General features: G+C 42.7%; 42 protein-coding genes, 2 tRNA genes, 1 other RNA gene and 2 pseudogenes (1 of these 47 cut by a window edge). 29 read left to right on the top strand and 18 right to left on the bottom strand.

Annotated elements, in window-relative coordinates:
• Positions 1-110, top strand: a pseudogene (locus tag JMX75_RS05055) (IS1595 family transposase); the annotation flags it as partial.
• Positions 111-134: 24 nt separating this feature from the next.
• Here the strand turns inward: JMX75_RS05055 and JMX75_RS05050 are convergent.
• The 3 genes from JMX75_RS05050 to JMX75_RS05040 all read right to left on the bottom strand — a co-directional run bounded on the left by JMX75_RS05050 (position 135) and on the right by JMX75_RS05040 (position 3,535).
• Entirely contained in the window at positions 135-1,406 is a 1,272-nt protein-coding gene (locus tag JMX75_RS05050; protein WP_201531285.1) for an OmpP1/FadL family transporter, read from the bottom strand.
• Positions 1,407-1,773: 367 nt separating this feature from the next.
• Positions 1,774-3,033, bottom strand: coding sequence for an OmpP1/FadL family transporter (locus tag JMX75_RS05045; protein WP_201531284.1), 1,260 nt, complete (start codon positions 3,031-3,033; stop codon positions 1,774-1,776).
• A gap of 220 nt (positions 3,034-3,253) precedes the next feature.
• On the bottom strand, positions 3,254-3,535 hold the full coding sequence (locus JMX75_RS05040; protein ID WP_201531283.1) for a SlyX family protein: 282 nt from the start codon (positions 3,533-3,535) through the stop codon (positions 3,254-3,256).
• 199 nt (positions 3,536-3,734) lie between these two features.
• On the opposite strand from JMX75_RS05040, the gene JMX75_RS05035 reads away from it, so the two are divergent.
• From JMX75_RS05035 to JMX75_RS05010, 6 genes are all read left to right on the top strand, one after another.
• Positions 3,735-5,681 (top strand): ATP-binding cassette domain-containing protein, encoded by a 1,947-nt coding sequence (locus JMX75_RS05035; protein WP_020443721.1) that lies wholly within the window; start codon positions 3,735-3,737, stop codon positions 5,679-5,681.
• 431 nt (positions 5,682-6,112) lie between these two features.
• The gene (gene petA, locus JMX75_RS05030) at positions 6,113-6,697 is read left to right on the top strand and encodes a ubiquinol-cytochrome c reductase iron-sulfur subunit (RefSeq protein WP_011513909.1); all 585 of its coding nucleotides are present in this window, start codon (positions 6,113-6,115) and stop codon (positions 6,695-6,697) included.
• 7 nt (positions 6,698-6,704) lie between these two features.
• A complete protein-coding gene (locus tag JMX75_RS05025; RefSeq protein ID WP_413786628.1) occupies positions 6,705-7,925 on the top strand; it encodes a cytochrome b in 1,221 nt (406 codons plus the stop codon).
• Positions 7,925-8,638, top strand: a complete 714-nt coding sequence (locus tag JMX75_RS05020) for a cytochrome c1 (protein WP_201531282.1) — start codon at positions 7,925-7,927, stop codon at positions 8,636-8,638. The genes JMX75_RS05025 and JMX75_RS05020 overlap by 1 nt, the downstream gene beginning before the upstream one ends.
• Positions 8,639-8,834: 196 nt before the next feature.
• Positions 8,835-9,449 carry a glutathione S-transferase N-terminal domain-containing protein gene (locus JMX75_RS05015; RefSeq protein ID WP_201531281.1) on the top strand — a complete coding sequence of 205 codons (615 nt, stop codon included), beginning with the start codon at positions 8,835-8,837 and terminating at the stop codon, positions 9,447-9,449.
• 291 nt (positions 9,450-9,740) lie between these two features.
• Complete coding sequence (locus tag JMX75_RS05010; RefSeq protein ID WP_201531280.1) at positions 9,741-10,181, top strand: ClpXP protease specificity-enhancing factor; 441 nt, start codon at positions 9,741-9,743, stop codon at positions 10,179-10,181.
• A 90-nt stretch (positions 10,182-10,271) separates the two neighbouring features.
• Here the strand turns inward: JMX75_RS05010 and dcd are convergent, their stop codons facing one another.
• The 6 genes from dcd to JMX75_RS04980 all read right to left on the bottom strand — a co-directional run bounded on the left by dcd (position 10,272) and on the right by JMX75_RS04980 (position 16,553).
• A complete protein-coding gene (gene dcd / locus JMX75_RS05005; protein ID WP_201531279.1) occupies positions 10,272-10,847 on the bottom strand; it encodes a dCTP deaminase in 576 nt (191 codons plus the stop codon).
• Between the two features lie 136 nt (positions 10,848-10,983).
• A complete protein-coding gene (locus JMX75_RS05000) occupies positions 10,984-12,123 on the bottom strand; it encodes a DUF2804 domain-containing protein (protein ID WP_201531278.1) in 1,140 nt (379 codons plus the stop codon).
• 144 nt (positions 12,124-12,267) lie between these two features.
• Positions 12,268-13,494 carry an iron-sulfur cluster carrier protein ApbC gene (apbC, locus tag JMX75_RS04995; protein WP_201531277.1) on the bottom strand — a complete coding sequence of 409 codons (1,227 nt, stop codon included), beginning with the start codon at positions 13,492-13,494 and terminating at the stop codon, positions 12,268-12,270.
• Positions 13,495-14,214: 720 nt separating this feature from the next.
• Entirely contained in the window at positions 14,215-15,015 is an 801-nt protein-coding gene (locus JMX75_RS04990) for a 3-hydroxybutyrate dehydrogenase (RefSeq protein WP_201531276.1), read from the bottom strand.
• Between the two features lie 126 nt (positions 15,016-15,141).
• Positions 15,142-15,771: a CoA transferase subunit B gene (locus JMX75_RS04985; RefSeq protein WP_201531275.1), complete on the bottom strand. Its 630-nt coding sequence runs from the start codon at positions 15,769-15,771 to the stop codon at positions 15,142-15,144.
• A 68-nt stretch (positions 15,772-15,839) separates the two neighbouring features.
• Positions 15,840-16,553, bottom strand: coding sequence for a CoA transferase subunit A (locus tag JMX75_RS04980; protein WP_201531274.1), 714 nt, complete (start codon positions 16,551-16,553; stop codon positions 15,840-15,842).
• Positions 16,554-16,911: 358 nt separating this feature from the next.
• Here JMX75_RS04980 and JMX75_RS04975 point away from each other — a divergent pair, with 358 nt between their 5' ends.
• Both JMX75_RS04975 and metG read left to right on the top strand, forming a co-directional pair.
• Positions 16,912-18,327: a GntP family permease gene (locus tag JMX75_RS04975; RefSeq protein WP_201531273.1), complete on the top strand. Its 1,416-nt coding sequence runs from the start codon at positions 16,912-16,914 to the stop codon at positions 18,325-18,327.
• A 408-nt stretch (positions 18,328-18,735) separates the two neighbouring features.
• Positions 18,736-20,838, top strand: a complete 2,103-nt coding sequence (gene metG / locus JMX75_RS04970; protein ID WP_201531291.1) for a methionine--tRNA ligase — start codon at positions 18,736-18,738, stop codon at positions 20,836-20,838.
• 99 nt (positions 20,839-20,937) lie between these two features.
• Here the strand turns inward: metG and JMX75_RS04965 are convergent, their stop codons facing one another.
• Positions 20,938-21,375, bottom strand: coding sequence for a hypothetical protein (locus tag JMX75_RS04965; RefSeq protein ID WP_133104496.1), 438 nt, complete (start codon positions 21,373-21,375; stop codon positions 20,938-20,940).
• Positions 21,376-21,797: 422 nt separating this feature from the next.
• Between JMX75_RS04965 and JMX75_RS04960 the strand changes: the two genes are divergently transcribed.
• The 11 genes from JMX75_RS04960 (at position 21,798) to JMX75_RS04915 (ending at position 33,886) form a co-directional block, all read left to right on the top strand.
• Positions 21,798-22,847, top strand: coding sequence for an ABC transporter substrate-binding protein (locus tag JMX75_RS04960; protein WP_020443733.1), 1,050 nt, complete (start codon positions 21,798-21,800; stop codon positions 22,845-22,847).
• Between the two features lie 139 nt (positions 22,848-22,986).
• Positions 22,987-24,012: an ABC transporter substrate-binding protein gene (locus JMX75_RS04955; protein ID WP_011513925.1), complete on the top strand. Its 1,026-nt coding sequence runs from the start codon at positions 22,987-22,989 to the stop codon at positions 24,010-24,012.
• 348 nt (positions 24,013-24,360) lie between these two features.
• Positions 24,361-25,260, top strand: a complete 900-nt coding sequence (locus JMX75_RS04950) for an ABC transporter permease (RefSeq protein ID WP_133104493.1) — start codon at positions 24,361-24,363, stop codon at positions 25,258-25,260.
• A gap of 31 nt (positions 25,261-25,291) precedes the next feature.
• Positions 25,292-26,086 carry an ABC transporter ATP-binding protein gene (locus JMX75_RS04945; RefSeq protein ID WP_011513927.1) on the top strand — a complete coding sequence of 265 codons (795 nt, stop codon included), beginning with the start codon at positions 25,292-25,294 and terminating at the stop codon, positions 26,084-26,086.
• Positions 26,087-26,541: 455 nt separating this feature from the next.
• Positions 26,542-28,884 (top strand): FdhF/YdeP family oxidoreductase, encoded by a 2,343-nt coding sequence (locus JMX75_RS04940; protein ID WP_201531272.1) that lies wholly within the window; start codon positions 26,542-26,544, stop codon positions 28,882-28,884.
• 60 nt (positions 28,885-28,944) lie between these two features.
• Complete coding sequence (gene fdhD, locus JMX75_RS04935; RefSeq protein ID WP_201531271.1) at positions 28,945-29,958, top strand: formate dehydrogenase accessory sulfurtransferase FdhD; 1,014 nt, start codon at positions 28,945-28,947, stop codon at positions 29,956-29,958.
• A gap of 748 nt (positions 29,959-30,706) precedes the next feature.
• Positions 30,707-32,362, top strand: coding sequence for a sodium:solute symporter family protein (locus tag JMX75_RS04930; RefSeq protein ID WP_201531290.1), 1,656 nt, complete (start codon positions 30,707-30,709; stop codon positions 32,360-32,362).
• 88 nt (positions 32,363-32,450) lie between these two features.
• Positions 32,451-32,585 (top strand): putative transporter small subunit, encoded by a 135-nt coding sequence (locus tag JMX75_RS13110; protein WP_223145227.1) that lies wholly within the window; start codon positions 32,451-32,453, stop codon positions 32,583-32,585.
• Positions 32,586-32,713: 128 nt separating this feature from the next.
• Positions 32,714-32,787 (top strand) — tRNA-Cys (locus JMX75_RS04925).
• 125 nt (positions 32,788-32,912) lie between these two features.
• A tRNA-Leu gene (locus JMX75_RS04920) sits at positions 32,913-32,999 on the top strand.
• A 344-nt stretch (positions 33,000-33,343) separates the two neighbouring features.
• Complete coding sequence (locus tag JMX75_RS04915; protein WP_227673008.1) at positions 33,344-33,886, top strand: BLUF domain-containing protein; 543 nt, start codon at positions 33,344-33,346, stop codon at positions 33,884-33,886.
• A gap of 160 nt (positions 33,887-34,046) precedes the next feature.
• On the opposite strand, the gene ssrA is transcribed toward JMX75_RS04915, so the two are convergent.
• Positions 34,047-34,405: a transfer-messenger RNA gene (gene ssrA, locus JMX75_RS04910) on the bottom strand.
• A 90-nt stretch (positions 34,406-34,495) separates the two neighbouring features.
• Positions 34,496-35,167, bottom strand: coding sequence for an alpha/beta hydrolase (locus JMX75_RS04905; RefSeq protein ID WP_201531270.1), 672 nt, complete (start codon positions 35,165-35,167; stop codon positions 34,496-34,498).
• Positions 35,168-35,326: 159 nt separating this feature from the next.
• On the opposite strand from JMX75_RS04905, the gene JMX75_RS04900 reads away from it, so the two are divergent.
• Positions 35,327-36,691 carry a glycerophosphodiester phosphodiesterase family protein gene (locus JMX75_RS04900; protein ID WP_201531269.1) on the top strand — a complete coding sequence of 455 codons (1,365 nt, stop codon included), beginning with the start codon at positions 35,327-35,329 and terminating at the stop codon, positions 36,689-36,691.
• 43 nt (positions 36,692-36,734) lie between these two features.
• Here the strand turns inward: JMX75_RS04900 and aroC are convergent, their stop codons facing one another.
• Both aroC and prmB read right to left on the bottom strand, forming a co-directional pair.
• Positions 36,735-37,838: a chorismate synthase gene (gene aroC / locus JMX75_RS04895; protein ID WP_020443743.1), complete on the bottom strand. Its 1,104-nt coding sequence runs from the start codon at positions 37,836-37,838 to the stop codon at positions 36,735-36,737.
• Between the two features lie 61 nt (positions 37,839-37,899).
• The gene (gene prmB, locus JMX75_RS04890) at positions 37,900-39,075 is read right to left on the bottom strand and encodes a 50S ribosomal protein L3 N(5)-glutamine methyltransferase (RefSeq protein WP_011513962.1); all 1,176 of its coding nucleotides are present in this window, start codon (positions 39,073-39,075) and stop codon (positions 37,900-37,902) included.
• Between the two features lie 377 nt (positions 39,076-39,452).
• Between prmB and JMX75_RS04885 the strand changes: the two genes are divergently transcribed.
• Positions 39,453-40,877: a L,D-transpeptidase family protein gene (locus tag JMX75_RS04885; RefSeq protein ID WP_201531268.1), complete on the top strand. Its 1,425-nt coding sequence runs from the start codon at positions 39,453-39,455 to the stop codon at positions 40,875-40,877.
• 163 nt (positions 40,878-41,040) lie between these two features.
• On the opposite strand, the gene JMX75_RS04880 is transcribed toward JMX75_RS04885, so the two are convergent.
• The gene (locus tag JMX75_RS04880; protein WP_133104485.1) at positions 41,041-41,253 is read right to left on the bottom strand and encodes a hypothetical protein; all 213 of its coding nucleotides are present in this window, start codon (positions 41,251-41,253) and stop codon (positions 41,041-41,043) included.
• Positions 41,254-41,682: 429 nt separating this feature from the next.
• On the opposite strand from JMX75_RS04880, the gene alaS reads away from it, so the two are divergent.
• From alaS to JMX75_RS04860, 4 genes and pseudogenes are all read left to right on the top strand, one after another.
• Positions 41,683-44,355, top strand: coding sequence for an alanine--tRNA ligase (alaS, locus tag JMX75_RS04875; protein ID WP_201531267.1), 2,673 nt, complete (start codon positions 41,683-41,685; stop codon positions 44,353-44,355).
• A gap of 310 nt (positions 44,356-44,665) precedes the next feature.
• Complete coding sequence (locus tag JMX75_RS04870) at positions 44,666-45,952, top strand: aspartate kinase (RefSeq protein WP_011513965.1); 1,287 nt, start codon at positions 44,666-44,668, stop codon at positions 45,950-45,952.
• 411 nt (positions 45,953-46,363) lie between these two features.
• Positions 46,364-46,531: pseudogene (gene csrA / locus JMX75_RS04865) on the top strand (carbon storage regulator CsrA); the annotation flags it as partial.
• Between the two features lie 170 nt (positions 46,532-46,701).
• Positions 46,702-47,076 (top strand): HopJ type III effector protein, encoded by a 375-nt coding sequence (locus JMX75_RS04860; protein WP_011513967.1) that lies wholly within the window; start codon positions 46,702-46,704, stop codon positions 47,074-47,076.
• A gap of 95 nt (positions 47,077-47,171) precedes the next feature.
• On the opposite strand, the gene JMX75_RS04855 is transcribed toward JMX75_RS04860, so the two are convergent.
• Positions 47,172-47,483 carry a YeaC family protein gene (locus JMX75_RS04855; RefSeq protein ID WP_011513968.1) on the bottom strand — a complete coding sequence of 104 codons (312 nt, stop codon included), beginning with the start codon at positions 47,481-47,483 and terminating at the stop codon, positions 47,172-47,174.
• Between the two features lie 55 nt (positions 47,484-47,538).
• Positions 47,539-48,543: an NAD(+) kinase gene (locus JMX75_RS04850; RefSeq protein WP_020443747.1), complete on the bottom strand. Its 1,005-nt coding sequence runs from the start codon at positions 48,541-48,543 to the stop codon at positions 47,539-47,541.
• Positions 48,544-48,840: 297 nt separating this feature from the next.
• Between JMX75_RS04850 and JMX75_RS04845 the strand changes: the two genes are divergently transcribed.
• Entirely contained in the window at positions 48,841-49,563 is a 723-nt protein-coding gene (locus tag JMX75_RS04845; protein ID WP_011513970.1) for a Bax inhibitor-1/YccA family membrane protein, read from the top strand.
• 110 nt (positions 49,564-49,673) lie between these two features.
• Here the strand turns inward: JMX75_RS04845 and JMX75_RS04840 are convergent, their stop codons facing one another.
• On the bottom strand, positions 49,674-52,538 hold the full coding sequence (locus JMX75_RS04840) for a heavy metal translocating P-type ATPase (protein ID WP_201531266.1): 2,865 nt from the start codon (positions 52,536-52,538) through the stop codon (positions 49,674-49,676).
• Between the two features lie 416 nt (positions 52,539-52,954).
• Here JMX75_RS04840 and mrcB point away from each other — a divergent pair, with 416 nt between their 5' ends.
• Entirely contained in the window at positions 52,955-55,438 is a 2,484-nt protein-coding gene (gene mrcB, locus JMX75_RS04835) for a penicillin-binding protein 1B (protein ID WP_201531265.1), read from the top strand.
• Positions 55,439-55,537: 99 nt separating this feature from the next.
• A protein-coding gene (locus JMX75_RS04830) for a tetratricopeptide repeat protein (RefSeq protein ID WP_201531264.1) crosses the window boundary here: on the top strand, positions 55,538-55,948 show its beginning. 462 nt of this gene lie beyond the right edge of the window; 411 of the gene's 873 nt are visible here — the first part of the coding sequence; it begins with the start codon at positions 55,538-55,540; its stop codon lies off the right edge, out of view.

Below are 55,948 nucleotides of genomic sequence, written 5' to 3'. Positions count from 1 at the left end.
AAGAGCATTTCCATCTGTTTTTAAAGGAATGTGAGTGGCGTTTTAACTACAGTGATCCAAAACGTCAATTACATCAGCTAAAACAATGGGTTAAACAGGAACTGAACTAGTTATCTAGGACAGCCCCTAATGTTTTATTTAGCTTGATAGGATATTTTTACGCCAGCCACATAGCCATCGTTGTCTTGGAAATCACTAACGATCTGACCTGTTGGGATTTGACCTTTAGCATCACCGAACCATAAGTATTTACCACCGGCTGATACTGCCCAGTTTTCAGTAAAATTATATTTAGCACCTAAACCAACACTGTAGTAGCCATCAACAGGACCTAGTGACGTTGTTGGATCACCAGCACCGCTATCCCAACCAACTGTACCACTAACCGCTAAAGCTGGCGCGATACGCTTAGCAAGACCAAGCTCTACCTGCCATTGATCGTCATCATATTCAACCAAGTCCAGACCAGGACGTGTGCCACCGACCGTACTCACTTCAGTATAGAGTGGTGGTGTAAGTGTAAAGTCACTCCACGGTACCCAACGTACTTTTGCCGTGGCTAGCATTGTAGGACTGACACCTGTCTGAAAATCAAAATTGACGGATTTAGGCGTGTTAATCTCAATTTTACCATTCCGACTGACCGGAGAGCCTACGATAAATGCATTAGGATAGCTTTCAGATATATCTGCTTTGTGCTCAATTTCAGAGCGATATGTCAAGGCAGCTTTTAAAGCGATTTCTGGCTTACTATAAGCAACACCAGCAATATAACCATAATCCTGATCTGGGTTAACATTTGAGGTGTAGCCATTAGCAAGACTGTACGCTGTACCGCGTAACTTTACATCAGCTTGTACACGTTGCGCTACTGGACCGCCATATACTTGGAAATTTTTATTGGCCCCTAATTTAGCCCCAAGGATAGCAGTAATACTATTACTACGAACTTCTACATTAGTGCCTTCACCCGCTCTAGGGCTAGTAGGATCAAGAACGCTACCAGTGCCAGTACCTGCTGGTCTATTGTCTACAAAATCATTACTACCACTATATTTAGCTGCTGCACCGAATGGCTCATCATATAAAACACCGACACTCAAAGTATCATTGATGTCTGCTTTCACACCATAACGAAAGAAATCATAAGATTCAGAAATATCACCTGTGTTGTTACCACGGGCATATTCCCTATTAGGTGCACCAGGTGGAGGAGTATTCGCATTATCATAGCCACTAACGTCTGCGTCGATGTAGGTATAGACGGCCTCAGCATAGGTGCCATCTTGTAGGAATGCAGTAATATCTTGACCTGAACGATCAAGACCTGCAGCGTTAGACATACTGGCTATAGAAAGAGTAGCTATCGCTACAGCAAGAGTTTTTAAATGAAAAGTAGCGCGCATTGGGTATCTCCAAACATCCTAGTTGTTAAATCATCTTCATAACTCATATTCGGCATTGTTGCTTAAAATATAAACTTATGTAAACGACGTCCTGAATGAATAGTAATCACTTTTTGACACTAAAACAACACTTAAAACACTTTATTTCTTAATAATGACTGTTCAGTACATTTATCTAGACCTAAAGCAAACGAACAAAAATACAAAACAAATATTCATAAAGTAATTCATAAATTATAATTTTAGCAAACTTAAATCTAATAGTTAGTAATTCTAGATTTTTAATTTAATACATAAAAAAACGACCCCTTAAGGATCGCTTTTAAAATTGTTAAAACAGTATTATTTAAAGTAAAGGCATAAGCGCTTAGTTAAAGTTTTGCTTGGCTTGATAAGATAATTTTACACCAAGAGCAAAGCCATCATTATCTTCAAAGTTACTGACAACAGTTTTACTAGGTATCTGACCTTGGGCATCACCAAACCACAGGTATTTACCACCAGCAGAAATAGCCCAGTTGTCGGTCAAATTATACTTTGCACCAAGACCAGCGCTATAGTAACCTTCAATAGGACCTAGAGAGGATACTGGATTACCGGCACCACTATCCCAACCAATATTACCAGTTACTGCTAGTGCTGGGGTTAAACGCTTGGCTAAGCCCAACTCTACTAACCATTGATCTTTATCATAACTGACTAACGACAAGCCATCTGGACGATATGCTGGATTGGCTGTACTAACTTCATTATATAATGAAGGAACAATAGCAAAGTCACTCCATGGTACCCAGCGCACTTTTGCTGTGGCTAGCATCGTAGGATTAATACCCGTTTGGAAATCGAAATTTACTGATTTAGGTGTGGTAATTTCGATATCACCATCTCTAGTTGACGGGAATACAAAAGGACCTCCAGCAACTGGAGGTATAGAACCACCAACACGAGGGGCTAAAGGATATGATTCAAAAGCATTCGCATTATGTTCAATTTCTGAGCGATATGTTAGGGCAGCTTGTAGAGCAATTTCAGGCTTACTATAAGCAACACCTGCTATCCAACCATAATCTTGATCAGCATTGATATTTGTAGTATAGCCATTTGCAACCTCATAGGCAGTACCACGCAATTTTACATTCGCTTTTACACGTTGAGCTACTGGACCACCATATATTTGGAAGTTTTTATTTTCACCAAGTTTTGCACCAAGAATACCAGTGATATTTTCAGTACGTACTTCTACGTTGGTACCTTCACCATTTCTAGGTGAAAGAGGATTCTGATCTACAAAATTATTGTCACCACTATAATCAGCAGCAGCACCAAAAGGCTCGTCATATAAAACACCAACGCTAAACGTGTCGTTGATGTCCGCTTTTACACCGTAACGGAAAAAGTCATAAGACTCAGCGATATCACCGATCGCTTTTGGTTCAGGCTTTGATTCATCATAACCACTAACATCAGCATCTAGATAAGTATAAACCGCTTCAGCATATACGCCATCTTGTAAGAATGCCGTGATATCTTGACCTGAACGATCAAGACCTGCCGCGCTCGCGACACTAGCAATAGAAAGAGTAGCGATAGCTACCGTGAGGGTTTTAAGATTAAAATTTGCGCCCATTGTGTATCTCCAAACATCCACGTTGTTTACCGCTATCCCGAACTTTGTTAGGTAGGCGGTACTTAAGGTGAAGGATACTAATGTTTTTAATACACTAAAACAACATTATTTCTCTAATATGACTGGATAGTCACTGCGAGGTAGTTTTATTCGAAAATACACATATAAATTCATTCAAAATAATTCAGTTTAGTCGCTGTTTATGTATGGCATATTATGGTCAATAATGGGGTGGTCTGTCTGCCATGACGTCAAAAGGTGCTATGCCTCCTTCTTCATCTTGGCTTTCAACTTGTTTATAAATAAATTGTAATTGTCGTTGTAGCGTTTGGATATGTTTGTCTTGACGAGTAATGACGTCGTCAAGGCGTTCTACGGTCAGCTCAAGATGAGACATATTCATCTGCAGTTCAACTAACTGTAATTGTAAATCAGCTTGTGTGGCTAAGCTGTCGATTTGAGGCTTGGATACACTGTTATTTTTTGGATTTGCTTCATTCATATTTTTCTCAATACTAGATGCTATGGCTAACGATGGCTAACGCCTTGATAAGATGTTCTACATTGCTTGACAAATTAATCGTCATAAAATCGTGCTGATAAATCTATTTACGCACGCTACAGTTACGTGGCAGCATGTTATACTGCTCGCAATTTCGCAACAACCCCTACCTCACTATTATATAAGCTTAAGATACTCTATGGCACTGATACATTTAAAAGATATTCACTTAGCCTTTGGCGTCGCTCCTGTCCTTGATGGTATTGACTTTGCTATCGATTCAGGCGAGCGCGTGTGCTTAATTGGTCGCAATGGCGAAGGCAAATCCACTTTATTTAAACTGATTAATGGCACATTATTGCCTGATAGCGGCGAAGTTATTATTAATAATAGTGTACGCGTCGCTATGCTCGAGCAGGATGTACCTGAAACCAGCGGTAGAATTTTAGATATCGTTATGGGTGGCAGCAAACGCACTGCTGAGCTGCTGATTAACTATAATGCGCAAACTGATTTATGTGCCAATGGTGACATGGATGCTTGCGAGCGTATGGCAGATTTGCAGCATGATATCGATGCGGTACATGGTTGGGATTTAGAGCGCGAAGCAACACGTCTTATCACGACAATGGGTCTCGATCCAGACGATGACTTATCGTCACTATCTGGTGGTCGTAAGCGCCGTGTTTTATTAGCACGCTCGTTAGTAACTAAACCTGATGTACTGCTTCTCGATGAACCGACTAACCATTTAGACGTTGATAGCATTGAGTGGCTTGAGCGCTTTTTATTAGATTGGCAAGGTTTGACATTGTTATTCGTCACCCATGATAGAGCGTTCGTAAATAAATTATCGACTCGTATAATTGAGCTTGATCGCGGTCAATTGACCAGCTATGACGTCACTCAAGGTGAAGGTGGCTATGCACGCTACCAAGAGCTAAAAGAGCTACAGTTACTAGCTGAAGAGAAGAATAATGCCAATTTTGATAAAAAATTGGCACAAGAAGAAGTTTGGATTCGCCAAGGTATCAAAGCACGCCGTACCCGTAACGAAGGTCGTGTCCGTGAGCTAAAAGCGTTGCGTGAAGAGCGTAGCGACCGCCGTGAGCAAGTCGGTAATGTCAATATTACCATGGGTCAAGGCGAGAAAAGCGGCAAGCTGGTCTGCAAGGTTAAAAACCTACATCTACAATATGATGATCATGTATTGGTCGATAACTTTAGCACTACCATCATGCGCGGTGACAAAATCGGTATCGTCGGTCCGAATGGCGCAGGTAAAACCACGCTTATTAAAGCCCTACTCGATATGTCAGACGATGATGTGATCAAAACAGGCAGCGTTGAATTAGGTACTAACTTAAAAATTGCTTTCTTTGATCAGTTGCGTGATCAGTTAGATTTGGAAGCCAGTGTGGCGCAAAACGTCTCAGAAGGCTCTGACTTCGTCGAAGTGGGTGGTCGTAAGACGCACATTATGAGCTATTTGCAAGATTTCTTATTTGCTCCTGAACGTGCCCGTACGCCCGTCAAAGCATTATCAGGTGGTGAGCGTAACCGCGTACTACTAGCTAAGCAATTATTAAAACCTGCTAATATCCTCGTACTCGATGAGCCAACCAATGACTTGGATATGGCGACACTTGAGCTACTAGAAGAATCAGTCGCCAGCTTTGGTGGTACGATTTTGCTCATTAGCCATGATCGCTCATTTATGGACAATGTCGTCACTTCTACTTGGGTATTTGATACTGATGAAGATGGTAAAGGGACGGTCAGCGAGTATGTCGGCGGCTATCAAGAGTATTTGGTACAAAAGAATCGCGAAGAAGCTTCTAAAGCAGCTAAATCTTCTAATAGTAATACTACTGCCAACAGCAAATCTGTTAATAAATCAGCGGCAGTAGCGAAACCTAATACTGCTGCTAAAAAGCTTAACTTTAATGACCAGCGTGAGCTTGATGCGTTACCAAAAGAGATTGCTGCTTTAGAAGCAGAACAAATGCAGCTAGAAGAAAAGCTAGCCGACGGTACTTGGTTTAATCAAGATTTTGATGCGGCAACAGCTGCTAGTGAGCGACTGCTTGCCATTGAAGATGAGATGATGATTAAGCTTGAACGCTGGAATACGCTTGAGAGCTAATCTAAATCTTTATGCACGTAATTATCATCATTTTATAATATAAAGTGGTGATAATAGCGTCACAGCGACTTACAAAGTAGTGATGTGCTGAAAGTTAGTGAACATTGTCGTAATTTCAAGTATCATTCGCTATTGCCGAATACCCTTATCATTTATAAGGTCATTATCCATAACATTTTTGTTGATATAAAGCTGTTATTAAACATTGATAATTAAGGTGTTATGTCTTGATCACTTTGTTTAACGCTGAAGCGTGCCCTATTAAGGTTGCTTTATTTTTAACACAATAATTTATTTTATGACCAAAATAGCTTAGAATAGCAACAATTAGCAAAATTAGGCACAGCTAACGTGGCTTGATAATTGTTTCTATTCTAAGTCACAAACCCAGTGTGGGATAATCCCATTTCATTCACCTGGAGGAAGTATTAATGAGCCATGCCGAAGGCGTTAACGTACAACGCCGTAGAGTTCTGATTGCCTCGACTGCCGTAATTGGTGCAGCTGGGGTAGCTGCTGTGGCAACACCTTTTGTTCGCTCTTGGACCCCAAGTGCTAAAGCTGAAGCTGCTGGTGCAGCAGTGACCCAAGATATTGGTTCTATCGAAGCAGGACAAATGATTGTTGTCAAATATCGTGGCAAACCCATCTTTGTGGTTAAGCGCACTGAAGAGATGCTCACCCTGCTTGAGTCAGTAAAGCCATTATTGTCTGACCCTGATTCTAGTGCCTCTTTGCAACCTGAGTACTGTAAAAATCCTGAACGCTCTATCTCACCAGAAGTATTGGTGGTAGAAGGCGTCTGTACACATTTAGGTTGTGCACCAAACTACCGTCCCGATGTTGGCGCAGCCGATTTAGGTGGTAATGACTGGTATGGCGGGTTTTTCTGCCCATGTCATGGCTCTAAATACGATTTAGCGGGTCGCGTTTATAGTGGCGTACCTGCACCGCTTAACTTACCTATCCCAGAGTACAACATGGATGGTACCATCTTGACGATTGGGGAGGCTTAATATGAGCATGGGTAAAAAGTTAATGCATTGGGTGGACGCGCGTTTTCCTGCGACTGAAACCTATGAATATCATATGTCAAAGTACTATGCACCAAAGAACTTTAACTTTTGGTACTTCTTTGGCGTGCTATCAATGGTCGTGCTGGTCAACCAATTGGTGACTGGTATTTGGCTAACAATGATGTACAACCCAAGTGCCGAAGGGGCATTTGCGTCTGTTGAATATATCATGCGTGATGTTAAGGGTGGCTGGCTAATCCGTTATATGCACTCAACCGGCGCGTCAGCGTTCTTCGTGGTTGTTTACTTGCATATGTTCAGAGCCTTGCTATATGGTTCATACCAAAAACCGCGTGAGCTGATTTGGCTTATCGGTATGGGTATTTACTTAGCATTGATGGCAGAAGGTTTCTTCGGTTACCTACTTCCTTGGGGCAATATGTCATTCTGGGGTGCTCAGGTTATTCTAAACCTACCTGCGGCTCTGCCTGTGATTGGCGATGGTCTTGCTGAGTGGGTTCGTGGTGATTATATTATTTCAGGTATCACCCTAAACCGCTTCTTTGCTCTACACGTTGTGGCGATTCCGCTTGTGCTTGTGGGCTTAGTCTTTATGCATTTAGTTGCTCTGCATCATGTGGGTTCTAATAACCCTGATGGTATTGACATTAAGAAGCTAAAAGATAAAAACGGCGTACCATTAGATGGTATCGAATTCCATCCGTACTATACCGTACATGATATGGTGGGTATCGTTGTCTTCTTTATCTTATTCTTTGCAGTGGTATTCTTCTTCCCAGAAGGCGGCGGCTTCTTCCTTGAGCCACCAAACTTTGAGACAGCAAACTCACTAAAAACACCAGCGCATATTGCACCGGTATGGTACTACACGCCTTTTTATGCCATCTTACGTGCGGTTCCTGATAAGCTTGGCGGGGTTATTGCGATGGGTGCTGCGATTGCCGTATTATTCTTGATACCTTGGCTTGATAGATCGCCTGTACGCTCAATGCGTTATAAAGGCATTTTATCTAAAATTGCTTTAACCGTGTTTGCCATTAGTTTCTTAGTGTTAGGTTATTTAGGTGCGACGCCAACCACACCAACAGCAACGCTTATGGCCCGTATATTCACTGTCTTATATTTCTTGTTTTTCTTACTGATGCCAATTTATACCTCTATTGAGAAGTGTAAACAGCCACCAGAACGCGTTACCGGAGGTCACTAATGAGCACGCTAATTAAATCCCTAGCAGGTTTAGGCTTAGGCGCGGCATTAACTTTGACTGCTGGTAGCGCTCTAGCAGCAGGTAGTGGCTGCGGTACGTTTACCAATGCTGATGGTGTTGAAGAACACTTAGCTTGTAGCACAGCGCCTATTGATTTTACCAATAAAGGCTCACTACAAAACGGTGCCAAGACGTTTATGAACTACTGTGCTGGGTGTCACTCAGCAAAGTACGTTCGTCATTCGCGCATTGCTAAAGATCTAGAGATACCACCTGAGCTGGTCGAAAAATATCTGATGGTGACCACCGATCAAATCGGTGACCATATCAATGCTGAGATTGACCCTGAAATACAAGCATCATGGTTTGGCAACGCGCCACCAGATTTGTCGCTTGAAACCAGACTGCGTGGCGATGACTGGGTTTACACTTACCTCTTGTCTTTTTACGAAGATCCAAGTCGTCCTTGGGGCGCTAACAACTTAGTGCTTGCAAACGCTGCTATGCCGCACGTCTTGCATAATATGCAAGAAGAGCTGAGTCAGGAAGAGTTTGAATCTGAAGTCGGTGACTTGGTTAACTTTATGGCATGGATGGCAGAACCTGTTCGTCATGACCGTAAAGTCATTGGTTTCTTTGTGATTTTATTCTTACTTGTCTTATTGATTCCCGTTTACTTGCTCAATAAAGAATTCTGGAAAGATGTCAAGTAAGCGATATTGAGAATCGAGCAATTAAGCAAGATATTGGTATAAAAAAAGCATTACTTCGGTAGTGCTTTTTATTGCTTTGAGGATTCATAAATTGGTCGCTAAAGATAAGCTCAGGGGCAATGTTTACTTATGTTACCTTGATAAATACAGCAAGTTTGTTTACGATGGCAGGCTTTACTATTAACATTAGGCTTTCATGATTGATGCGAATGACATTCCAAGTAGTCAGCTAATTTTATACGCTGATGACAGCTACGACAGTCATGTGGTGCGCCTATTGCTTGAAGAAAAGAAGCTCGCTTATTATTTATCACGTTTGCATTCTGAGCGTCCTGAAGATTTAACTGAGTTAAACCCTTATCATACTTTGCCTGTCCTGCAGCAGCGTGAAATTGCGCTTTATGAGATAAATGTTATCTTTGAGTATTTAGAGGAGCGTTATCATGCCCATAAGCTCCTGCCTGATACGCCACAAGAGCGGGCGCAATTTCGTCAGTTAGCATGGCGTATTCAGCGCGATTGGCTAGCACTCGGTAAGCGATTGCTGATGCATCCCGATAGTTTTAATAAAGCCCAAGCGGCTATGGCTAAAAAGCAACTTAGCGATTCGCTCATCACTATATCACCATTATTTGCTCATAAGTCTTACTTTATGGCAGATGAGTTTGGTTGGTGTGATGTGCTGCTAGCGCCTTTATTATGGCGATTAGAAGAAATGGGCATTGAACTGCCTCGCGCTATCAGTCGTCCCCTGTTTGATTATCAAACGCGAATATTTGAACGTCAAAGCTTTAAAAAAAGTGTGAGCTAATTAGACAAAGCGTGATGACTGCCCTAAAATAGACGCTACTAAAAGATGAATTTTTTGCTATAGGTGATCCACTTTTAAAAGAGTACAGTAATGCTGGGGTTCCTTGTTCGCAGCCCCTGTCTGCGTAGGCACAGCAAGCAAGAAAAATGAATACCAGTAACGCGTTATAATATTGTATTTCTTTTATTTAGAACAGACTATATTAATCAATAAAAATTGCAAACCAATAAAAAAGTGTGGCAAATATCTTATTGACCATTACCTAATACCTTTATGATAGGAAACCAAAAGATGAGCGAAACCACATCCATAACCCCAACTCGTCCTTATATGGTGCGCGCCCTTTACCAATGGATAGAGGACAATGCGCTTACGCCGTATCTGATGGTCGATGCGACTGCTGATAATGTGCAGATTCCAACGGAGCATGTACAAGATGGTCGCATTGTGCTCAATATTGCCAGCCGCGCCACTGGTAATATGAGTATGGAAAATGACTATATTCATTTTAGTGCGCGCTTTGGCGGCGTATCACAAGAGATTTGGGTACCGCTCACGGCAGTGCTAGGTATCTACGCAAAAGAGAACTCTCAAGGGATGTTTTTTGATCCCAATGAATATGATGACTATGTGCCTGAAGAAGATGCCGTTGCAAGTAGCAGCTCTAAAACGAACGTTGCCGCTCCTAAGCCCAAACGTGACAATAAAGCTGGCTTAAAAGTCTTAAAATAATCAAATCGGACACAAAAAAAAGCCAGTCATATAAAGTATGACTGGCTTTTTTATTACTCTTCTAAATAAACCGAATACTTAAAATAACCATTAAGTTCTTGGCAAAGTCACACCGCGCTGACCTTGGTATTTACCACCACGGTCTTTATAACTGGTCTCACAGACGTCATCAGCATCGCTTTGGAAAAACAGCATTTGCGCAACCCCTTCGCCAGCATAGATACGTGCAGGCAAATTGGTGGTATTACTGAACTCTAAAGTAACATGACCTTCCCACTCAGGCTCAAGTGGCGTGACATTAACGATGATACCACAGCGGGCATAGGTTGATTTACCTAAGCAAATAGTCAATACATCGCGTGGAATACGGAAATATTCCATCGTACGCGCCAATGCAAAAGAGTTTGGCGGAATAATACACTCGTCACCGATGACATCAATAAAGCTTTTTTCATCAAAGTTTTTTGGATCTACAATCACTGAATGCACATTGGTGAAAACTTTAAACTCAGGCGCGCAGCGTACATCATAACCATAGCTTGAAGTGCCATAACTGACCAAACGCTCACCGGCGTCGTTAAAACGTACTTGACCGGCTTCAAACGGCTCAATCATGCTGTGTTCTTGAGCCATTTTACGAATCCAGCGGTCAGATTTGATAGACATTGTTGTTCCTTAGCAGATACAGAATAGGAGTTATGATATGAATGGTTTTTTGATAGCGACGATTATACGGAATTGAGCGCTCAATTTATAGGCTTGGCTACGTTTAAAATAAATCTCTGGTCAAAATGATAATCGCCTACCATTTTGCATAATGATCTTCTGCCAGTCCCATCACATTATCAAGCTTAATCACCTCTTGTTTGATTCGAATCTCACCATTATAAAAACCAAGCCATTGCTCAAAAATACTGGCAACGATACCAAAGTTATCGGTCTTCTTATAAACCGTCATAGGGGTAAAGGTTAAATCAATATCAACATTGCTCCAGCCAAGGTTTTGATGATAGATGTGCCAAGGCTGCGGTGTGTCATCTAACCTATTAGCAACAGTGTCTTGCTGATTGGGTGGCAAATTTAGAGCATCACGAAGAAACATAACAGGCGGTAAATAACATATCTGCCCATCTAGCCAGCACGCATTTTCACTAGCGCCCGTTTCATTAACACCCATCGATAAGTTCAATGTGAAATGACGACCATCTGGCAAATAGCTATTGATACAGGTCCAAAACCAATTGGTCTCATGACGCATATATCCAAGTGTCCAATCTAAATTGGCAATAGTGTCATCATTGAATGATATTTGCTGAGCTTGTTGTCCATTATTAAACGTTGAATTGGACTTAATAGCTAAGTGACCTACGATTTTGGTAAGCGGCTCTTTTTGCGTAAAAGTCCAGCCACGCCTGCCAGTCGGTGTGCAGACCGCCAAAGGCTGCGACTGCCGCTGTAACGTTGCTTCAATCGCCAAATACTGACTATCTAACACAACGTTGACTTGTGGCGGGGTAAAATCTAACGTCAATGTCAGATTGTTATGTCTAAATGCCATCTGCCCTTGATAGCAACTACCCTCTAAACGCGTATCAAGCGTCAAAGGCTGCAAGGCTTCACACACCTCTATCTCGTTTGTTTCATCATTATAAAGGTAAACAAAAGCACTGGTCGCAAGCTTAATAGTAGCCAGTGCCAAGCAGACTCGATAAGGTGGTTGAATGATTTGAATAAAGCAGAATTGGTTGGCTTTTAAATCTTTACGCCAATTGGGTAGAGGTTTTTGTGAGATAAGGTGACTGTGATAATCTAAATAGTTGATGTTTTTAACTTGGGCAAAAATACCAGAATAAGGCTGACCGTTTTGGATTAGTTGGTCGAGCACCGCTGGTTTCAATTCATTAGCGATATCAGAAAAAGGTTGATGATTGTTTTGAATCATAATGGCGGCATCCTAGCCAAATTTATACCAAGAGTTAAGCAGTTTGTTATGTAATGGCTATTGCTAACTAATACTTTATTATAATAGCAAACAATAGCCCATTAAAAATAAAACGCTGTGATTCCTAGTAGGAAACTATAACCATTAAAAAATACGCTTATCATTAACCGGTTTAGCAAACTTATTAATATTGGTTTCAATATTTTTGGCAATACTCAGATAGTAAGACGCAAACTCATCATCTACTAATACGCTTGGCTCACCTTTATCTACCTGTGCACGGATAGCGCTTGCCAGTGGAAGCTGTCCTAATAGCGGCACTTGATATTGCTCAGCGATCTTTTCGCCGCCGCCCGTACCAAAGATAGCTTCAGTATGATTGCAGTTACTACAAGTGTGCAGCGCCATATTTTCAACCACGCCAAGCACAGGAATATTGGTTTTGTTAAACATCTCAATGCCTTTTTGGGCATCAAGTAAGGCAATATGCTGCGGCGTCGTCACAATGACAGCGCCCGTCACCGGAATACGTTGAGCAAGGGTAAGCTGAATATCACCGGTGCCTGGTGGCATATCAATGACTAAGTAATCTAACTGTGGCCAATTGGTTTGATTATATAGCTGCATCAACGCACCGGTCGCTTTTGGACCGCGCCATGCGATAGGCGTATTATCTCCATCAAGCAAGCTGCCAATCGATAACATCGCTAGTCCATGCGCATTGATAGGCACAAACTGCTCATTTTCAAGCTCAGGTCTGACACTATTCACACCTAGCATCGCTGGCATACTGGGTCCATAAATATCAGCATCTAATACACCAACGCGGTTGCCGAGCTTTTGTAATGCCAAAGCGATATTGACAGTAGTCGTTGATTTTCCCACGCCGCCCTTACCAGAGGCAACGACAATGATATGACGAATACGCGGATGAGCGGACAACGACGCTTGGGTAGGAGCTTGCTTAGTGATAGGTGGTTCAGCATTTACCGTACTATCATCGCTGTTGGCAACAGGTTTACTATGACTATCCATCGCATTGGTGGTTTTTGGCATTGCTTTTGGCAAACTTGAGCCTTCACCTTTCATCGGCGCTGGTATCCGAACATTCATATGAATGCTTTGAATACCATGCGGCTGTAATAACTGCCCAAGCGCTTGCTGAATGGCCTCAGGATCGCTTCCATGTGGCAGACGCAACTCTAATGTCAGCTCACCGCCATTACGCTCAAGCCCAGTGACCATCGTAGCAATACTGCTATCCCCAACATGATAACCCAGCAATACTTTATCAACAGCGCTATCAAGCGCAGCTTTCTGCTCTGGAGTTTCCTTTTGTGCGGTGGGTTTTTTCTTCATAAAATTAAACATAGCGACCGTGACTGCCTATACAAGTGGGTTGGTATGCTAAAAAGTATTATTAATACCATAACGAGAATAATTAACGATAGAAGCCATAAGCTTTTTAGCCAAACCTTTTATCGTGTCAGTGTAGCTCAATTGCAAGCATAAAAAAACCATGATGCCAGTAAGACAGCATTTTGCGTACAGCTTTGAGCCTACGGTATCATCGATATCAAATAACATAGATAAATTACTTTATGACACGAGACAAGGATGAGTTTGTTTAATACAAAAGGCAAACTCGCAGCTTATCATTACCAATACCAATACCAATACCAGCGATACTATGGAATCACCGCGAATACAGCACGAGGCAATACCGAAGCAAGCGTCCCCTGAATATCGGCATCTGGATACGCAAATATTATTGAGCGATTGGGCAACTGCTGTAATAATTACCAAGCAACTTTGGGCTTAATCAGCGCTGTGATATCGGCATTATCAATAAGACGTAACGTCTACACCGCATCAATCGCGCGCTTAAAATCCTGTCTTTCAATAGTATTGCTTTACTTTACTGATATATCTTTATTATTCATAACTTTATCCCTGCGCCCAAAATGGCCCAACGAGTGCTCATAAAAAAGAGCCAATATCATTGGCTCTGGTCAATATAAAGCTAAATCCTAGTCGATTGGTCTTTTTTAGCAAACTCATAGCAATTAAGATGACTGACTAAACAAGTTCTTAATTCATAAACCAGCCATGGCTTGCGACAATCGATTGTCCGGTAAAGACATTGCTTGGAAATGCAGCCAAAAATAAAGCCAGTTGAGCAATATCATCAACCGTTGTAAATTCTTTATCAACCGTATTAACGAGCATAATATCGTTCACTACTGACTCTTCGCTAATGCCTTTTTCAGCCGCTTGCTGAGGGATTTGTTTTTCGACTAAAGGCGTTTTGACAAACCCTGGGCATATCACATGCGAGCGTACATTATGGGCAGCGCCCTCTTTTGCCAATACGCGACATAGACCAAGTAAACCATGTTTGGCGGTGACATAAGGCGCTTTAAACAGTGATGCTTCATGCGAATGTACAGAGCCCATATAAATCACTGTGCCACCTTTGTCGTCTTTATACATATGTTGTATAGCAGCTTTGGTGGTCAAAAATGCACCATCTAAGTGAATAGCGAGCATTTTTTTCCAATCTTCAAACGCCATTTTATGGATGGGGTCAATGATTTGAATACCGGCGTTAGATACCAGAATATCAATACCGCCAAAGGTATCGACCAGTTTCTGAACACCGTCATTAACAGCAGTTTCAGACGTTACATCCATCGCAATTGCAACGGCACGCCCGCCTGCGGCTTCAATAGCATCGACAGTTTGCTGAGCAGCTTCAAGATTAATATCTGCAATACCGACTGCCGCGCCTGCCTTCGCATAAGTTTCAGCGATATCACGTCCGATACCACTGGCAGCGCCTGTGACCAATGCTACTTTGCCAGTCAAATCTTGTTGTAATTGGGTCGCCATATATTATCCTTAATAATAGGTGATGGTGTGTAGTGATGAATGAAGCCTATAAATAAGCCACTAAAATATAGTGGCTATTAAACAATTTACTAATCAGTATTTGAACTATTGAGTGGTTTATCAAAGCTATTGAGCAATGCTCACTGGTGTTTTTTCTTGTAGCTCATCGAAGCTAACACCCTCTGCAAGTTCAACCAATTTTAGGCCATTATCAGTCACATCAAGTACGGCAAGCTCTGTGATAATACGATCAACAACGCCTTTCCCTGTCAGTGGCAATTCGCAATTGGCAAGGATTTTTGGCTCGCCGTGTTTATTAACTTGCTCCATGAGCACAATCACACGCTGTACGCCTGCGACCAAATCCATCGCGCCGCCCATGCCTTTGACCATTTTTTTGGGAATCATCCAGTTTGCCAAATCGCCTTGCTCTGAGACTTCCATTGCCCCCAATATTGCAAGGTTGACATGACCGCCACGAATCATCGCAAACGACTCCGAGCTACTAAAATAACTCGCACCTGATTCGGCAGTGACCGTTTGTTTACCTGCATTAATCAAATCTGCATCGACGTTTTCTGCAGTAGGAAACTCGCCAATACCTAATAAGCCGTTTTCTGACTGTAGCCAGACATCGACGTCTTTAGGGATATAGTTTGCAACGAGTGTCGGTAGACCTATGCCTAAGTTAACATAATAACCGTCTTGTAACTCTTGTGCGGCACGCTGTGCCATCTGCTCTCTTGTCCATGCCATGGTAGCTTCCTTAATTTTTACGATATTCTATTATTATAAATTTATTAATTATGCTGTAATCGCAATGACTAAGCACCTTCGACCACTTTAGTTGTCGTCTTTTCGATACGCTTTTCAGGGCTGCTATTCAATACGATACGCTGCACAAAAATACCCGGCAGATGAATCTCATCAGGATTCAAGGTGCCAGTTTCTACAATTTCTTCAACTTCAACAATGGTAATCTTGCCCGCCATCGCACAGTCTGGGTTAAAATTACGCGCCGTTTTATTAAAGATTAAGTTGCCTGCCTTATCGGCTTTCTGCGCTTTAATCAATGACACATCAGCGCGTAATGAATGCTCAAGCACATAAGTACGACCGTCAAATTCGCGGGTTTCTTTACCTTCAGCAACTAAGGTACCAACGCCGGTTGCGGTATAAAATGCCGGAATACCTGCACCACCTGAACGCAGTTTTTCTGCCAATGTCCCTTGCGGAGTCAGCTCAACTTCCAACTCGCCTGCCAAGTACTGGCGCTCAAACTCTTTATTTTCACCCACATAAGATGAGATCATTTTTTTAATTTGGCGCGTCTGTAATAACAATCCCAAGCCAAAGTCATCGACACCAGCGTTGTTACTGATGCACGTCAAATCTTCAGCACCACTATCCCGCAATGCTTCGATTAACGCTTCAGGAATACCGCATAGACCAAAACCACCGATTGCCAGCGTTTGTCCGTCACGCACAACACCACTCAACGCCGCTTCTGCGCTGTCATACACCTTTGATTGACTCATGCTTATCTCCTTGCACGTCTCATTTTTATTATTTACATTGATTCATTATAGGTTTTGCTTATTCGAGCAAACACTAGACTACCAATCAGCTTTATATTTAAAGCAATACAATTTATATCACTATAAAATCTAGAGTACAGCTGTAATAACTTAACATATTATTCTAGCAGCGACTAGAAAATAATATAAAGCGCGTACAAGGCAGCGCAGCTTGATCAATATAGGTGAGGTCACCATCCTAATTGTCTAAAATAATGTTTGATAAAATACGTTAAATCGCCCGTTACGTTTAATTTTATTGACCTATTTCCCTATGCCCTGCATACTCTCAGGCTTAACTTAGCCAAGGAGGGCGATCATGTTTAGCACACTTGCTATTATTATTACTTTATTACTTTTGATGTTCTTTGCTTATCGCGGTTATTCCGTACTGATTTTAGCGCCAATTATGGCTGCTTTAGCCGTACTGCTTTCAGGTGATTTTTTAAGCAGTATTCCTGCTTATACTGATGTCTTTATGGGCGCATTGAGTGGCTTCCTACTCAAATTCTTTCCTATCTTCTTATTAGGCGCACTCTTTGGGCGTTTGATGGCAGATTCTGGGGCGGCAACAGCGATTGCCAAAACGGTGGTCGAAAAGCTTGGTGCCAGTAAAGCGATTTTGGCGGTTATCTTAGTTTGCGGTATTTTGACCTATGGCGGTGTGTCACTGTTTGTCGTGGCATTTGCTATTTATCCAATCGCCAAAGACTTATTTAAAGCTGCTGATATTCCTAAGCGCTTGATTCCAGCAGCGATTGCCCTAGGTTCGTTTACCTTTACCATGACAGCATTACCTGGCACGCCTGCCATTCAGAATGCTATTCCGATTCCTTACTATAATACCAACGTATTTGCCGCACCTGTCTTGGGGCTTATTGGTGGTACGATTATGTTTGTCTGTGGTTGGTTGTGGTTGCAATCGCGTGCCAGAAAAGCGAATGCCGCTGGTGAAGGGTATGGTCAGCATGATGAGAGCGATGTAGGCGGCGTTGGTGGAGGCGCAGCAGAGACCAACTTGCTTAGTACCCATCATACCTCATTCACCGTTGCGATGATTCCTCTGATACTGGTCATCAGTTTGAACGCTTTACTAACTTACTTTATCTTTCCATCGATGGATTTTAGTGGTCTACAGACTCAGTTCCCAGATTTGAATATCGCAGGTTCACTTGGGCTATGGTCGATCATCCTATCATTGGTTGTAGCTTGTATCGTGCTAATCGTCATGCGTCTCGGTCATTGGACCAACCTACAAAAAACCATCAACCGCGGTACTTATGACTCGATGTTACCGATCTTTAATACCGCGTCGGAAGTAGGCTATGGTGCCGTTATCGCGTCATTAGCAGGCTTTCTTCTCATTCGTGATAGTATCTTGAATCTAACGCCAGACAATCCACTCATCTCAGAAGCAGTCGCTATGACCACGCTGGCTGGCATTACTGGCTCATCATCTGGTGGTTTGAGTATCGCACTTTCAACCTTGGGTGAAGATTATCTAAGAATGGCAGTAGCAGCTGGTATTGATCCAGAACTCATGCATCGAGTGGCGGTAATGGCAGCAGGCGGTTTGGATACCTTACCACACAGTGGTGCGGTCATTACCTTGTTGGCCATTTGTGGTCTGACACATAAACAGTCCTACTTAAACTTGGCAATGGTCACCATGATTATTCCACTGATTGCTGTCGTCGTTGTCATTACCTTGGGCACGATGTTTGGTTCATTTTAATTGGGTTGAATCAGTAAAGCCTATAATGGATTCAATCTAAAAAAGGGACAGCTTCCCTGTTGTAAAGCGCTCATAAAACCCCCGCTAAGCAAAAGCTTAGCGGGGGTTTTATGAGCACTTTATAAGGATTTACTATGTTGGACTTTTATCATAAATATCAATAAATACATTACACTTATCATAACGTACTACTGGTATAGACTTTTCTTGCTTGCTGTTCCTACGCAGACAGAGTCTACGAATAATTAATACCAGTAGCGCTGCACTCTTCTAAAAGTGAATCAACTATAGCGCTTATTACCATATTAATTCGTAAGCAATATCACAAATTTAGCCGAATTACGGTATCATAGGCACACTTTTTCAATTTCTATTGATAACCAACCCGTTTATATAAGAATATAGGTGATGAAAGTGCGTGAGATTTTAGTAACCAGTGCCCTGCCCTACGCCAATGGAGACATTCACTTGGGGCATCTTGTAGAGTATATCCAAACTGATATTTGGGTACGGTCGATGAAGGCGCAAGGTCATAAGGTGACTTATGTCTGTGCGGATGATGCTCATGGTACTGCCATCATGCTCAAAGCCGAAGACAATGGCGTAACACCAGAACAGCAAATTGCCAATGTGCAAGCTGCTCATGAAGCCGATTTTGCTAAGTTTTTGATTAATTTTGACAATTATCATTCAACGCATTCAGAAGAAAATCGGGAATTCTCTGAGCTGATTTATCGCCGCCTTAGAGATGCAGGTCATATCTCTACTCGTGATGTGGAGCAGCTATTTGACCCTGAAAAACAGCTGTTTTTAGCCGATCGTTTTGTTAAAGGTACCTGCCCTGAGTGCGCCGCTACCGACCAATATGGTGATAACTGTGAAGTCTGCGGTACGACTTATGATGCGACAGAACTTAAAGATCCGTACTCTACGTTATCAAATGCGACGCCTATTCTAAAGACTTCAAAGCATTATTTCTTTGACTTACCAGAGTTTGAGCAATTTTTAAAGGATTGGACGCGCAGTGATAATCGCTTGCAAACCTCAGTTGCCAATAAGCTGCAAGAGTGGTTCGATGCCGGCTTGACCAGTTGGGATATCTCGCGTGATGCGCCCTACTTTGGCTTTCAAATTCCAGACACGCCAAGCGATGAGCCAGACAAATACTTCTACGTATGGCTAGATGCGCCTGTTGGCTATATGGCAAGCTTTCAGAACCTGTGTGATAAGCGTGCAGGTACAGAAGAGGCTCTAGACTTTGACCATTATTGGGCGCAAGAAAACGAGCATAAAACCGAAGTGTATCACTTCATCGGTAAAGACATCGTTTACTTCCATGCGCTATTTTGGCCTGCCATGCTTGCTGGTAGTGAACTCCGTACACCAACTGGCGTCTTTGCTCATGGCTTCTTGATGGTCAATGGCGAAAAAATGAGTAAGTCGCGTGGCACCTTTATTAAAGCCGACACTTATGCTGAGCATTTGCATCCTGAGTACTTGCGTTATTACTTTGCGAGTAAGTTATCTGACAAAGTCGAAGACATTAACCTTGATTTAGAAGACTTTATGCAAAAGGTCAACTCTGATCTCGTTGGTAAAGTAGTCAATATCGCCAGTCGCAGCGCTGGGTTTTTGGTCAAAAAGTATGATGGTATGCTGACAGACGTCTGTGCTGAGCCAAGCCTATTAGAAGACATCACCAATACGGGCGATGAGATTGCTGCGGCTTATGAAAACCGTGAATTTTCTCGTGCCATGCGCCTGATTATGCAGTGTGCTGATAAAGCCAATGAATACATCGATGACAAAAAACCGTGGGCGCTTGCCAAGGTTGAAGGCGCAGAGCAAGAAGTTCAAGATATCTGCTCTGTGGCAATCAATATCTTCCGTCAATTGATGGTATATCTTGCGCCTGTATTACCTGAGCTGACTGCCAATGCTAAAGAATTCTTGAACATTGATGATTTAAGTTTTGCCAGCCGTAATGAGTGGTTGCTTGGTCATCAAATTAATAAGTTTAAACCACTGATGCAGCGTATTGAAGAAAAAGATATTGCAGCGATGGTTGAAGATTCTAAAGCCTCATTGACACAAGTAGGTGCACCTACCGCTAGCCAAGACGATAAAGCAGCAGCAAAAAATACCTCGCCTGCAGCAATGCCAAGCAGTACCGAACAAGCAGACTATATCGGTATCGAGGACTTTGCCAAAGTCGAGATGAAAGTCGCTCATGTTATCGCTTGCAACCATGTCGAAGGCGCGGACAAACTGCTTCAGTTCACACTAGATGTTGGTGAAGCACAACCTCGCAACGTCTTTAGCGGTATTCGAAAATTCTATGAGCCTGAGCAATTACAAGGTAAAAAGGTTATTTGCGTGACCAATTTGGCACCGCGTAAGATGAAATTTGGCATATCGGAAGGCATGATATTGTCGTCAGGCGACCCGAAAACAGGTCTGGTGGTAATTACCTTACCTGATGAAGCCGTTATCGGTGATTCACTGGCTTAAAAACGTTAAGTTAATTAAGTAGTAATAAAAGAGCAAAACAAAAAACGGTCTAAATAGACCGTTTTTTATGTTAAAAAGAATAGAAAGTAAGCTTGCTGTTTATCTGGTCAAAATATCAATGATCTGCAACGTATCATTAACGACCGTCACAATTTTATTTTCTGGCGTGCGAATACGAACATAGCGGTCATCATAACGGTCTAAAATTACCGAACGATCATAAATATCTCTATCAATGTTGCCGACTACTCTGTAACCGTATTGATCGAGATCACGCTTGAATGAGGCGTTAGAGTTAGCATGACGATAAGCATTAATGTTAGGCTGGGCATTGCTGCTATAACCATTTTTAAATTTATATTTTTCTGACTGATGCTGCTTGAGCTGTACTTGTTCATGCTTATCTTTACCGACATACGCAGATTTGCCCTTGCCATGATTATTACCGTGACCCTCTTTTGCCATAGCAGGTAAGGAAATCAATGAGATCGCTGTAATGCCAGCGATGGTTAATAACTTAAGATTAGTAGTGTTCATAATGTCATCCTTAAAATATTCATTTGAAAAAGATTAAGTAGATGGTAGAGTCTGTTGAACATTCACTAATGTCAGCATGATTGATAATGATATGGATTTCAGACTCACTGTAACTTTCGTATAGAAATTAGCTTACATTCATTATAAAGTGCGTTTGTAATCGCTGAATTGCTGGTTTGTGCGTTTTTTAAGCAGAGTTTTGCCGAATAAAGATGATTTTGCCAAATAAAACAGTCAATACTTGCTTTAATAACACTGGTGACGAATACGCTTTAATTTTTTATTGCGATAAGTTACATTACTGTCATAATATGAACATAATGATCAATGGATTGATTACTTTGATGTTAGCCCGTTATCTCAGCATTCACATAACATTGACTCGGGTAACCTGCACTTTCTAACCTACGAGCCACTATAAAATGATTTTTGCTACTACTTTACGCTTTAGCCTACTTGGTGCTGCGATGAGCGCCGCGCTTGGATTATCAGCCTGCTCTAAACCTGCAGACACTACAACGACTACCGATGACAGTACCACTACTGCTCAAAAACCTGCCAAAACATTGGCAATTACTCAAATCGTTGAGCATCCCTCATTGGATGATATGCGTCGCGGCATTATTGATGAGTTGGCGGATAACGGTTATGTCGAAGGTCAAAATCTAAAGGTTAATTTTCAAAGTGCGCAAGGCAATACGGCAACCGCAGGACAAATTGCCAAGCAGTTCGTCGGCGACAATCCTGATGCCATCGTTGCTATCTCAACCCCATCGGCACAATCTATCGTATCTGCAACCACGACCATACCAATTATATATACCGCCGTCTCAGACCCACTGGGTGCCAAATTGATCACTGCAGATGGTAAACCTTTTCAAAGCAATTTGACCGGACTCTCAAGCCAATTACCATTAGAGCCACAGCTAGATTTGCTCCAAAAAATCAAGCCTGACCTCAAAACCATTGGCTATGTATACAGTCCTGGTGAAGCCAACTCGGTATCATTGCGTGATGCGCTTAAAAAAGCGCTGCCGGCACGTGGCTTATCATTACTAGATATTCCAGCCAACCGTCCAACAGATATCGGTATGGCGACACGTAGCTTACAGGGTCGCGCGGATATTATTTATACCTCGTTTGACAATAATGTTGCCTCAGCCTTTGAAGCCATGGCACAAGCTGCCAATGAGCTAAAACTGCCTATTGTTGCCTCTGATGAATTCAGTGTCCAACGCGGTGCCACAGCAGCACTTGGTGTCAATGATTATGACTTTGGTCGTACGACAGGTAAGATGGTTTATCGCATTTTAAATGGTGAAGCGGTCAGTACCGTTAAGCCTGAAGTCATGAACGAATTGACACTCTACGTCAGCCCTAAACATGCTAAAACGCAAGGTGTAGTACTGTCAGATGAGCTGTTGAAAAATGCTATTAATGTCGATGAAAAAGCAAAAACTGCCAGCAAATGATTGCTGGTAGATAAGAGTGAATACGCAGTAGATAGCTTATAATTTATAACAAACACTGTTTATAACCGCAGTACGTAAGATCTTCTATTTATCTTTTATATAATGTACGGACACATTATTATTTTCAGGAGTAAGACCCATGTTGTATCAGAATCGTTTTGCCAAAGCTCTTTTATGGGGCGGTATATGTACCGCTATTTTGACTGGTTGTAATCAGCCAGCTAAAGAAGGTACCGCGACTGATGGTACTGCGGGCACCGATACCACAACAGAAATGAAAACGGTGGCTATTACCGCTATCGTTGAGCATCCAGCACTTGATGCTGTACGTAAAGGCGTAATCGATGAGCTAAACGATGCCGGCTTTAAAGATGGTGAAAACCTGAAAGTTAACTTTCAAAGTGCTCAAGGTAATACTGCTACTGCTGGTCAGATTGCCAAGCAATTCGTCGCCGACAATTCAGACGTTATCATTGCTATTGGTACGCCATCGGCTCAGTCAGTCGCTGCTGCAACCAGCAGTATCCCGTTAGTGTTTTCAGCAGTTACTGATCCGGTTGAAGCCAAACTGGTCTCAAAACTTGATGGTTCTGGCACCAACGTCACTGGTGGTTCTGATGCGCTTCCTTATGAGCCACAGATCGACTTGATGCGCCAAATTATTCCTAGTCTCAAAAACGTCGGCTACGTCTATAGCCCAGGTGAAGTCAACTCAACGATTATCCTAAAAAATCTAAAAGAAAAACTGACGCCACTTGGCATTAAAGTACATGAAGCTCCTGCCCAGCGTAGTACTGATATTGCAATGGCAGCACGTAGCCTAGAAGGTAAGGTCGATATGATCTACACCTCAACGGATAATAACGTGGTTTCAGCTTATGAGTCACTATATCAAGCCGCTAAAGAAAGTAAGATTCCGTTAATTGCTTCGGATACCAGCTCAGTTGAGCGCGGTGCCATCGCAGCATTGGGCGTCAACTACTATGATCTTGGTCGTGAAACTGGCAAAATCGTTGTACGTATCCTAAATGGTGAAAAAGCAGGCGCAATTCCCGTATACACGCCAAAAGTTCTTGACTTATATGTCAGCCCAAAACATGCTAAAGAGCAAGGCATCACCTTACCACAAGCGGTTATTGATAAAGCAAAAGAAGTGGTAGAGTAACTGCCTTTTACCTAATCAGTATAAAACAAACAGTAGATGATAATGTTGATTGCGCAAGCTGTCATTATCGTCTACATTAGCTTTACCTTGCTATTTATTGGTACGAATTATTGCTACAAACAAAACCCAGCTATGTGTCAGTAGGCTGGGCTTGTTGTTTAAAGGCTTTCAATAAGCAAAGATTATGATCATTTATGACAGTGATCGGTTGCGCTTTACCCTAGCTGCAGATTATACAATCTGTTAAATTCACCGCCTAAGTGTTTGGCTTATAGATGATGCTGATATATACCACTCATCTCAACCTCATGGTTCTCTAAACACTTGGTTATGACTTACTGATCTCTTATGTCTTTAATTGCTTTTTTTGGTGCACTTGAAAGTGGTCTGATTTATGGCCTAGTGGCGCTTGGCGTCCTTATTTCATTTCGTACCCTCGACTTCCCTGATTTGACCGCTGACGGCAGTTTTCCATTAGGTGGTGCGGTCGCTGGCATCTCTATCATCGCTGGTGTCAATCCATGGCTTGCTTGCGCCTTTGGTATGCTAGCCGGCTCAATTGCCGGTATCGTCACTGCTTGGTTGCACGTTAAGCTTGGCATATTACAGCTCCTTGCCAGTATCTTGGTGATGGTTGCGCTCTATTCTATCAACCTACGTATTATGGGTGCACCAAACTTGCCGCTGTTGGGTGAAACGACTGTCTTTAGTACCTTGGTCCATGATGGCAATGGCTATTGGATGCGCTGTCTGATCATTGGTATTGTCGTGCTACTGGCCATGTTATTTTTAAATTGGTTTTATAGTACCGAAACCGGTCTCTCTATGCGAGCAACAGGCTCTAACCTACGCATGGCGCAAGCGCAAGGCATCAATACCTCATGGATGACCATCATTGGTATGGCAATCTCTAACGGTTTGATTGCATTAGCTGGCGCGCTTTTTGTCCAGACCCAAGGTGGCGCAGATATCTCGATCGGTATCGGTACCATTGTTATTGGTCTAGCAGCGGTCATCATTGGTGAGACTATTATTCCGGCTAAGCGCATTTGGCTGATTACCTTTGCTGTGGTCGTCGGTGCGGTACTGTACAAGCTGTTTATTCAAGTGGCACTATCAAGCGATACCCTGCGCAGTATTGGCTTTGGTCCGCAAGATTTGAACTTGATTACAGCGCTACTCGTAGTATTGGCATTGGTATTGCCAAAAGCTAAAAATAAATTCTTAAGTCGTAAAGTTCGGGCTTAATGTCAATGTGCACCCATAAGGAATCATAATTATGATGCAAGCTACAGATTTGCGGTTGACCTTTAATCCTGGAACGCCCATTGAAAACCCTGCCCTACGTGGTATCGATTTAAATATCGCTGATGGTGAATTTGTCACTGTCATCGGTACCAATGGCGCGGGCAAATCGACCTTTTTAAACGCGGTCAGTGGTACCACTCGCGTCGATAGTGGCTCAATCTTACTAAATGGCATTGATGTCACCAAAAAGACCGCGCACCAGCGTGCTCATTGGGTGGCTCGTGTATTTCAAGACCCAATGGCGGGAACTTGTGAAGCGTTAACGATTGAAGAAAACATGGCGCTTGCCTATAAACGCGGTGGCAAACGTGGTTTAAACTTTGCTCTAAACCAAAATAACCGTGACTTATTTCGCGAAAAATTGTCGGTCTTAAAACTTGGCTTAGAAAATCGTTTGACTGACCGCATGGGTCTGTTATCCGGTGGTCAGCGCCAAGCGGTTAGCCTATTGATGGCATCATTGCAGCCGTCTAAGATTCTACTACTTGATGAGCATACGGCGGCGCTTGATCCTAAAACTGCCGCTTTTGTGTTAGAGCTAACAGATAAAATTGTCACTGATAATCAGCTTACCACCATGATGGTCACGCACTCGATGCAGCAAGCGCTCGCTCATGGCACGCGTACCGTGATGCTACATCAAGGTCAAGTGGTATTAGATGTGGCTGGTGATAAACGTCAAGGCATGACTGTGCATGATCTACTCGATATGTTTGAGCAAACGCGCGGCGAGAAAGTTGATGATGACAGCTTAATATTAAGCTAACCGATAACACGTATTTCTTTGAATATAAATAAAAAACGCCTACTTAATCGTAGGCGTTTTTTGCTTTTGGTTTACGATAAAAATAATAGCTGATCGTTATTCCCAATTGAGAATCTAACGTCACTATAGTCAACATACCCTAAAAACGCTACGGTAATGCTGGTACAAATTTTTTGCAGCCTCTGTCTACGTAGGTACAGCAAGCAAGAAAAATTGATACCAGCAGTACATAATATGCCGATATTACTTTTCATTGACTATATCTTTTGAATCAGCTCGCTTTTTATATACCAAAGCCCTCTACTCATCAGCCACGCCTGATTTGCTTTGAGGTTTTTGTTATTGATAAGTAATGATATCGCCACTTTGCCACTAGCCATTATATAGTAAGCGTTTATACATCTGCTCTTAGTAAAATGACCGTTATCTATCAGCACTCGCCTATAAGGTTTATCATGCGCAAAATTCCTGTTTATATACACCCTGCAGCGGGCTGGCCTGCACTGATTGCCTCTACGCGTACCTTAATGGATTACAAGGCTTTTTTGCGCGGCAGTATCAGCGTCTTACATAGCAATCAGCCAAAGGACGGCTTTGATTGTCCGGGCTGTGCGTGGCCCGATCACAAGTCAAATAAGGCCATAGATGTCTGTGAAAACGGTATCAAAGTCATCGCCAGTGAAACGATGAACAGACGAGCAGACGCGGCTTTTTTTGCTAATAATACAGTCACAGCGCTACAAGGCTGGTCAGGCTATGAGCTTGAACACAGTGGACGCTTATCAGAACCACTCTATTATGATGCTACTCAAGACCGCTATCTGCCGATTTCTTGGCAAGCGGCTTATGAGATTATCGCTGACCAATTAAAACAGCTTGATTCGCCAGATGAAGCACTGTTTTATACCTCAGGACGGGTAACCAACGAACCTGCTTTTATGTTTCAACTATTTGTGCGCTGTTTTGGCACCAATAACTTGCCTGATTGCTCAAACATGTGTCATGAGCCAACGTCAGTGATGCTAGGTAAGCAGCTAGGCATCGGCAAAGCAACCATAATATTGGAAGATTTTGAGCAGGCTAAATTGATTTTAATGTTTGGGCAAAATCCTGCAACCAATCACCCACGTATGCTTGAGATGCTAGCGCACGCGCATAAGCAAGGCTGCCGCATTATTTCTATTAACCCCATGCGCGAACAAGGTCTAAGCAAGTTTAGAAATCCGCAAAAACCCTCCCATATGGCAGCAGGTCAAAGTGATGAGATGGTCGATGAGGTTATCCAAATACAAATCGGTGGCGATGCGGCTTTATTAACCGGCATGGCCAAATGGCTCACCAAAAACGGTAAGATAAACAGTGGTTTTATTGAGCAGCATACCTCAGGCTATGACAAACTGGACGCTTGGTTACGTCAGCAATCTTGGACGGATGTAGAGCTTGGCTGCGGTATTAGTAAAGCAGAGATTATTATGCTCGCAAAGTTGGTTGCTGAGAGTCCAGCAACGATTTGCACATGGGGCATGGGCATCACTCAGCATGTACAAGGCGAGGATAATGTTGCCATGATTACTAACTTGCTATTGTTGATGGGTATGATTGGTATTGATGGTGCAGGCGCATCGCCTGTACGTGGACACTCAAACGTGCAGGGTGATCGTACCATGGGTATTCATGAACGCCCTAAGCAGAGCTTGCTTGATAGTCTTGAGCGCGTTTTTAAGCAGCCGATGCCACAAGAAGATGGTCTTGATGTCATCGCCGGTGCAAAGGCACTAATAAAAGGCGGCATCAAAGCCTTTGTTAGTATGGGTGGCAACTATGCGGTTGCCGCGCCAGATAAAAGTGCGATTCAAGCGGCGCTGACTACTACCCAGTTAAATGTCTTTGTCGCAACCAAGCTTAACGAAACCATGCTATATCCTGGTAAAAACAACCTTATCCTGCCTTGCATCGGTCGTACCGAGCGCCTCATCACTGATAAAGGTGAGCAGTTTGCCACCATTGAGGACTCAATGTGTCAAGTTGTGGCGACCAGAGGACGCCTTGAGCCTATCAGTAACACGCTAAAATCCGAAGCGCAAATCGTTGCAGATATGGCAACTCATGTACTTGGATCTGAATCCTCAATCCCTTGGCAAGCGATGAGTACGGATTTTGATGTTATTCGTGATTATATTGCGCAAGCGATTGAAGGATTTGAAAACTTTAATCAGCGTATTCGTGCCGCTGAGCGTGGTTTTCATCTGTATCATTCGGCGCGCCATCGGGTATGGAATACCGAGAGTGGCAAAGCACAGTTTGAAGTGCCGAAATACCCGATTACCTACGTTGCCACGCAAATGGCACAAACGACATCCGATTATCAAAATAATTCAGTAAACAATCAAACCTTTGATATGAACCAGTCTGCTGAGCAAAACGTCTGGCAACTAACCAGTGTCCGTAGTCATGACCAATTTAACACCATGATATTCGGCTTCCAAGATCGCTACCGACAGACTGATCGTCGTGATGTGCTCTTTATGCATCCAGATGAAATCAGTCGCTTAGGTTGGCAAAAAGGCGATCAAATCATGGTATCGCGCCAAGACAGTCAAAATGCTGAGCGCACGTTAGGACCTTTGATACTGACAGAGATGGATATTGCAGCGAATGCAGTGGCAACCTATTATCCTGAATGTAATGACCTCCTTGATTTGGACAGTCATGCGCCGGAATCCAGAACACCTGCTTATAAGTCTGTTACCGTGGTATTGAAGTGTCTTGAACAAAGCAGTATGGCAACTGCCGTATGATGGATGTCTCGGCACTAGAACTTTTATTTTATTAATAACACAGGCTAACAAGCACTCACAATGGCAAACAAACTTCACTTGGCTGCAGAAGATATCTTTAAGAAAGATGCGCCATTATCACGGCTACATGTGGCATATAAACACAGCTATGCATCAGATACATTTTTAGATGCTGCTAAGAATGCGCCGCTGGATATTGATACCAAGTCAGGAATGTTGGCTGTTGAGGCAGCTGTAGCCATTGTGATTAATGGCATTCATTACGCTGTCTTGATGGCAAGTCCTTATCAGCTCGAATACCTTGCCATCGGCTTTTTATATAGTGAAGGATTGATTCAGCATAGTCATGAATTACTAGATTGGGATATTACTCAATTAACAGACGATGAAAGTTATCAAGACTTTACTCCTGATTCTTTCATTCAAAATTCTTCTAATAAAGACTTTCTTAATTCTAATGTGACTGATGAGCTTATAAGCTTGGATCAGCTCTCAGAGCAGCTGCAAGACTATGATATATACGTGGTCGAGCTAGTCTTAAACCAGCGCTGTCATCAGCGTATTCAAGCGCAAAAACGCCAACTGGCAGGACGCACAGGATGCGGTATGTGCGGCATAACGGGTTTAACGCAAGCACTACCCGATCTAAGTAAATATCAGATAAACAAGCTATTGCTTAGTAGAGCGATGCCTAGTCTTGACGATTTACTGAGTATACAGGCGCAAATCAATGCAGCCCAGCATACCCATCAGCTCACAGGCGCTGTCCATGCTGCTGCAACCCTATACGAGCAGCAGCTGTACCTATTTGAGGACGTGGGGCGCCATAACGCCCTTGATAAGCTCATAGGATGGCAGTTGCATCATAAGGTAGAGGTTGACTATGTGCTAATGACTTCGCGTTTATCGATTGAGCTGGTACAAAAATCCATTCGTAGTCGTATACCTTGGCTGATTGGTATGTCTGCACCGACCAGTACCGCGGTACGTGTTGCCGAGCGTTATGGCTTAGGCCTAGCAGGATTTTTACGTGATAACCGCGTGACTTACTACGCAGGTTATGCCGACTCTTAAAATACATAGACCCTCTTCTACTCTAATGTTTGAACACATTCTTTGTCTAACCACCTCCATCAAACTTTGTTTTTTAATATCTTCCTCATCTGTCGAACAGACTTTTCAATGATCAAATTTATATATCATTATTTATAATAATTAACCATAAAATTTGTGATTGATAGCAGAATAGGTTAGTCTTAAGGCACAAACATGTTACTAATATTTAACATTACTGTAGTTTTAATTATCAATGCTACGTATGTCAGGTTAAATGCTTAGACATTTATCACCTGGCATCACGATTACGGATTATGTGTATTAGACCATAGATTGAGTAAAACAATACTCGATCCATGGTTATATATATCTGATACACGCTATCTAAACCTAGCATAAGTCAAGCAGTTGCGACTTACCGCTCATCCGTATTATTGCTATAGATGCTTGTACAAGCCTTTATCAGCAGCCAGCTATATCACGTATGCATCATTCGTAGCGTAATGGTTCAGCCATTTACAGACGCATATCGAGCGTTGTCCCTATGATTTTTGACATATCCTTCATAATTTATGATGAAGTCATATAGAGGCAAAAGCCATCCGCTTTCGATTTTTTTTGTGACGGTTCATCTCGTTGCGTGCTACCGATAATTGACCTATAGGCTGAATAGGTCGTTTTTGCATACCTGATAGTCTGGGAGAATACGTTTTAATCTACATTTTACTTATAACAATTGCGAGGTAGGAATTTGAAAACTGAGTCATTGTTCCAATTTTCAGCATTAACCATCATTTTGCTATTACTGGCATTTTATGGTGGTACTTATCTGCTGTCTTTATTAATAAAAAAAGATAAGGAGACGACCTCAGGTTTTATGGTCGCCGGTCACAACGTCGGTTTTGGTATGGGCGCTGCCAGTATGACCGCTACTTGGATCTGGGCAGCGTCATTTTATGCAGCTGCCACGTCCGGCTATAAATATGGCGTCTCAGGACCGTTACATTATGGTTTTTGGGGTGCCTTGATGATTTTATTCATCTACCCTTTTGGGATGCGATTTCGTGAACTTGCCCCTAATGGACATACCTTGGGTGAACTTATTCACGCCCGCCATGGCTCATCAAGCCAATTAATTTTAGCCATATCTAACCTTATGGGCAGCTTAATTAGCTTGATGGTCAATTTCACCGCTGCTGGCGCATTGGTATCAGTATTATCACCTTTGTCATTCCAAACAGGGGTGATTATCGCTGGCGTCGGAGTGCTAAGCTATACCTTAACTTCTGGATTTCGTGCTTCAGTGTTCACCGATTTTGCCCAATTGGTCGCGTTAATGGCGATTGGTGTCATTATTATCCCAGCGGTACTGTTTTCGATGGGTGGTCCTTCCGTCATGGTCAGCGGGCTTTCAAATCTAACCTTGCAGCAACAAGACTTCTTTTCATCTGAAGCCTTTTTTCAGCAAGGTGCGCCCTATTTTGTCGCAGTATTGGCTTATGCTATTGGCAATCAAACCATTACCCAGCGTCTATTTGCCATTGATAAAAGCAAAATTAAAGCAACCTTTATTACTGCTACTGTCGGCTATGCCGGTATTGTAATTGGTCTCGGCATGATTGGACTTATGGCATTAACCATAGGTATTGAGCCGCTCAATGGCAATATGAATAATTTGATTCCGCAAATGGTCAGCACGTATCTACATCCGGTATTCATCGCCTTATTCTTTATCTTGGTTATTGGTGCACTGTCCTCAACAGCTGATTCAGATTTATCAGCACTATCTACCATTATGATGGCTGACATTTATGGCAAGAATATTGCCAAAAAAAGCGGCGTAAACCCAAAAACCATGATGCTTGTCGGTCGCGGAACCATGATTGTCGCTACGGCAGCAGGATTGATTTTTGCCAGCTTTAAGCTTGATATTCTCGTGATGCTGGTTTTCGTCGGTGCGTTATGGGGTGCGATTGTATTCCCAGTGATTGCCAGTGTGTTCTGGAATCGCGTGACCAATACTGCCTTTACTTCAGCCGTCATCGTCGGATTATTATTATTCTGTACCGCTCGCTTTGAGCTCATACCTATCATTGGCGTTACGGCGCTGTTTTTTGAAGTATTGGCAAGCGTTGGTGCTGCTGTGGTAATTGGACTCATGGTATTTGGCTTTTTAGGTCGAAAAATGGCTGTGACAGCTGCTGCCCTTACACTGATACTGATGCTGATATTTGCCACTGGTTTCTTACGTCAATATATGGTGCTGCTTGCATCACTGACCGCTTATGGTGCCAGTGCAATCGTCTGCATCATTATCAGCCTCATGAGCAACGAGCATTTTGACTTTGATCTTATTAAACAGCGCGTTGGCGACTATGACCATAAACCCAACATACCGCCGACCACCAACGTTCAAAACTAGATTTATATCTTATCGACGTTTTGATGAATTTTTTAATGGCTTGATGTATTCATCATTCATTTTTAATACCTAAAATAAAGGAGTTAATATGGAAACCACGTTTTTTTATGGGCTTTATATCTTAATCTGGCCAGCAATCACGCTGGGTGTACTGATACTTATTTGCACTGCGACCTATAGAGATGTAAAAAAGGCCGTAGATAACAATAAAAGTATCGTTTAGAGACTTAATTAAGGATAGGATTTATCGTGATATGACGCTAAATACGCCTAACCTGATAAATAATCGGTCTTTATATCAAAAAGGGCTTGTAATTTAAATTATATTTGCTAATATAGGCGTCCTTGATTGGCTGGGTGGCAGAGTGGTCATGCAGCGGACTGCAACTCCGTTAACGCCGGTTCGATTCCGACCTCAGCCTCCAATTATTTAGGTTAAAAATTTATTAGGATTTATATTAATTTTAGCTTGCTTTATTAATGTAAATGCTTATAATATCGACCACTATCTAACAAGTAGAAAGCTTACTTATTAGATAATACAAGTTTTGCCCGGGTGGTGAAATTGGTAGACACAAGGGATTTAAAATCCCTCGCTAGTAATAGCGTGCCGGTTCAAGTCCGGCTCCGGGTACCATTATATTGAAAGGCTTCCAAGAAATTGGAAGCCTTTTTCTTATTGTATATCATTAACTTTCTCTTACCTCTACTATCAGCAGATGATGCTGTGATTCTAATGAGAAATTCAGGCATAAAAGCCACCAAGCGCTTTAATACTATCGTATTCTTTGTCGTTACGTGTTCCATGAATAGACATAGATTATATCCTCTAAATTATTAATCGATTGAAATAGCATCACTTTATTTATTTAGAAAGCACTAGCTAATGATAGTTGTTAGATAACACAAAGCCTTATTCAACCTGCTTGTTTCATACAAGTTTTTTAGCTACAGTTAAAATTCTTATATTGAATAATGACGATGAACCGTCAAATAAAAACAATTTTTCATAAGCTGGAGTACATTATGGAGCTAAAGCTGAATGAGCTTTCCGATAAAAACAATTTAAATAGTCATCATGGCGAGCATATTATCCTGCGTCTAACTTATGTTAACCGCTATAACACCGAAAATTCAAATATCGAAGTAGCACGTATTCTTGAGCAGGCGCAGCGCAATGGTATTACTGGTGCATTAGTAATTAATGAAAACTATTTTCTCCAAGTTATTGAGGGCGCAAGACCAGTTATTAACAATCTGTTAAAAAAATTGATTGAGGATAAGCGACATTTTTCTTTGCAAATTATTGAGTGCCGTGAAATTGAGGAACGGCATTGGAATAAATGGTCAATGAAATATTTAACGGCTAATGATCAGAATAAAGAGTATGTTATGAAATACTCAGCCAGCAATGAATTCAACCCTTACCTAATGAGTACTTCTCAAATTACAATGTTTATAGACAAGTTATCAAAACTTCAAGAACGACAAGAAAAACGCGAGTCTAAGATGAAAAAATCTTAGTTTTTGACCAGACGATTAGAATGAGTATATTTTATAGGGTAAGAACAACTTAATCGTCTAATGTATAGCCTACTATATAGGACGCTATACCTCTATATACCTGAAAAACGCCCAAAATAAAGGGCTAACAGTCTATGACGGTCAGCCCTTTATCGTTATTTGGTGGAGATGGCGGGAGTTGAACCCGCGTCCGCCAGCATTACGCTCATGAATCTACATGTTTAGTTTCTGTCTTTAATTTTAGTCTGCACCGATCCGACAGTCAGGATGGATTAGCCGATTCTCTACTTTTAAACCCAAGCAATTGAGACAATCACTTGTGGCGCTTCTACATGCGGACGCTTCAACTTAGTTGACCAACTGTAGATGATCAGCAACCAAGTAAACAGGGTTTAAGCTGCTAGAGCGTAATTTTCGTCGTTTGCGACTATAACAATATATGTTTGATTAACGAGAGGACATATACTCTCGACATGCATCATTGAGTTTCATCACCAGCGTCGAAGCCAGAACATCCCCAATAAGGTCGATGATTATATAGCATATATACGGCTGCTTGCAACCTATTAGAGCTCTGTATTACATTACATTACGTTACAGCTCAACTATCTAAGCCAGTATGGTATTTAACCATTTACCGATATTTTGAATCTGCGGCATACATACCTGATGTGCCATAGGATAGGTATGATAAGCAACACTATATCCTTTCTCTGATAATAACTGCTTTGCTTGTTCGCCTAATATAACGGGAACAACTGGATCATGCGCACCATGCTCGATCAAAATTGGCATACCTGTGTTGACAGCGCTATAGCGAACGCTGTCATTGGTTGCAAAGTAGGTAGAAAGCGCCATCAAGCCAGCCAAGCGCTGTGGGTAACCAAGTGCCACATGATAAGCCACTGCCCCGCCCTGCGAAAATCCTGCAATCACAATATGTTCAGGTTTCACACCGCGCTCGATTTCACGAGCAATCAAGTCATGGATTTGTTGTGCGGACTCTTCAATCTGCGCAATATCAACTTTGCGCTCAAGGCTCATCTCCAGGATATCATACCATGCGGGCATGACCATACCGCCATTGACCGTCACTGGGCGGTTGGGTGCATGCGGAAAGATAAAACGTACTGCCATTCCATCCGCTAAGCCGAGCTGCGGCACTACTGGCTCAAAGTCATGACCGCTAGCACCCAAACCATGCAGCCAAATCACGGATCGATTAATCGCTTTGTTTGCAGGATTGTGCTCGACAATAACGGCATCTAAATACTTATTCATTAATTATCCTTAATGAGAGTCAAAATTTAAACAAAATTAATATTACAAAATTACTTTGGTTGTCATCATTCCTTAAACATAACCCTATATTTTAGGAACTAAGTCAGTAACCATAAAATTAGTAATGATGATTTATGCACATTTATGAGGGTAGTTTACATGACAATTTCAAAAAATTCAGCGAATGAGCGGGCGCAGCTATACAACGCAGTGCTGAATAGATTCAAACGCCAAGGTTTTACTTTACCTTTAGCCATTATCAGCACTTTTTTATTAATAGGCTGTAATGAAGATGACGGTTCATCAATGATCGTACCACCTACTCTACCGCCAACGATTGAACCTATACAGTCGCTAGCTTATACCTATGGTGTTCGACCATTTTATCTGGTCAACGATATGGATGACAGCCCGCTAAAAGATGAGTTGCTGGCATGTAAGGGTCAAACACCTAGCAAGACAGGTTTCTCTATCGCCCATCGCGGCGCGCCTCTACAATTTCCTGAGCATACTTATGACGGTTATGTAGCTTCAGCACAAATGGGCGCAGGCATCCTAGAGTGCGATGTGGCCTTCACTAATGATGGTGAGCTGGTATGTCGCCATGCCCAAAACGATTTGCATACCACTACCAATATTGTTGCTACGCCACTAGCGAATCAATGTAGCGTACCGCCTATAATAGATGCTAATGGATCTCTCACCAACGCCGCCGATATTGAATGTCGCACTTCAGATATTAGCGTCAGGGATTTTAAAAGCTTAACGGGAAAAATGGATGCCGCTAATCCGAAAGCAACCAGTATTAGTGCCTACATGAATGCGACTGCCCCATGGCGAACGGATTTGTATTCACAAAATGGTGAAGTATTGACATTAAAAGAGCATATAGCACTTGCCAGTAGCTTGGGTATGAAACATACACCTGAGCTCAAAGAACCCGTGGTTACTATGCCATTTAATGGATATAGTTTAGATACTTATCGTCAACAAATGATTGACACTTATAAAGTTGCAGGCGTGCCCGCCAGTGATGTATATCCGCAGTCATTTAATCTTGCAGATATTGACTATTGGATTAATAACGAACCGAACTATGCCACCAATGCCGTCTACCTCATCGATGATAGCAACGAGAGCGCGGCGGGTAAAATATTTGATAAAAACGACCCAACGACGTGGAAGCATTCATTGGCTGAGCTGAAAGCGCGCGGCGTTAATATCATTGCCCCCGCAACTTGGCTATTGGTCACCAGCGATGGTAATGGCAAGCTGCTACCGTCGGCATATGCCTTGCAAGCCAAAGCCAATGGCCTCGACATTCTCACGTGGTCGCTTGAACGGTCAGGGCCATTAAAAAATGGTGGTGGCTGGTATTATAGTGGGCTTAGCGACGCCATTAATAACGATGGCGACATCATGAATGTCATTGATGTGCTGGCGCAAGAAGTTGTAGTGAAAGGCATCTTCTCAGATTGGCCAGCAACGGTCAGTTACTATGCCAACTGTAAAGGTTTGAAGTAATGTAAAGGGTCAACCCTACTCATATTTTAAAGGCATAGAGACATTAAGTAATCGATTGAACTGGTTGCTTAATATCCGCATTTTGACCACGATGACGCAGATAATGATCCAGTAACACAATCGCTAACATAGCTTCGGCGATAGGTGTTGCACGTACACCAACGCAAGGATCATGACGACCTTTGGTCAGCATCTCAATCGCTTCCCCCTCTGTATTGATACTCTTGCCAGCCGTAGTAATACTAGAGGTTGGCTTCAGTGCAATACTGACACGGATATCTTGTCCTGATGAGATACCACCCAAGATGCCGCCTGCATGATTGGCGGTAAAACCATCGGGTGTCATTTCATCACGAGAGCTATGCCCAAATTGTCCTGCCACTGCCATACCATCACCAATCTCAACACCTTTAACGGCATTGATACTCATCATGGCATGGGCAATATCGGCATCTAAACGGTCAAATACCGGCTCACCAAGTCCAACTGGTACGCCGCTTGCAATAATCTCAAGACGGGCACCACAGCTCGTACCTTCACGGCGTAAACTATCTATCAAGGTCTCAAAGCGACTGACAGCATCGGCATCCGCACAGAAAAACGGATTACTATTCACAAAATCCCAATCGATTGTGCTTGGGTTTAGGACATTACTGTACTCATTACCAATTTGGGTCACATGACCACGGATTTGCACACCTAAGCGCTCTAGCAAGTATTTCTTGGCGATAGCACCTGCCGCTACACGCATGGCAGTCTCACGCGCCGATGATCGACCACCGCCACGATAGTCACGAAAGCCATACTTCATACTATAAGTATAGTCGGCATGACCGGGGCGAAAGGTATCTTTAATTTCACCATAGTCTTTAGATTTTTGATTGGTATTACGAATCAGTAGACCGATAGAAGTACCTGTCGTTTTACCTTCAAAAACGCCAGAGATAATCTCGACTTCATCAGATTCACGGCGCTGGGTCGAGTACTTAGAAGTACCCGGTTTACGGCGATCCAAATCTATTTGCAAGTCGGCTTCGGATAAGGCTAAACCTGGTGGCACGCCATCGACGATTGCTAACAAACCTGCACCATGCGACTCACCGCAGGTGGTGACGGTAAAGACCTGACCAATACTGTTGCCTGCCATATTTATCCTTAAACAAATGAAGTCGATTTTTGACTGTTTTAATTATAGTATCAATCGTGATTTATTGATTGCTATCTAGTAACTGTACATAATTGGCGAATAATGAGCGATAGCTCATAAGCTCATCATAGGTAATCGCAAAGATGCCATGACCGCCATGAGCAAACCTTAGCCAATCAAACTGAATCTCAGGATAAGCTTGTTTTAACGCCCACTCGCTATCACCCACTTCACAGACTAGCAAACCTTCGGGGCTTAGATAATCGGGTGCTTCAAACAAGATACGATGTACCAAGTCTAAACCATCTTGACCAGCAGCAAGCGCATGCTCAGGCTCATATAAAAACTCTGGTGGCAAATCTGCCATGATAGCGGCATCAACATAAGGAGGATTGGTTACAATCAGCTCATATTGATTTTCGGCAGGGATTTTGGCAAATAAGTCAGATTCAATCACATTGACTTGATGACCAAGGTCATGATGATCGACGTTGACCATCGCGACTTCTAGTGCACCTTTATCAATATCTACAGCATCAACCAGTGCATCGACAAAACGAGTCGCCAGCGCAATAGCAATACAGCCAGAACCGGTACATAAATCTAAAATACGCTCAGGCTGTGATAGCTGTTTAATTTCTAAGCCATGATCATAAAAAGCCGGCGCTTGATTATTGACACTTACGCCTATTGGTTTTGCCAGCTCGCTCACTTCAAAATATGGGTGGAACTGCTGACGAATCAATTCAGCAATAGGTGAGCGAGGAATCAATACGCGCTCATCGACATAGAACGGCAAATCACAGAAATAAGACAGATTAATCAAATAGCTTAATGGCTTACGCTCAGCGATACGCTCTTCTAACAAGCTTAAAACCAATTGCTTCTCTGAAGTGGTCAAACGACAGTCCAGAATCTGATCATTGGCAGACCAATCCAAAGACAAAGAATGCAATACAATCGCAGATGCTTCGGCAAACTCATCGGTGGTGCCTTGGGCGACAACCACATCATAGTTACGTAATTGCGTCACTGAAAAACGAATAAAGTCACGAATAGTGACCAGTTGCTCACGTGCCTCTTCAAGCTCCGCACGCAAAGTCGCAAATTCATCGTGCTCACCGACCAGCCCTGTCTCTAAATCGTATTCCATATCATCATTGATACCTTGTGACTCATCATCATTAAAGTATTGATTTTGAAATTCTTCTGCGCTCATTACTTGGTCTTCTGACATATCGCACCTTGCTGATTACATGCTCACTGACTACATGCGGATGGGTTAAATCGCTTTCAATGATTTCACTGAACAGCCAATTTATTAAATAAAAATCTCGTTCCACATTATAGACGGAAACAAGATGATGCGCCAATGACTGTATTTTTTACTTCAACAAAATCTTTAGCAGTATTTACAATTAAGTAGCCCATGGCTTTAACAGAAGGGTTAAAAAGGCTGATTTAGCATAGCCATATAACACTGTCTTAAAGCTCATAACGTATTGTGGTAACTGTTAATTGAGTGGAAAAGGCAGCCTTAGCCTGACTCAACTCTTGCTTAATTGTAGTGAATACGTCAACTGTTGACGTTTGGCAAGTCTTAAACGAAAAAAAATGTGTCAAAAGTTTGCGAAGCATCCAAATTATGCGCATAATAGCCTCATTAGCAGCCACCACAAGTATATAAATATGATGAAAATAAAACCTCTTATCACCGCTATATCTATCGCTGTTGTTAGTATGAGTGCTATTGCTGCACCTACTGATGGTACACGCACTTTACCTGTACGCACAGCTGACTCGCTTCCTAGTATTGCGAAAAAAGTCAGTCTGAATGTGCAAGAAAGTCGCAGTAGCTCAGTCGTCGACTCTAGTACGTCCGTAAAACTAGATACGAATAAAGCCAAATCAGCGGACCGTATGACCCAGCTGATTGATGCCAAGCAGGACGCTGAAGTGAAAGCATCGGTCGCCGTTACCGCTGACAATATGACCGTAGAGGAATTGACTCGTAAGGATGAGCAATCAGACAGTGACGATATTAGCGAAGGTCAAGCGGTATCAGCACCTAGCTCTGCCATGGCTGATAGTGCAACGGATACTTCTATCAAAAGTATCGCCGATGTTGATGGTAAAAAACATACCACGCTGAATTTGTCTAATTATGCCAAACAAGTAAACGGTGCCACATGGACACCGAGTATGAAAGTTAACTCAGCTATGACTATCAAAATGCAGGCGCTGCTCGATTGGAATCATGCGTCTCCGGGTGCTATTGACGGTGGCTGGGGTATGAACAGTAAAAAAGCACTGATCAACTTTCAAACCATGCAAGGCTTGCCAGCAAACGGTAAGATGGATCAAAAAACATGGGATGCTTTAAATAAAAATATTCCAGCTAACAAGCCAGTTTTAGTGACGTATACCATCACTGAAGATGATGTGAATACCAATTTTGCTACTATGCCTGCAGACTCAGAAGCCAAGTCAAAAATGAAAGGCTTGTATTATCAAGACATCAAAGAGATGTTTGGTGAGCGCTTTCATATGGATGTGCGTTATTTAGACAAGTTAAATAAAAACAAACAATATAAAGCGGGTGAAACCATTACTGTATTAAATACGCGTGCTCCGCTTAAGCAGCGTATTAACCGTGTCGTCGCCAATAAAGCTGATAAAACTCTTTATGCTTATAATGATGACAAGCTGGTTGCAACCTATCCTACAACCGTCGGTAGTGACAGCACGCCATCACCACAGGGCACCTTTAAAATCGTTAATAAAGTAAAAATGCCGTGGTATAAAGCAACTGTTGGCGAAGGCGCAGATAAAAAAGTACATATGTTACCACCAGGACCGAACAGTCCCGTAGGGGTGGTATGGATGGGCTTATCTAAACCTTCTTACGGTTTACATGGCTCACCTAAGCCAGAAGGTATCAGTCGCCAAGCATCAGCAGGCTGTGTGCGTTTGACTAACTGGGACGTTTTAGAGGTTTATGCCAATATCGAAAATGGCGCAACCGTTGAGCTAAAATAGTTCAATAGATAGTACGCAATAAAAAAGACCTTGATCATCGTATCAAGGTCTTTTTTATTATATTCCAAAAGATTCAGTACCAAAATTTTAGATGTAATAAATAAAATGAATAGCATATATAAAATGCTCGATTAAATGATACTACGATCTTTTTTACCACGAACTATGCTTTGTAACCCTCTTCATTACCTGTAATGCTGCCAATTTTTTTGGTGAAAAATAATGCTGTGGGAATAGAAACTAAGAAACCGATAGCGACTGCTATTTGAATATGCGGAATCTGGTTAAAACCCATGACCAAAGCACCGATCATAAAAAGACCGATGATGACAGTTGCTGCCATTGAATAGACAACAGAAAAAAGTGGCCAGTTCATAACTTATTCCTTACTTTTATTATGGGTATAACTACTTTATACACTATATCCATACTAATAGTAAGTCTTTTATTATTTATGCTCAGCCCAATCATAGTAAGTAATTACTATCGATAACCTTATTATAAGTATTGATTTATAATAAGTGTTTTTACTAACACCAAACCGCCTTTTATTTAAAAGTTTTCCACCCTTTGTACTGGCCCAATTTTATTCGGGAAGACCTATGACTACGTGCTTGTTTATCCTTACTATTGAAATATTCGACTGACAATCTAAATAAAATTGTCTGGTTTATAGCAAAAAATGAGTAGGGTTTACCATGTATTTACTTAGGAATCTTCAACACCCTTGGCACGTTTGTGCTAAAATCGCTTGCAAAATTATTTTACTTATTCTACTAAATACATCCGTCAGTAAGGAGCCGCTGTGAGCCAGCCATTTCGCTCAGCCGATATTCGTCAAGCTTTTATCGATTTTTTCATAAGCAAGCAGCATACCCTCGTCGCCTCATCGAGTTTGATTCCGCATAATGACCCGACATTGCTATTTACCAATGCCGGTATGAATCAGTTTAAAGAGACCTTTTTGGGTATTGAGCCGCGTGATTATACGCGTGCGGTAACCTCGCAAAAGTGCGTACGTGCTGGTGGCAAGCATAATGATTTGGATAACGTCGGCTATACGGCGCGCCATCATACGTTTTTTGAAATGCTTGGTAATTTCTCTTTTGGCGATTATTTTAAGCAAGCAGGTATTGGTTATATTTGGGAGTTTTTGACCTCGGACGAATGGCTTGCGATTGATAAAAACCGCTTGTATGTGACCATTTATGAGACTGATGACGAAGCCTTTGATATTTGGCATAAAGACATCGGTATCCCAAGCGAGCGCATTATCCGTATTGGAGATAATAAAGGCGCGCCTTACGCCTCAGACAACTTTTGGACGATGGGTGACACTGGCCCTTGCGGCCCTTGTACCGAAGTATTTTATGACCATGGCGCTGATATCGAAGGCGGTTTACCGGGTACGCCTGAAGAAGACGGCGACCGTTATATCGAAATTTGGAACTGCGTCTTTATGCAGTTTAATCGTCAAAAAGACGGTACTATGCTGCCGCTACCAGCCCCAAGTGTTGACACCGGCATGGGACTTGAACGTATCAGTGCCATCATGCAAGGCGTACATGGCAACTATGAGATAGATTTATTCACTCATTTAATGGATGCGGCGGCTGAGATTTTAGAAATTGAGAATCAGCAACAGTCATCATTAAAAGTCATTGCTGACCATATTCGCGCTGTTTCATTTTTGATTGCTGATGGCGTCACTCCAAGTAATGAAGGTCGCGGTTATGTGCTACGCCGTATCATTCGTCGTGCGGTACGCCACGGTAATAAGCTTGGTGCCGATAGCGATTTCTTTTATAAAATGGTCGCACCGCTTGTCGCTGAGATGGGCACCGCCTACCCTGAGCTAAAAGATAAGCAAAGCGTCATTGAAAACGCCATTCAAAAAGAAGAAGCCCAATTTGCCAAAACCTTAGCACAAGGTTTACGTCTACTTGCCAGCGAATTGGAAGGTCTAAAAGATGGTGATACCCTTTCTGGCGAAGCAGCATTTAAGCTATATGATACTTACGGCTTCCCCGTTGACTTGACCGCTGATATCACCCGTGAGCGCGGTATTGTGATTGATGAAGCGGAGTTTGATGAACATATGCAAGCACAGCGTGAACGCGCGCGTGATGCAGGCAAGTTCGACGTTGATTATAGCAATGTCATTCAAGTAGAAAACCCAACCACCTTTATCGGTTATGAGCAGCTTGAAGAAGAAGGTGTCACGATTGATGCACTTTATCAAGATGGCAATCCAGCCGATAGCCTAACTGAAGGTATGGAAGGTGTCGTAGTACTTGACCGTACACCGTTTTATGCTGAAGGTGGTGGTCAGGTTGGTGAGCTTGGCGAAATCCGCACCGCGACTGGCGTTTTTGAAGTGCAAGATACCAAAAAATCTGGTCAAGCCATCATCCATTATGGTGTCGTGACCATGGGTGACATTAACACCAAGCAAACCGCTGATGCGCAAGTATTGTCGAGTATTCGCGCAGCCAGTGCCAAAAACCACTCTGCCACACATCTATTGCATGCTGCATTAAGAGAAGTATTGGGTGATGAAGTCACGCAAAAAGGCTCGCTAGTATCAAGCGAAGTATTACGTTTTGATTTCTCCTATGACAAGCCCGTCAGCACTGCTGAAGTTACACGTATCGAACGCTTAGTCAATGAGCAAATTCAAGCCAACACCCCTGCTCGCATCGAGAATATGTCTATCGACGAAGCAATGAAACAAGGTGCTATGGCATTGTTTGGCGAAAAATATGGCAGTGATGTTCGCGTCTTAACCATGGGTACTGACAGTATCATCGATGGTCAACGTAAGCCTTTCTCTATTGAGCTTTGTGGTGGTTTGCACGTTAAACGTACCGGTGATATTGGTGTGTTAAAAATTACCAGCGAATCAGGTATTGCGGCTGGCATCCGCCGTATTGAAGCCGTCACTGGCATGAATGCGATTAAAAATATCCAGCAAAGTGAGCAGCAGCTGAGCGAGCTTGCCAGTCAGCTAAAAGTAAAACGTCCTGAAGTGGCGCAGCGTGTGCGTACCATGGCGGATAAGCAGCGCGAACTTGAGAAACAACTAGAGCGTTTAGAGCAAAAAATCGCCAGCGCCCAAGCCGCAAACTTGCTTGATGACGTGCAAACCATTGCTGGTACGCCAGTACTTATCAGTACACTAAGCGGTATCGATGGTAAATCTATCCGTACGCTAATGGACGATATCAAATCAAAACTACCAGATAGTGTGATTGTATTGATTGGTGATAAAGATCAGCAGTTGGCATTAGCTGCTAGTGTGGCAAAGTCTGTGACTGCGAAAGTAAAAGCCGGTGATATTATTCGTCATTTGGCAGGTGAGCTTGGTGGTAAAGGTGGTGGTAAACCTGACTATGCCCAAGGCGGCGCACCAAAAGCTGCCAACACCAGCGCGGTTATCAATGCGCTACCTGCGTGGATTGCAGAGCAGCTTGGTTAAGTATTAAGCTGAGGCTAATAGGCGATTGGTTATAACGGTTATAACCAATCGCCATGTATCTAATGTCTACTGATACTTAAAGTTACGGCTCGAATATGATATAAAGGTCAACGCTTAGACTTATTTCAGCGTATGAAGTCTATTGGCATAATAAGACAGTAAACCATCAAAAAGTAAAACAAAGGGCGCAGTTCTTATAATCTGGCTTTATCGTTATTAAAATCAATCTAGCACTTAATTTAGACAGTGCCATGACGAATTGATGTCTCTCAATAACAGATAACCATTGGTGAATAATAGGTAGATTTTTATGGCGTTAATAGTACAAAAATATGGCGGCACCTCGATGGGCAGTATCGACCGCATCAAAAACGTCGCCAAACGAGTCAAACGCTGGCATGACAATGGTCATCAAGTAGTCGTTGTCGTGTCTGCCATGAGCGGTGAAACCAACCGTTTGATTGATTTAGCACGCCAAATCAGTAGCCAGCCCGATCCTCGCGAATATGACCAAATGGTCTCAACCGGCGAGCAGGTGTCTATCTCACTGCTTGCCATGGCGATTAAAGAGTTGGGTATCGGTGCACGTTCATTTACCGGTCGTCAGGTCGCTATTAAAACCGATAATGCTCACAATAAAGCGCGTATTGAAAGTATCGATGACAAAAACATCCGTGAGCAGCTAGATGCCGGCAACGTCGTTATTGTCGCAGGCTTCCAAGGTATCGATGAAGAAGGCAATGCGACGACATTAGGGCGCGGCGGCTCTGATACGACAGGCGTGGCGATTGCCGCGGCTTTAGGCGCGGATGAATGCCAAATCTATACTGATGTTGATGGCGTCTATACCACTGACCCGCGCGTCACCTCAAAAGCCAAAAAACTTGAAAAGATTACTTTTGAAGAAATGCTTGAGATGGCAAGTCTTGGCTCTAAGATTTTACAGATTCGCTCAGTAGAATTTGCTGGCAAATACGGCGTACCGCTGCGCGTATTATCTAGCTTTGATGAAAACAACGATGGTAGCTTCGACCAAGAATTTCAAGACAATGTCGGCACCCTAATTACGATAGACGAAGGAGACAATATGGAACAGGCAATCATCTCAGGTATCGCTTTTAATCGAGACGAAGCAAAAATCGTCGTACGCGGTGTCCCTGATCACCCTGGCATTGCTTCTGCTATCCTCAGCCCTATTGGCCGCGCCAATATCGAAATTGACATGATCGTGCAAAACCTATCTACCAACGGTATGACTGATTTTACTTTTACCGTTAATCGTACGGACATGGAAAAAACCATGAAAGTACTAGAAAGCGAAGTCAAAGATGAAATCGGTGCTAAAGAAATATTGGCCAATGATGAAGTGGTTAAAGTCTCATTAGTCGGCGTCGGCATGCGCTCGCACGCAGGTGTTGCTAGTCTTATGTTCCAAACCCTTGCGGAAAACAACATCAATATTCAAATGATATCGACCAGTGAAATCAAGGTATCTGTTCTTATCCAAGAGCAGTATCTGGAAAAAGCGGTAAGATCTCTACATACGGCCTTTGGTCTTGATCGTGAAGACGGTGAAAGCAAAATCGCTGGTTTATAAGAATGAACGTATAAACACTTTACTAAAGCCGTATAAAAATAATAGGCTTTAATGTTTATTCAATAAACTGCGATTTATTATTTTCAATAATGCTTAATACTTAATTAAATAGGGTCTTATTAGGACCCTATTTTCTTTTTTTATTATTGCTGAGGTTATTATAAAACCAATAGTTTTGTGAAAACCCGTGACAGTATCTGTTATGCCCCCTATAATGAGGGTTTCATTTGGGCTAAATGAATTTATCTATCATTATCGCTATTAGCATCCTATTTTGGGTAAGATTTATAAAACAATGTTTATGACATTTACTTTATAACAGCTGCCTATTTTGTGCAGCGATAATGTCCTGTAATTGAGACGCAATCTGATGAGTAATAATCTGTTGATGCAACATAAGGAGTGTGACGCATGTTAATTTTGACACGCCGCGTGGGCGAAACGCTAATGATTGGCGACGAGGTCAGTGTGACTGTCCTAGGTGTCAAAGGCAATCAAGTACGTATCGGCGTTGATGCGCCAAAAGATATTGCCGTACACCGCGAAGAGATTTATCAGCGCATTCAACATGAGCGCACGGTACAGTCGCAAATGCAGCATCTTGAGCAAGGCAGCTTTGCGCCTTCATTTGATGATGAAGACTATTTTAATCGCTAACCTGTTAGCTTCATATCCAACTATCAATAATCATTAAGCTTGTATCAAGCATGCTAGTTTTGGCTTTTTAACAGCTTTGAGGTCATTTATTTATGAGTATCCGCCAATCAGATGTATCGGCTCTACTTAATGGTTTGAATAAAAAAGCCATTGGATTCAATGATGTCATCAGTTTTATTGATGATTTTTATCGTTATGCGCCAGCGCCTTTTGTTAATGGCATGGCACATAATGCTGCTGGTGAAAACGAAGGCAGCGCCAAGATTTTTGGTTTTGCAAAGCATCACGGCTTAAATCAATTAGATACGCTAAAGTTGTTTGGTGAGCATTACCAAACAGTTCAAGCGACGCCTAAAGGAGTTGATCATCCCAATATTCGCAATTTTTTACATTGGGGCTGGCAAGGTTTTTTAATGGAGAAGAATCCATTAACACTGCGCCCTAGCGTAGATACCAGCACGCTTTGATGGTTTATGATTGACGATTATAAAAAAGCCACACTATGATGATAGCGTGGCTTTTTTTATGCTTCATTTTTTATCAGTGCATTTACATAGTAAGTCTATTTATCGCGAAACTTCACGGGCTGTACCGCACCTTTCGGATTTGGCATATTGGGATAATGATGTTCATGTTCAACATCACATTCAGCGCCAACGACCGAACCATCTTCTCTGACCGGCTTATGAATATAGCCAGTTCGCTCAGCAGGCGCCAGATGTTCATGCTCCCATACCATCACGGCTTGCATACAGGTCTCGCGCTGCTCAGCAGTCAGCTTACGACCGTCTTGCCATTTGCCAAGCTCAATTGCCATACGAAATTTATCGACCACTTCAGGTGTTAGGCTTGCTAATATCGTTTGTTTGTCCATCGTGCCTACTCTCCACTACTATTTTTTATATCACATTTTTGTCTAATAAAGACGCTTATTCATCGTCCATGATATCATCATCAGCGTCGAGACTGAATTCCTCAGCATGCACATTCCAGTGTAACTTCGTCCGGCACGCTTCATAAAAGTCAAACCCTGGCGGATGTAGCAAGGTTAATTTGTCCGGATGCTTACGAATATATAGACGCTGCTCTTGTTCAAGCGGCGTGCTTGGTTTACCGTCAGCACTGACCATCGGCTGGGTGCGGTTGTCCTCGTGAATACGAATACAAATCTCGCTGGTGCCACTGACCACAATAGGGCGACTTGACAGCGTGTGCGGGTGCATAGGCACCAAACATATGGCATCCATGCTTGGATGTATAATAGGACCACCACCAGAGAGCGCATAAGCTGTCGAGCCCGTCGGTGTCGCTACGATGAGACCATCACTGTGCTGCCGATAAACATCATGCCCATCGATTTTCATCTGAAAATCAATCATATGGACAGACTTACCAGCGTGCAACACGATGTCATTGAGTGCCATGTCTTCATGAATAATCTTACGACCTTCACGAATCTCCATCGTAAGTAAAAATCTATGGTCTAACTGATAATCACCCATCAGTACTTGGCGCAATTTAAACGCCGCTTCATCAGGTTTGACATCGGCTAAAAAACCAAGGCGACCACGGTTAACCCCCAAGACAGGTACACGATAGCGCGCTAGTGCTTCGGCAGCATGGAGTATAGAACCATCACCGCCAACCACAATGACCAAATCACAAATCTCGCCGATAAGGCTACGCTTAACAATTTTGACTCTCTCAATATCAGTGAGATTCAGAGTTGGCAAGTTGGCGGTTTGCACATCCATAATCAACGTAAGATTCATGTCGTTAATTATTTGGGCAATCTGCCCAAGACTTTGGGTTACACTGCGCTTTCCAGCACGACCCATCAAGCCAATACGGCGAAAAGCTGGATTTTTGATAGCGTGGAACAGCTCTGATTCATGTAGGTGCGGCAATCTTGCGGACTGCGCTGAGGTTTCCATAAAACGACTCGGCATGATGGTAAATTACAGAGCAATGATAACGAGAAATAGGCGATTAGACTAGCCTGTTTATCAATTATCGTTGTTAACGGTCGTAATTGACCCCATATAAAAGCCAACATACGCTGTTTTGGGCGTATGCATTTAGCTATTTAATATCGCTGTGTATAGGAGCGAAATCGACTCAATAGTTGCGCAAAGCCTTGTACGCTGTCACGTAAACACCGTTGACAATAATGGCGATTTTGCTAAAGTAGCTGACATAACTATTATTTATATTTTATTGAGGACAACTTTATGGCCAATCCTATTGTCAGTCGCGCAGAGCTTGCCGTCGGCGGTGCGCCGATGACAGTGAAGGGCGTGATTCAAAAAACCAGTTTATTGCTTGGCTTATCGGCGATTACGGGTATTGGATTTTTCTTTTATGCGTTGATGGCAGGTTTATCACAAGGTTTTATCACGATGGCGGCTTTTGGTAGTATGTTTGCTGCCTTTGGCTTAGCGATTTTCATTACCTTTAAACCGCAAAAAGCTAAGACGCTTGCCGTCCCATATGCGCTTTTGGAAGGTATATTCTTAGGTGGTATTTCCCTGTTTTTCATGAGAATGTACCCAAGTGTACCAGTCACTGCAATGTGTGCGACCTTTGTAACAGCGGCGGTTATGCTAGGGCTATATCGCTCAGGCTTGGTTAAAGTGACTGAAAAGTTCCGCTCAATCGTCACCTCAGCCTTGATCGCTATCATGCTAGTTTATGTGGCGCAGTGGGTACTTTCTTTAGCATTTGGTTCAAGCCTGCCTTTCTTGTTTGAAGGCGGCGCTATCGCTATTGGCTTTAGCTTATTTGTGATTGTTATCGCCTCTTTTACGCTGTTATTAGATTTTGATAATATTGAGCGTGGTGTGGCAATGGGTGTGTCAGAAGACTACGAATGGTTATTCAGTATTGGTCTTCTTGCAACGCTAGTGTGGATGTATATCGAATTTATGCGTCTATTAAGCTATCTACAAGATTAGTCAAATAGCTGTTCGATAGTCATTGAAATAAAAAAACCGTCTTTTATAAAGGCGGTTTTTTTGTGGGTAATCTTCAGAGATTTGTTTAAATGAGTTTAAGCTGGTTTAAATTAAGCACGCTTTAGACGCAGGGCATTTAATACGACAAATAATGAGCTTAATGACATGCCAATAGCAGCTAGCCAAGGTGGCACATAACCCAAAGCTGCTGGTATCAATACACTACCATTATAAATAAGTGCCCAGCGCAAGTTTTGTTTGATAATACGTTTGGTTTTATCAGCGATACGTTTCGCTGCAATAATAGCTTCGATTTGTCCGTTTAGGATAATACTGTCACTAGATACTTGCGCCAAATCTGCTGCACCGGCAATCGAGGTTGAAACATCTGCCGCTGCCAATACTGGCGCATCATTAATACCATCACCAACCATCAATATCACTGCACCTTGAGCTTGTAGCTGCTGAATATGATTGACCTTGTCCATTGGCGACAGTCCGTTATACGCAGACTGCATACCCAAATTTTCAGCCATGACCAAGGCTTGCGGACTTGGGTCACCTGTGAGCATGACAGGCTCGATACCTAATGCTTTCAAGCTATCCAGCATAGATTGAGCGCTATCACGTACCTTATCATTAAAATAAAAACATGCCAGTGTTTGCCAGCTTACTGATTCATCCTTTTGACAAGATAAGACTACCGCTGAGCTGGCGCGCTCGGCAACTAAATCAATCATTAAGTCATTATCCGCATTGGTAACATTATTCATTTTGTCTAAAGCAAAATCTACATGACCAATACGATATAGCACACCATCGATCATTGCTTCCACGCCTCCTGCTGGATAATGCTGCAGCGCTTGTGTCGCTGGCAGATGCAGTTGATATGCGGCGGTCAGTAGCGCATGAGCAATAGGATGACGACTGCCCACCTCTAGCGCTGCCGCAATAGCTAATACACTGTCTCTTTGCTCATCTGCCTTTGTGATGACACCTGTATCAGTAAGTAGCTTAATGTTTAATAAATTGGGTTTACCATATGTCAAGGTTCCCGTTTTATCAAATGCCACATGGGTAATTTCAGCCAGCGTTTGTAGGGTATGCCCGCGCGTCGTCAAAAACCCATAACTAGCCAATCTATTGGTCGATACAGTAAGCGCAATTGGTGTCGCTAAAGACAGCGCACAAGGACATGTCGCGACCAATACCGCCACCGTTGCCCAAATCGCTTGGCTTGGGTCAACGATATACCAGCCAATAAATACCAAGACAGACAATACTAAAATACGCGCCACAAACCAACGTGCTAGCTTATCTGCTTGCTGTGCAAGTTTTGGCTTTTCACTCATTGCCCGATTCATTAGCCTGTCAATCAAACCGATTTGGCTGTCTTCTGGTAGCGCTGTGACCAACATCTCAAATGGTTGGCTATCGTTTTGTGCACCGCCAACGATATAGTCACCTTGGTTCTTAGTGATTAAATCACCTTCACCTGTCAGTAGGCTTTGAGAAACTGTGGCGGTTGAGCTGAGCAAGATACCATCACTGATAATCTCAGAACCTGCCTCAACCATGATGATGTCACCCACTTGCAAGCTATGAGCGGTCACCATCTGCTTTTCTTTTGCCTCATCGTTTGTATTTGAGACAGTTAATCGTTGCTGACGAGTCTGCTGCCATTCTTGAGCAATACGTGATGTTAACTGATAGACATTAGCATCCATACTTTGCGTAAAATTAGGCGTAGTACTCACTGTATTTTGACTATTTACCTCATTACCAACTACGATAACAGCCCCATTAACAGCTCCATCATCAACCTTATTAACAGACTCTTCGCTTTCTTGTTTAAGCGCATTTTTCTGAACGCTATTTTGTTCTAATAGCTGCAAAATACTTGCAGCAGAGTCTTTGTTTTCAGCAATTTTCTGTACCAATACTGGCTCAACTACCACCAAATCGTTTGCCATAGTTGCCGCTTTTAGGCGAGCATTGTGCTCAATATAACGACCTGCCAGCAAGAAGAAAATAAACATACTAACTGAGTCATAATAAGTCTCCCCTTGCCCAGTAATAGTGGCAAATAGACTGGCGAAAAATGTGACAATCAAGGCAATACTAACGGGCACGTCCATATTGACTTGGCGAGCACGAATCGCTGACCATGCTGACGTAAAAAATGGTACACCGGCATAAAAGAATACTGGCGTACTGACGAATAAAGACACCCAACGCAAAAAATCGCGCTGAAATATCAGCATATCGCTATATTCACCGAAATAAATTGCCACGGCATACATCATCGCTTGCATTGAGCCGAGTGCCGCGATGCCAAGCCTTATTAGCATTTGGTTGTTATGACGTGCTAGCATGGCTTCGTGGGTATCTTGCCGATAAGGCTTGGCTTCATAGCCAATTTCATTGATAACCGCAAGAATCCGGCTAATCGGTAGCTTGGTCTCATCCCAAATCACCCGCATGCGTTGATTGGTCAAATTAACCTGACATTTACTGATGCCATCCAACTCATCCAGCCGCGATTCAATCAACCACGTACAAGCGGCGCAGCGCAGATTATTGACAGACAACTCTGCTACCGACATACCGTCTTGGGCGTAGACAAACTGTGATTTTATTTCATCATGGTCATAAGCTTCAAGGCGGGTCATCTGAACGGGTAAGCTTGCCGTACGGTTAATCTCCGAGCGATCAAGATAATATTGCTCAAGCCCCGCTTCCACGATACTTTGTGAAGCTAACTGGCAGCCCATACAACACATCTCACGCGATTTACCTAATATATCGGTATGAAACGGCGGCTGCGGCACGGGATCACCGCAATGAAAGCAATGACCCGCCAGCGGCAATACCAGACCGTCAATAATAGAATTGTCTTGATAATGAGTATTGGTTTTTGATGACCTTGGTAATGTCGGTGATGTTGGCGGCATAGGAGATGGAATACTGGACATAATCGCACTTATTTCCTTTAGACAGAACATTGAGTAAATAGCTTTAAATCAAGGCTCTATCATCTGATCTACTCGATATCGAGAAAACCACTATGTTTGATGTATATTGGTTAACTGACTACTATATTTGGGGCTACGCGACATTGATGGTTATGCTTCTTTAAGATAGTGCGTGTTAATGCAAACCATTACTCTTATTCAAAATTGAGACAGTGTTACGACAATAAGAGGTGGCGGACACTTTCAAATAACCATCATTGCTTTTATAAAGATTATACTATAAGCACAGGCTCTCAGCAGTATAACTCCTGAGTGCTGAGAGCAAATGAATGCCTGCGTTGATGATGATAGATTGAAAAATTTGTCAATTTGCGTCATTATGAGGCAGTTTTTCATCCCAAAATGGTGTGTCATCAGTGCAAAAATCTAATTCTAAGCAACCACAGTCCTCTAAGCCTGCTATCAATACGCTACCTTCCCAGCAGCGCGGTGTGGTGTTTAGTAGTATTTTATTAATTGTTGTCATCGCTGGCATGGTGCTATTAGCACTATACTTGGTCAAACTTGATCGCACCATTACTCACAAGTTTGAGGGTAAACGCTGGGATATTCCTGCCAAAGTATATTCGCAGCCATTAGAGCTGTATCAAGGCGCCAACGTCGATAAAGACACGATGAAGAAGTGGCTTGAGCTACTTAACTATCAAAGTAATAAAGCCTATGATCGCACGGGTACTTATCATAAATCAGGTAATACCTATTTTATTCATACACGTGGATTTACTTATAGCGCTAATGATATAGACCAAGAGCAAGTCATCAAAATGACTATTGCTGGTGATAAGATTGAGTCAGTACAAAGTACTGTGGCGGCGAAAACCGGCATTATCCGTCTTGAACCGGTGAATATCGGTGGTATTTACCCGGATAGTAATGAAGACCGTATGGTTGTCTCGTTAGATCAAGTACCGCAGCCGCTTATTGATGCGCTGATAGCGACAGAAGATCGTGGTTTTTATGAACATAAAGGGGTATCGATACGTGGTATCGCTCGTGCAGTCATCAATAACTTCTCTGGTGGATCACGTCAAGGTGGCTCGACCATCACCCAGCAGCTGATCAAAAACTTTTATCTGAATTCAGACCGCACAATGAAGCGTAAAGCCAATGAATCCTTGATGGCTGTGCTACTTGAGCTGCATTATAGTAAAGATGAGATTTTGCAAGCATATCTCAATGAGATTTATCTGGGTCAAAATGGCAAACGCTCTATCAATGGTTTTGGGTTGGCATCACAATTTTATTTTGATAAGCCGCTCAATGAGCTGCGCCTAGATCAGCAAGCACTGCTTGTCGGTATGGCAAAAGGACCGAGCGTTTATAATCCGCGCCGCCATCCAAACGATTCAAAGGCGCGTCGCGATGTTGTGCTTAGCAATATGTTGGCCGTCGGCTCGCTCAGTCAAGAAGAATACGATAAAGCATTAAAAAATTCACTTGGGGTAGTTGATAAGCCTGTTGAAGGTAAAAGCCAATTCCCTGACTTTTTAGATATCGTCAAGCGTGAACTAAATAAAGTCTATTATTCCGATGATCTCAAAAACGAAGGTCTGATTATTATTAGTACGATGGACCCTATTGCCCAGTTGGCAGCGGACAAAGCGGTTGAGAGAAAGCTTGGCGAGCTACGCCGTAGTGGTAGCAAAACCAAAGATTTACAAGGGGCGCTGGTCAGTGCCAACCCTGAGACGGGTGAGCTGGTTTCTGTTGTCGGTAGCGGCAGCGAATTTACTGGCTTTAACCGTGCGGTCGATGCCAAACGCCAAGTGGGCTCATTATTAAAGCCGATTATTTATATGACCGCTCTCGAAAGTGGTCGCTATAATTTGGCAAGTTCGGTTGATGACTCCCCTATTACGGTCAGTCTAAGCGACGGTACCGAATGGAATCCCAAAAACTATGACAATCGTGATCATGGGTACATACCCTTTACCACAGCGCTGTCGCAATCTTATAACCATAGCGCTGTTCGCTTAGGGATGGAATTTGGAGTCGACACCTTTGCCAAGCAATTAAAACGTATGGGCGTTAAAGAGAAAATACCCCCTTATCCTGCGGCATTATTGGGCTCAGTCAATCTAAGCCCGATGGACATGCTTGGTGTCTATCAAGTATTTGCAACGGGTGGTTTCCGTACGCCTATTCACAGTATCCGTAGTGTGATTGATGATCGCGGTAGTATTTTGCAGCGCACAGGCTTAAATACTCAGCGCAGCATTCCGCCTGAGACCAACTTTTTAATTAATTATGCGTTGCAAGATGTGGTCAAGAACGGTACAGCTAGACGCGTGCAATCGCTTGGTAGCAATCTAAACCTTGCGGGCAAAACAGGTACTACCAATGATTACCGCGATGCGTGGTTTGCCGGTTATAGTGGTAACTATGTCAGCGTGGTTTGGGTTGGACGTGATGATAATAAACCGATTGGGCTTAGTGGCGGCAGCGGTGCTTTGCCAGTTTGGGTTGATTATATGAATCGTCTAAAACTGACACCTGTTGCGCTACCAGAGCCAGAAGGCATCGAATGGCTATGGTTAGAGAACAACTCAGGCAAGCTGTCTAATGAGCGCTGTGCCAGCGCACGCTACTTGCCTGTTATGTCAGCATATTTGCCTCAAGAAGCCAGCAGCTGTGCGATTGGCTTATACCAACAGGATCGTGCGCGCGAGCAGATGCAGTGGCAAAATCAGCAAGGCGATATCAATAAGCAACGTCGCCGTGAAGGATTGGACATACCAAATGGTGAAGCTATTGATAATAACAGCAGTGATGCCGAGCAAGACGGTGATATACCCAATCGTGTAGATACTTGGTATGATCGTGCTGTTGAATGGTTTTAGTGAACTGCTTCTATTTCAGTCGTGATAGCTGAAGATTTGACTTTAAAGGTTAGTAGCTGAACGATTTTAAGATTTTTAAAACTTAAAAAGGGTTTTAATATGGTGTTATCTATATTGCAAGCGTTGTTGACTCAGCAGACGATTGAAGCTCAGCCCAAAAAACAGCCAAAGCATTTACATAAAGCTCTTTTAATTAGCGCTTGTTTTGGCATGCTAAGCTTGAGCGCTTGTCAGACTGCACCAACTTCAATAAAATCGCCTTCTGCTCAAACCTTACCATCAACCAGTAGTCAAAAAACGACGCAACCTGAACAATCCACAATAGTGACGCAAACCCCTAGCACTGATCATAGTGGTTATGAAAGTGTTGAGAGTACTGAAGCTGATAAGACTGACGATAATTATCCTATCGAGCCTTATCATCCACCTGCATTAATAGAATCACCAACGGAATCGGTAACAGAAAAGCCACCTGTAATCTTGGGGTCTAATCAAAGCACGAGTCAAACT

The organism is Psychrobacter sp. LFX-11D, from assembly GCF_904846475.1.
GTDB lineage: Bacteria > Pseudomonadota > Gammaproteobacteria > Pseudomonadales > Moraxellaceae > Psychrobacter > Psychrobacter cryohalolentis.
The sequence above is the reverse complement of the archived record's forward strand: the minus strand, read 5'-3'. Positions and strand labels throughout refer to the sequence as shown.

Excerpts from the sequence above, each read along its gene's own strand:
- JMX75_RS05050 (WP_201531285.1), bottom strand. The coding sequence starts at position 1,406 with ATGCGCGCTACTTTTCATTTAAAAACTCTTGCTGTAGCGATAGCTACT.
- JMX75_RS05045 (WP_201531284.1), bottom strand. The coding sequence starts at position 3,033 with ATGGGCGCAAATTTTAATCTTAAAACCCTCACGGTAGCTATCGCTACT.
- JMX75_RS05040 (WP_201531283.1), bottom strand. The coding sequence starts at position 3,535 with ATGAATGAAGCAAATCCAAAAAATAACAGTGTATCCAAGCCTCAAATC.
- JMX75_RS05035 (WP_020443721.1), top strand. The coding sequence starts at position 3,735 with ATGGCACTGATACATTTAAAAGATATTCACTTAGCCTTTGGCGTCGCT.
- petA (WP_011513909.1), top strand. The coding sequence starts at position 6,113 with ATGAGCCATGCCGAAGGCGTTAACGTACAACGCCGTAGAGTTCTGATT.
- JMX75_RS05025 (WP_413786628.1), top strand. The coding sequence starts at position 6,705 with ATGGGTAAAAAGTTAATGCATTGGGTGGACGCGCGTTTTCCTGCGACT.
- JMX75_RS05020 (WP_201531282.1), top strand. The coding sequence starts at position 7,925 with ATGAGCACGCTAATTAAATCCCTAGCAGGTTTAGGCTTAGGCGCGGCA.
- JMX75_RS05015 (WP_201531281.1), top strand. The coding sequence starts at position 8,835 with ATGATTGATGCGAATGACATTCCAAGTAGTCAGCTAATTTTATACGCT.
- JMX75_RS05010 (WP_201531280.1), top strand. The coding sequence starts at position 9,741 with ATGAGCGAAACCACATCCATAACCCCAACTCGTCCTTATATGGTGCGC.
- dcd (WP_201531279.1), bottom strand. The coding sequence starts at position 10,847 with ATGTCTATCAAATCTGACCGCTGGATTCGTAAAATGGCTCAAGAACAC.
- JMX75_RS05000 (WP_201531278.1), bottom strand. The coding sequence starts at position 12,123 with ATGATTCAAAACAATCATCAACCTTTTTCTGATATCGCTAATGAATTG.
- apbC (WP_201531277.1), bottom strand. The coding sequence starts at position 13,494 with ATGTTTAATTTTATGAAGAAAAAACCCACCGCACAAAAGGAAACTCCA.
- JMX75_RS04990 (WP_201531276.1), bottom strand. The coding sequence starts at position 15,015 with ATGGCGACCCAATTACAACAAGATTTGACTGGCAAAGTAGCATTGGTC.
- JMX75_RS04985 (WP_201531275.1), bottom strand. The coding sequence starts at position 15,771 with ATGGCATGGACAAGAGAGCAGATGGCACAGCGTGCCGCACAAGAGTTA.
- JMX75_RS04980 (WP_201531274.1), bottom strand. The coding sequence starts at position 16,553 with ATGAGTCAATCAAAGGTGTATGACAGCGCAGAAGCGGCGTTGAGTGGT.
- JMX75_RS04975 (WP_201531273.1), top strand. The coding sequence starts at position 16,912 with ATGTTTAGCACACTTGCTATTATTATTACTTTATTACTTTTGATGTTC.
- metG (WP_201531291.1), top strand. The coding sequence starts at position 18,736 with ATGAAAGTGCGTGAGATTTTAGTAACCAGTGCCCTGCCCTACGCCAAT.
- JMX75_RS04965 (WP_133104496.1), bottom strand. The coding sequence starts at position 21,375 with ATGAACACTACTAATCTTAAGTTATTAACCATCGCTGGCATTACAGCG.
- JMX75_RS04960 (WP_020443733.1), top strand. The coding sequence starts at position 21,798 with ATGATTTTTGCTACTACTTTACGCTTTAGCCTACTTGGTGCTGCGATG.
- JMX75_RS04955 (WP_011513925.1), top strand. The coding sequence starts at position 22,987 with ATGTTGTATCAGAATCGTTTTGCCAAAGCTCTTTTATGGGGCGGTATA.
- JMX75_RS04950 (WP_133104493.1), top strand. The coding sequence starts at position 24,361 with ATGTCTTTAATTGCTTTTTTTGGTGCACTTGAAAGTGGTCTGATTTAT.
- JMX75_RS04945 (WP_011513927.1), top strand. The coding sequence starts at position 25,292 with ATGATGCAAGCTACAGATTTGCGGTTGACCTTTAATCCTGGAACGCCC.
- JMX75_RS04940 (WP_201531272.1), top strand. The coding sequence starts at position 26,542 with ATGCGCAAAATTCCTGTTTATATACACCCTGCAGCGGGCTGGCCTGCA.
- fdhD (WP_201531271.1), top strand. The coding sequence starts at position 28,945 with ATGGCAAACAAACTTCACTTGGCTGCAGAAGATATCTTTAAGAAAGAT.
- JMX75_RS13110 (WP_223145227.1), top strand. The coding sequence starts at position 32,451 with ATGGAAACCACGTTTTTTTATGGGCTTTATATCTTAATCTGGCCAGCA.
- JMX75_RS04915 (WP_227673008.1), top strand. The coding sequence starts at position 33,344 with ATGAACCGTCAAATAAAAACAATTTTTCATAAGCTGGAGTACATTATG.
- JMX75_RS04905 (WP_201531270.1), bottom strand. The coding sequence starts at position 35,167 with ATGAATAAGTATTTAGATGCCGTTATTGTCGAGCACAATCCTGCAAAC.
- JMX75_RS04900 (WP_201531269.1), top strand. The coding sequence starts at position 35,327 with ATGACAATTTCAAAAAATTCAGCGAATGAGCGGGCGCAGCTATACAAC.
- aroC (WP_020443743.1), bottom strand. The coding sequence starts at position 37,838 with ATGGCAGGCAACAGTATTGGTCAGGTCTTTACCGTCACCACCTGCGGT.
- prmB (WP_011513962.1), bottom strand. The coding sequence starts at position 39,075 with ATGTCAGAAGACCAAGTAATGAGCGCAGAAGAATTTCAAAATCAATAC.
- JMX75_RS04885 (WP_201531268.1), top strand. The coding sequence starts at position 39,453 with ATGTGTCAAAAGTTTGCGAAGCATCCAAATTATGCGCATAATAGCCTC.
- JMX75_RS04880 (WP_133104485.1), bottom strand. The coding sequence starts at position 41,253 with ATGAACTGGCCACTTTTTTCTGTTGTCTATTCAATGGCAGCAACTGTC.
- JMX75_RS04870 (WP_011513965.1), top strand. The coding sequence starts at position 44,666 with ATGGCGTTAATAGTACAAAAATATGGCGGCACCTCGATGGGCAGTATC.
- JMX75_RS04860 (WP_011513967.1), top strand. The coding sequence starts at position 46,702 with ATGAGTATCCGCCAATCAGATGTATCGGCTCTACTTAATGGTTTGAAT.
- JMX75_RS04855 (WP_011513968.1), bottom strand. The coding sequence starts at position 47,483 with ATGGACAAACAAACGATATTAGCAAGCCTAACACCTGAAGTGGTCGAT.
- JMX75_RS04850 (WP_020443747.1), bottom strand. The coding sequence starts at position 48,543 with ATGGAAACCTCAGCGCAGTCCGCAAGATTGCCGCACCTACATGAATCA.
- JMX75_RS04845 (WP_011513970.1), top strand. The coding sequence starts at position 48,841 with ATGGCCAATCCTATTGTCAGTCGCGCAGAGCTTGCCGTCGGCGGTGCG.
- JMX75_RS04840 (WP_201531266.1), bottom strand. The coding sequence starts at position 52,538 with ATGTCCAGTATTCCATCTCCTATGCCGCCAACATCACCGACATTACCA.